At 36.0% G+C, this 57,671-nt stretch carries 50 protein-coding genes (1 of these 50 running past the window's edge); 28 read left to right on the forward strand and 22 right to left on the reverse strand.

Going from position 1 to position 57,671, the window contains the following annotated elements; translation table 11 throughout:
* Positions 1-153 precede the first annotated feature (153 nt).
* Together OPU68_RS16770 and OPU68_RS16775 are read left to right on the forward strand one after the other, a co-directional pair.
* A complete protein-coding gene (locus tag OPU68_RS16770) occupies positions 154-801 on the forward strand; it encodes an O-methyltransferase (protein ID WP_498475099.1) in 648 nt (215 codons plus the stop codon).
* Between the two features lie 86 nt (positions 802-887).
* On the forward strand, positions 888-1,604 hold the full coding sequence (locus OPU68_RS16775; RefSeq protein WP_498475100.1) for a C40 family peptidase: 717 nt from the start codon (positions 888-890) through the stop codon (positions 1,602-1,604).
* 85 nt (positions 1,605-1,689) lie between these two features.
* Here OPU68_RS16775 and OPU68_RS16780 read toward each other — a convergent pair whose 3' ends face one another.
* The 7 genes from OPU68_RS16780 to OPU68_RS16810 all read right to left on the reverse strand — a co-directional run bounded on the left by OPU68_RS16780 (position 1,690) and on the right by OPU68_RS16810 (position 10,710).
* Positions 1,690-1,941, reverse strand: coding sequence for a hypothetical protein (locus OPU68_RS16780; RefSeq protein ID WP_498475101.1), 252 nt, complete (start codon positions 1,939-1,941; stop codon positions 1,690-1,692).
* A 196-nt stretch (positions 1,942-2,137) separates the two neighbouring features.
* The gene (locus OPU68_RS16785; RefSeq protein WP_498475102.1) at positions 2,138-2,392 is read right to left on the reverse strand and encodes a hypothetical protein; all 255 of its coding nucleotides are present in this window, start codon (positions 2,390-2,392) and stop codon (positions 2,138-2,140) included.
* Positions 2,393-2,414: 22 nt separating this feature from the next.
* On the reverse strand, positions 2,415-4,850 hold the full coding sequence (locus OPU68_RS16790; protein ID WP_498475103.1) for a TonB-dependent receptor plug domain-containing protein: 2,436 nt from the start codon (positions 4,848-4,850) through the stop codon (positions 2,415-2,417).
* Between the two features lie 4 nt (positions 4,851-4,854).
* Positions 4,855-5,370, reverse strand: coding sequence for a hypothetical protein (locus OPU68_RS16795; RefSeq protein WP_498475104.1), 516 nt, complete (start codon positions 5,368-5,370; stop codon positions 4,855-4,857).
* 218 nt (positions 5,371-5,588) lie between these two features.
* On the reverse strand, positions 5,589-6,398 hold the full coding sequence (kdsA, locus tag OPU68_RS16800) for a 3-deoxy-8-phosphooctulonate synthase (RefSeq protein WP_498475105.1): 810 nt from the start codon (positions 6,396-6,398) through the stop codon (positions 5,589-5,591).
* Positions 6,399-6,617: 219 nt separating this feature from the next.
* Positions 6,618-7,142 (reverse strand): DUF1697 domain-containing protein, encoded by a 525-nt coding sequence (locus tag OPU68_RS16805; protein ID WP_498475106.1) that lies wholly within the window; start codon positions 7,140-7,142, stop codon positions 6,618-6,620.
* An 82-nt stretch (positions 7,143-7,224) separates the two neighbouring features.
* Entirely contained in the window at positions 7,225-10,710 is a 3,486-nt protein-coding gene (locus tag OPU68_RS16810) for a glycosyltransferase family 117 protein (RefSeq protein ID WP_498475107.1), read from the reverse strand.
* A gap of 215 nt (positions 10,711-10,925) precedes the next feature.
* Between OPU68_RS16810 and OPU68_RS16815 the strand changes: the two genes are divergently transcribed.
* Entirely contained in the window at positions 10,926-11,963 is a 1,038-nt protein-coding gene (locus OPU68_RS16815) for a PLP-dependent cysteine synthase family protein (RefSeq protein ID WP_498475108.1), read from the forward strand.
* 74 nt (positions 11,964-12,037) lie between these two features.
* Positions 12,038-13,309 carry an aminotransferase class I/II-fold pyridoxal phosphate-dependent enzyme gene (locus OPU68_RS16820; protein ID WP_498475109.1) on the forward strand — a complete coding sequence of 424 codons (1,272 nt, stop codon included), beginning with the start codon at positions 12,038-12,040 and terminating at the stop codon, positions 13,307-13,309.
* A 56-nt stretch (positions 13,310-13,365) separates the two neighbouring features.
* Here the strand turns inward: OPU68_RS16820 and OPU68_RS16825 are convergent, their stop codons facing one another.
* The 3 genes from OPU68_RS16825 to OPU68_RS16835 are packed head-to-tail and all read right to left on the reverse strand — an operon-like array spanning position 13,366 to position 16,299.
* On the reverse strand, positions 13,366-14,082 hold the full coding sequence (locus tag OPU68_RS16825; protein ID WP_498475110.1) for a phytanoyl-CoA dioxygenase family protein: 717 nt from the start codon (positions 14,080-14,082) through the stop codon (positions 13,366-13,368).
* Positions 14,082-14,750 (reverse strand): DUF6843 domain-containing protein, encoded by a 669-nt coding sequence (locus OPU68_RS16830; RefSeq protein WP_498475111.1) that lies wholly within the window; start codon positions 14,748-14,750, stop codon positions 14,082-14,084. The genes OPU68_RS16825 and OPU68_RS16830 overlap by 1 nt, the downstream gene beginning before the upstream one ends.
* 7 nt (positions 14,751-14,757) lie before the next feature.
* Positions 14,758-16,299, reverse strand: coding sequence for a serine hydrolase (locus OPU68_RS16835; protein ID WP_498475112.1), 1,542 nt, complete (start codon positions 16,297-16,299; stop codon positions 14,758-14,760).
* 367 nt (positions 16,300-16,666) lie between these two features.
* Here OPU68_RS16835 and OPU68_RS16840 point away from each other — a divergent pair, with 367 nt between their 5' ends.
* Together OPU68_RS16840 and pyrF are read left to right on the forward strand one after the other, a co-directional pair.
* Positions 16,667-17,221, forward strand: coding sequence for a DNA-3-methyladenine glycosylase I (locus tag OPU68_RS16840; protein WP_498475113.1), 555 nt, complete (start codon positions 16,667-16,669; stop codon positions 17,219-17,221).
* Between the two features lie 154 nt (positions 17,222-17,375).
* Positions 17,376-18,734, forward strand: a complete 1,359-nt coding sequence (gene pyrF / locus OPU68_RS16845) for an orotidine-5'-phosphate decarboxylase (protein WP_498475114.1) — start codon at positions 17,376-17,378, stop codon at positions 18,732-18,734.
* Between the two features lie 155 nt (positions 18,735-18,889).
* Here pyrF and OPU68_RS16850 read toward each other — a convergent pair whose 3' ends face one another.
* Positions 18,890-19,186, reverse strand: coding sequence for a GIY-YIG nuclease family protein (locus OPU68_RS16850; protein WP_498475115.1), 297 nt, complete (start codon positions 19,184-19,186; stop codon positions 18,890-18,892).
* A 350-nt stretch (positions 19,187-19,536) separates the two neighbouring features.
* Here OPU68_RS16850 and OPU68_RS16855 point away from each other — a divergent pair, with 350 nt between their 5' ends.
* The gene (locus tag OPU68_RS16855) at positions 19,537-22,302 is read left to right on the forward strand and encodes an aminopeptidase (protein WP_498475116.1); all 2,766 of its coding nucleotides are present in this window, start codon (positions 19,537-19,539) and stop codon (positions 22,300-22,302) included.
* Positions 22,303-22,387: 85 nt separating this feature from the next.
* Here the strand turns inward: OPU68_RS16855 and OPU68_RS16860 are convergent, their stop codons facing one another.
* The 4 genes from OPU68_RS16860 to OPU68_RS16875 all read right to left on the reverse strand — a co-directional run bounded on the left by OPU68_RS16860 (position 22,388) and on the right by OPU68_RS16875 (position 29,480).
* Positions 22,388-24,553 (reverse strand): TonB-dependent receptor, encoded by a 2,166-nt coding sequence (locus OPU68_RS16860; protein WP_498475117.1) that lies wholly within the window; start codon positions 24,551-24,553, stop codon positions 22,388-22,390.
* 169 nt (positions 24,554-24,722) lie between these two features.
* Positions 24,723-28,163, reverse strand: coding sequence for a T9SS type A sorting domain-containing protein (locus OPU68_RS16865; protein ID WP_498475118.1), 3,441 nt, complete (start codon positions 28,161-28,163; stop codon positions 24,723-24,725).
* Positions 28,164-28,167: 4 nt separating this feature from the next.
* Positions 28,168-28,881: a hypothetical protein gene (locus tag OPU68_RS16870; RefSeq protein ID WP_498475119.1), complete on the reverse strand. Its 714-nt coding sequence runs from the start codon at positions 28,879-28,881 to the stop codon at positions 28,168-28,170.
* A gap of 20 nt (positions 28,882-28,901) precedes the next feature.
* On the reverse strand, positions 28,902-29,480 hold the full coding sequence (locus OPU68_RS16875) for a T9SS type A sorting domain-containing protein (RefSeq protein WP_498475120.1): 579 nt from the start codon (positions 29,478-29,480) through the stop codon (positions 28,902-28,904).
* Positions 29,481-29,554: 74 nt separating this feature from the next.
* On the opposite strand from OPU68_RS16875, the gene OPU68_RS16880 reads away from it, so the two are divergent.
* Positions 29,555-31,420 (forward strand): tetratricopeptide repeat-containing sensor histidine kinase, encoded by a 1,866-nt coding sequence (locus OPU68_RS16880; protein WP_498475121.1) that lies wholly within the window; start codon positions 29,555-29,557, stop codon positions 31,418-31,420.
* The gene (locus OPU68_RS16885) at positions 31,417-32,013 is read left to right on the forward strand and encodes a response regulator (RefSeq protein ID WP_498475122.1); all 597 of its coding nucleotides are present in this window, start codon (positions 31,417-31,419) and stop codon (positions 32,011-32,013) included. The genes OPU68_RS16880 and OPU68_RS16885 overlap by 4 nt, the downstream gene beginning before the upstream one ends.
* Positions 32,014-32,080: 67 nt before the next feature.
* On the opposite strand, the gene OPU68_RS16890 is transcribed toward OPU68_RS16885, so the two are convergent.
* The 3 genes from OPU68_RS16890 to OPU68_RS16900 form a co-directional block, all read right to left on the reverse strand.
* Positions 32,081-32,851, reverse strand: coding sequence for a T9SS type A sorting domain-containing protein (locus OPU68_RS16890; protein WP_498475123.1), 771 nt, complete (start codon positions 32,849-32,851; stop codon positions 32,081-32,083).
* A 341-nt stretch (positions 32,852-33,192) separates the two neighbouring features.
* On the reverse strand, positions 33,193-33,969 hold the full coding sequence (locus OPU68_RS16895; RefSeq protein WP_498475124.1) for a T9SS type A sorting domain-containing protein: 777 nt from the start codon (positions 33,967-33,969) through the stop codon (positions 33,193-33,195).
* 201 nt (positions 33,970-34,170) lie between these two features.
* Entirely contained in the window at positions 34,171-34,923 is a 753-nt protein-coding gene (locus tag OPU68_RS16900; RefSeq protein WP_498475125.1) for a T9SS type A sorting domain-containing protein, read from the reverse strand.
* Between the two features lie 194 nt (positions 34,924-35,117).
* Here OPU68_RS16900 and OPU68_RS16905 point away from each other — a divergent pair, with 194 nt between their 5' ends.
* Positions 35,118-38,327 (forward strand): DUF8818 domain-containing protein, encoded by a 3,210-nt coding sequence (locus OPU68_RS16905; protein WP_498475162.1) that lies wholly within the window; start codon positions 35,118-35,120, stop codon positions 38,325-38,327.
* A 61-nt stretch (positions 38,328-38,388) separates the two neighbouring features.
* Here the strand turns inward: OPU68_RS16905 and OPU68_RS16910 are convergent, their stop codons facing one another.
* A complete protein-coding gene (locus tag OPU68_RS16910; protein ID WP_498475126.1) occupies positions 38,389-39,216 on the reverse strand; it encodes a sulfurtransferase in 828 nt (275 codons plus the stop codon).
* Between the two features lie 185 nt (positions 39,217-39,401).
* Between OPU68_RS16910 and OPU68_RS16915 the strand changes: the two genes are divergently transcribed.
* Positions 39,402-40,367, forward strand: a complete 966-nt coding sequence (locus OPU68_RS16915; RefSeq protein WP_498475127.1) for an NAD-dependent epimerase/dehydratase family protein — start codon at positions 39,402-39,404, stop codon at positions 40,365-40,367.
* Positions 40,368-40,450: 83 nt separating this feature from the next.
* Positions 40,451-41,203, forward strand: coding sequence for a polysaccharide deacetylase family protein (locus OPU68_RS16920; RefSeq protein ID WP_498475128.1), 753 nt, complete (start codon positions 40,451-40,453; stop codon positions 41,201-41,203).
* A 247-nt stretch (positions 41,204-41,450) separates the two neighbouring features.
* Here the strand turns inward: OPU68_RS16920 and OPU68_RS16925 are convergent, their stop codons facing one another.
* Both OPU68_RS16925 and OPU68_RS16930 read right to left on the reverse strand, forming a co-directional pair.
* Entirely contained in the window at positions 41,451-42,656 is a 1,206-nt protein-coding gene (locus OPU68_RS16925) for a metallophosphoesterase (protein WP_498475129.1), read from the reverse strand.
* 77 nt (positions 42,657-42,733) lie between these two features.
* Positions 42,734-43,813, reverse strand: a complete 1,080-nt coding sequence (locus OPU68_RS16930) for a 3-oxoacyl-ACP synthase III family protein (RefSeq protein WP_498475130.1) — start codon at positions 43,811-43,813, stop codon at positions 42,734-42,736.
* A gap of 177 nt (positions 43,814-43,990) precedes the next feature.
* Here OPU68_RS16930 and OPU68_RS16935 point away from each other — a divergent pair, with 177 nt between their 5' ends.
* Complete coding sequence (locus OPU68_RS16935; RefSeq protein ID WP_498475131.1) at positions 43,991-44,587, forward strand: IMPACT family protein; 597 nt, start codon at positions 43,991-43,993, stop codon at positions 44,585-44,587.
* Between the two features lie 3 nt (positions 44,588-44,590).
* Here OPU68_RS16935 and OPU68_RS16940 read toward each other — a convergent pair whose 3' ends face one another.
* On the reverse strand, positions 44,591-45,277 hold the full coding sequence (locus OPU68_RS16940; protein ID WP_498475132.1) for a zinc metallopeptidase: 687 nt from the start codon (positions 45,275-45,277) through the stop codon (positions 44,591-44,593).
* A 111-nt stretch (positions 45,278-45,388) separates the two neighbouring features.
* Here OPU68_RS16940 and OPU68_RS16945 point away from each other — a divergent pair, with 111 nt between their 5' ends.
* The 15 genes from OPU68_RS16945 to nuoL form a co-directional block, all read left to right on the forward strand.
* Entirely contained in the window at positions 45,389-46,528 is a 1,140-nt protein-coding gene (locus OPU68_RS16945; RefSeq protein WP_498475133.1) for a GNAT family N-acetyltransferase, read from the forward strand.
* 62 nt (positions 46,529-46,590) lie between these two features.
* Complete coding sequence (locus OPU68_RS16950) at positions 46,591-46,776, forward strand: hypothetical protein (RefSeq protein ID WP_498475134.1); 186 nt, start codon at positions 46,591-46,593, stop codon at positions 46,774-46,776.
* Between the two features lie 119 nt (positions 46,777-46,895).
* Positions 46,896-47,267 (forward strand): NADH-quinone oxidoreductase subunit A, encoded by a 372-nt coding sequence (locus tag OPU68_RS16955; RefSeq protein ID WP_034975442.1) that lies wholly within the window; start codon positions 46,896-46,898, stop codon positions 47,265-47,267.
* A 68-nt stretch (positions 47,268-47,335) separates the two neighbouring features.
* Positions 47,336-47,896, forward strand: coding sequence for an NADH-quinone oxidoreductase subunit B (locus OPU68_RS16960; protein WP_498475135.1), 561 nt, complete (start codon positions 47,336-47,338; stop codon positions 47,894-47,896).
* 5 nt (positions 47,897-47,901) lie between these two features.
* Entirely contained in the window at positions 47,902-48,396 is a 495-nt protein-coding gene (locus OPU68_RS16965; protein ID WP_498475136.1) for an NADH-quinone oxidoreductase subunit C, read from the forward strand.
* Positions 48,397-48,471: 75 nt separating this feature from the next.
* The gene (locus OPU68_RS16970) at positions 48,472-49,695 is read left to right on the forward strand and encodes an NADH-quinone oxidoreductase subunit D (protein WP_498475137.1); all 1,224 of its coding nucleotides are present in this window, start codon (positions 48,472-48,474) and stop codon (positions 49,693-49,695) included.
* Between the two features lie 99 nt (positions 49,696-49,794).
* Complete coding sequence (locus tag OPU68_RS16975) at positions 49,795-50,304, forward strand: NADH-quinone oxidoreductase subunit NuoE family protein (RefSeq protein ID WP_034975451.1); 510 nt, start codon at positions 49,795-49,797, stop codon at positions 50,302-50,304.
* Between the two features lie 65 nt (positions 50,305-50,369).
* Positions 50,370-51,725 carry an NADH-quinone oxidoreductase subunit NuoF gene (gene nuoF / locus OPU68_RS16980; RefSeq protein ID WP_498475138.1) on the forward strand — a complete coding sequence of 452 codons (1,356 nt, stop codon included), beginning with the start codon at positions 50,370-50,372 and terminating at the stop codon, positions 51,723-51,725.
* Positions 51,726-51,771: 46 nt separating this feature from the next.
* Positions 51,772-52,683, forward strand: coding sequence for a hypothetical protein (locus OPU68_RS16985; RefSeq protein ID WP_498475139.1), 912 nt, complete (start codon positions 51,772-51,774; stop codon positions 52,681-52,683).
* 99 nt (positions 52,684-52,782) lie between these two features.
* Positions 52,783-53,811, forward strand: coding sequence for an NADH-quinone oxidoreductase subunit G (locus OPU68_RS16990; protein WP_498475140.1), 1,029 nt, complete (start codon positions 52,783-52,785; stop codon positions 53,809-53,811).
* A 41-nt stretch (positions 53,812-53,852) separates the two neighbouring features.
* Entirely contained in the window at positions 53,853-54,917 is a 1,065-nt protein-coding gene (gene nuoH / locus OPU68_RS16995; RefSeq protein WP_498475141.1) for an NADH-quinone oxidoreductase subunit NuoH, read from the forward strand.
* 74 nt (positions 54,918-54,991) lie between these two features.
* Entirely contained in the window at positions 54,992-55,549 is a 558-nt protein-coding gene (locus OPU68_RS17000) for a NuoI/complex I 23 kDa subunit family protein (RefSeq protein WP_498475142.1), read from the forward strand.
* Positions 55,549-56,046 carry an NADH-quinone oxidoreductase subunit J family protein gene (locus OPU68_RS17005; protein WP_063969014.1) on the forward strand — a complete coding sequence of 166 codons (498 nt, stop codon included), beginning with the start codon at positions 55,549-55,551 and terminating at the stop codon, positions 56,044-56,046. Before OPU68_RS17000 ends, OPU68_RS17005 begins: the two co-directional genes overlap by 1 nt.
* A gap of 4 nt (positions 56,047-56,050) precedes the next feature.
* Positions 56,051-56,383, forward strand: a complete 333-nt coding sequence (nuoK, locus tag OPU68_RS17010) for an NADH-quinone oxidoreductase subunit NuoK (protein WP_063969013.1) — start codon at positions 56,051-56,053, stop codon at positions 56,381-56,383.
* An 8-nt stretch (positions 56,384-56,391) separates the two neighbouring features.
* On the forward strand, positions 56,392-57,671 hold the 5' portion of the coding sequence (gene nuoL / locus OPU68_RS17015; protein WP_498475143.1) for an NADH-quinone oxidoreductase subunit L. Its footprint extends 634 nt past the window's final position; only the first 1,280 of its 1,914 coding nucleotides appear in the window; the start codon lies at positions 56,392-56,394; its stop codon lies beyond the right edge, outside the window.

Here is a 57,671-nt window from a genome sequence, read left to right on the forward strand (position 1 = left end):
AATTCGGGCAGACATTATGAAAAAAACTACCAAAATAATTTGGTTTGTCCATAGAAATCAAGTCGGGCTGCAGATTCTACCTTCGATCAGGTTTGGTCTTTCATTTCAAATTAGATTAACTTTGGACTCTTAACCACAAACTCCGAATATCAAATGAGTTATTTCGAAGAATTAGACAAAGAGATGGACCGCTATCTGGAAGATAACGCTTCCGAAGAGCCAGCGATCCTCAGAAAATTAAGAAAAGAAACTTACCAGAAAACAACGCAGCCTCATATGATCTCCGGATATTTACAAGGCAGATTGTTGAGTATATTGTCACATATCATTCAACCAAAAAATGTTTTGGAAATCGGAACGTTTACAGGTTACGCAGCGCTAAGCATTGCTGAAGGTTTGCCAAAAGATGGGAAGATTTACACGATTGATAAGAACGAAGAACTATCTTATATTCCAAAAAAATATTTTGCTGAAAGCGATTATAAAGACCAAATCGAATTCATTATCGGTGATGCAAAAGAAGAGATCAAAAAACTAGATAAAACTTGGGATCTAATTTTTATAGATGCAGACAAAGAAAGCTATCTGGAATATTTGCAACTCATCAAACCAAACTTGCGTTCCGGAAGTATCATCCTCATAGACAACGTGCTTTGGTACGGAAAAGTTCTTGAAAATAACCCGAAAGACAAACAGACAGAACTGATCAAACTTGTGAATAAAATAGTAACCGAAGATCTCGATTTTGAAAATCTAATCTTACCTTTGCGAGACGGATTGCACTTGATAAGAAAAAAATAAAAAATTCAGAGATTTAGTTATTTAGAAATTATTAGAATTCATTTTAATTTCTTAATTTTCTTAATCTCTAAATCCCTCAATCTATTATGAACAAAGGAATTTGCAATGTTTCCATCGCTCCGCTGAGAGCAGATTGCTCCGACAAAAGTGAAATCGTAACACAGCTTTTGTACGGCGAATCTGCCGATATTATTGATGTTTCCAATAACTGGACAAGGATCCGGACGCATTACGACAACTACGAAGCCTGGATGGATACGAAACAAATCACGCCTGTTTCAGACGAATATTTAGCATCAAGAAAAATCAACCTCATCAAAGAACCTTTCCAATCGACTATGACGGAAAGCGGACGAACATTGTTGTCAATGGGATCAGAAGTCACTTTCGAAACCAGTTCACCAACACGAGGACACGACCTCAGCGAAAGCATCGTGAACTGCGCCAAAGAATTTTTGAATGTTCCTTATTTGTGGGGTGGAAAAAGCTTTTTCGGAATCGATTGCAGTGGATTTACGCAGATTATTTATAAAATTCATGGGATTAAAATTCCAAGAGATACATATCAACAAGCAGAAATTGGAGAGGTTTTGACATTTATCGAAGAAGCGAAACCCGGCGATCTTGCGTTTTTTGAAAACTCGGAAGGTAGAATTATTCATGTTGGATTTATCCTTGCTGATCAAAAAATCATTCACGCACACGGAAAAGTGCGGATTGACAGTCTGGATTCTTCAGGGATTTTCAATAAAGATCAAAATAAGCACACGCATAAATTGAGGTTTATCAGGTCTTATTTTTAGCCTTATTTAATAAGAATATCAGCACTTCAAAAATTATAAAAAGCTTCCAAAATTGGAAGTTTTCATTTATTTGAGAATAAACCCGTTACATTAATTTCCGGATGGTGACTTCCTGCTTGATCTTTCCATAACTGAAAATATTAGCTATGATAATCGGAATAAAGATGACAGGGATCATTGTGTAAATACCAAATCCTCTGGTTACCGTGAAATAATTACAACCAATTACCAGTAGCACGAAAAATACCATAAAGCCAATAAACTGAGCTTTTGCTTTTTTAAGGGTTTTTAATAATTCTTCATTTGATAATTGTGATAAGTTGTCTGATTTTTTCATTTCGTAATATTTAATTATCTATTACAATTTGAAGTCCAACTTTACAGTGAAAAACTTTAGCGCTTGGTTAATCGGAACTGCAAAATTCAATTTGATAGAAATTCAGCTATTAAATCAAAACGGTGTCTTTTGAGAATGTGATATCAAACGAAAAAGCTTCCAAAATCAGGAAGCTTTCATTTTTTATTGAGAGAAATCAATTCAACAGATTCCTGCTTTTCATTTCTGCTTTTAGTTTATTAAAGTTTGTCATATTTGCGATCAGGATCGTAATAAAAACGATTGGCAAGACGCTAAAAACACCAAAACCTTTTTTGAGTGTAATAAAAACTGCAGTTCCAATTAATAAAATAAAAACGACGATAAAGCCAATAAAAATCCCTTTAGCAGTATTGTAACTTTTGATAAGTTGTTCATCATTCAAATGAGATAAGCTTTCTGAATCTTTCATTTTTATTAATCTTAAACTGATTTTACAACTTAAATTCCAGCTTCACATTGAAGAATCTTCCCGTCAATCTTACCGGAACGGGATAATATAATTGCGGCGAAGAATTCACGTCGCTGATCCATTGGTTTGCAATTGTATTATTGATATTAAATGCGTTGAAGATCTGAACGCCCAAAGTCAACTCTTTGAATTTACCCCAGAAGTTTCCACTCACTTTATTGTCTTTCTGATCGATGAAAACCTTGGTCAAACCAATATCAACTCTTTTGTAAGAAGGCAAAGTTTTCTGATAACGGTAAGCCGCTAAATAATCAGGCAAACCATTGGCATCAAATAAAACAGGCGTTCCTGACGGTAATCCGCTGGCGAAAGTCAACGTCAGATTTACCCTCATACTTGGGAATTTTGGCATATAATCCTGATAGAACATCGCAAATCTGAAACGCTGGTCAGTTGGTCTTGGGATGTAACCCATACCTTCAATATTTTCATAAACTCTGGCGTAACTGGCTGAAATGTAAGAATCGATTCCCGGCACAAACTCTCCAAACAATCTCGCATCCAACCCATAAGCATAACCTTCGGAATTATTTTTTCCGGAATACCTAACTCTCACATTATCCATATAATACGGAATCAGATTTTCCATTTTTTTATAGTAAGCTTCAGTTGTCAGCTTGAAATTTCTTTCTTTAATTTTAAATTCATAATCGTTGGCAAGAATGATCTGGTAAGATTTCTGAGCCTTGATATCTGAGTTGAATGCACCTGTCAGATCTTTAATTTCTTTATAAAATGGCGCCTGATAATAAACACCTCCTGCAACTCTGAACAACATATCCATATCCCAGTTCGGTTTGATGGCAAACTGTGCTCTCGGGCTGAATAATGTTTCCTTATTAAAACTCCAGTTTTGAATTCTCGCACCTCCATTTATAAAGATTCTGTTGCTTCCCCAATAGAATTTTTTGGAAAACTGAGCATAAGCAGAAACTCTTGTCGGATCGATGTCGTTTTGTCCAGCAATGTAATATTTTAGATTAAGTGCAGAAGTATCCAGATTTCCGGGAATTACAAAATCTCTTGGATTGCTGTAACCGATAGAATCTACAAACTGCCACTCATTCGTAAAATCTTTGATGGTTTCTCTTTCGTATTTCACACCGACTTCAAAATCAGTATTCACATCCGGAGAGAATTTTGTTCTGAACTGAGAACCTGCAACTCTGACTAATAAGTCATTTCTTGCGTGGTCTATCTGTCCGCCGGCATCATAGCCTGCAACAGGATTTCCTTCCTCATCAAAAGCTTCCAAAATATAGCCGGATGCAATGGAATAATATTCTCTTTCTCTGTTTTGATAAGCGAAATTATCGAGTGAAAAATGCCATTTCTTACTTGGTTTGAAGTTCACACTCACCGTTCCCATTATATTTTTGTACTGATCATCTTCCTGGCCGTTGTAGAAAACCGTCAGCTTCAAAGGCTGCAAAATACTTCCGAAATCCACTTCTTTTTCTTTTGGAACCATTTGGTAATCATTCTTTGCATAATAACCTAAGAACGACAAAGACCATTTATCATTGAACTGATAATTAAGATAAGTCTGCACATCCATATATCGCGGATTGAAGTCTGTATCTTCATTCAAAGTATTAAGAACGAGATTCGTATTTCTGTAACGTCCGGAAATTAATCCTGTGAACTTCTTATCCTTTGATGCAAAACCAGTCGTCAGTCTTCCGCCAATCAAACTCGCTTCTCCGGAAACTTCAAATTTCTCAGGCTGTCTGTAATAGATATTCAATGCAGAAGACATTTTATCGCCATATCTTGGTTCAAATCCACCGGCAGAAAAGTTGATCGTAGAAACCATATCCGGGTTCACAATACTCATCCCCTCCTGTAAAGAATTTCTGATTAAGAATGGACGATAAAGTTCAATATCATTAATGTAAATCAAATTCTCATCATAACTTCCGCCTCTTACCATATACTGCGAACTCAATTCTGCATTGGAGTTCACGGAAGGTAAAGTTTTCAAAAGCCCTTCTACACCACCAGCCAAAGAGGCAACTTCTCTCGCTTCTTTTGCAGAAATCTCAATAGAAGTGATATCGTTTGTTTTGAATTTTTCTTTTTTCTGAAAAACAACTTCCTGAATTTCTGTAGCGTTTACAACAGGCAGAAAAAGCACATTCACATTCTGAGTCTTCGGTGTTGTCTTGATGACTTTGGAAAAATCTTTGAAGTTTTCTTTCTGAACCGTCAAAGTCTGCTCAGTGTCGGAAAGTGGCACTCTAATGAATCCATTCTTATCGGTCTGATAAGTTTGATTGTTGTAAGTCACGTTTGCTTCGGAAACTGTTTTTCCATCCTCGTCCAGAACTTTAAGATTGATTTGCGAAAATGCTGTAATCGAAACCAACAAAAAGAGTATAAGATATATTTTTTTCATAAAATTATTCAACAAATTTACTTTCTTTAAAAATTTTTCTCCATTCTTCGACAAATTCATCAGAAAACTTGTCTGTTTTTAATGCAATGATATTTGCAAATAAATCACTTTTACCTTTAATCAAAAAATAAATCTGAGATTCTTTATCATTCGAATTTTTATATGAATCAGATTCACATTTAAAAATTAAATATCCATCTTTAGCATTATCATTTTTATCCAATTCTGTATACTTAAAACCTTTAGTTTTTTCCTTTAATCCCTTTACAATAAGATTTTTAAATTGATCAATAGAAACGCTGTTTGCATTTTTCACGACAGACATCGTCGCAATAATATAATAATTTTCCCAGTTTTGACCATTAGGAATCCACTCTCGCAGAATTTGACGAGAATCTTGTTGATCATTTTTTAAAACTAGCTTGTATTTTTGTGGAAAATTAATGACTAAGGAATCTCTCTTCTGAGAAAATGCCAAAACGGGCAGAAAAAAAAGAATGAAGAGAATATAGTTTTTCAAAGTTGTAATTTTTTTCGATTTATATTTTTAAAATTGAATCTTGGGAATGGCAAAAATAACAATTAATCTAAAGAACGAAAGAATATTTATAATTGTTATGCAGAAAAGTGATTAGTTTCAGAATATTCCTTTCTCAATTATGAAAAATTAAGTAATTATTTAAAATTATGCGCCAGAACGATCAAGAAAAAAAGTCCGGAATTACCGGACTTTAATTTTTATAATATCGCTTCTCTTATTCTTGTCAGTTTCCCTAGCAAATCATCAAGAAGATCCAGCTTCAGCATATTGGCTCCGTCCGATTTTGCAATCGAAGGATCCGGATGTGTTTCTATGAATAAGCCATCTGCACCAACTGCGATTCCAGCTTTGGCAATGGTTTCTATCAATTCCGGACGTCCACCTGTAACTCCTGAATTTTGATTAGGTTGTTGCAAAGAATGCGTCACATCCAAAATTACCGGAGAATATTCTCTCATCGTAGGAATCCCGCGGAAATCTACAACCAGATCGCTGTAGCCAAAAGTATTACCTCTTTCAATGATCGCCGTTTTATCGTTTCCGGAATCTCGTACTTTCTGAACGGCAAATTTCATTGCTTCAGGAGAAAGAAACTGTCCTTTTTTCAGACTTACTGCTTTCCCTGTTTCTGCAGCAGCAATCAAAAGATCTGTCTGTCTCACCAAAAATGCCGGAATCTGTAAAACATCAACATATTCTGCCGCCATAGCAGCATGCGCGTTCTCGTGAATATCCGTAGTTGTAGGGATATTGAAGGTCTCTCCTACTTTTCTAAGGATCTTCAAAGCTTTCTCGTCGCCGATACCTGTGAAAGAATCCACACGGCTTCTGTTCGCTTTTCTGAAGGAGCCTTTGAAGATGTAAGGAATATTATATTTATCAGAAAGTTTCACGATGTGCTCTGCAATCTGTAAAGCCATTGTTTCGTCCTCAATAGCACAAGGTCCAGCAATCAGGAAGAAATTTCGGGAATCTTTGTGATGAATGTTATCTAGATATTGTATCATTATTTTTTTGATTTTTAATTGTGAATTTCAGAGAAGAATTATTCTGAAATATGAATACAAATATACGGATTTTAGAAGAATTCTTTCCATAGTTTTGGATCGTAAGAACTCCAATTAATGAAATTTTTCATTATACCAGAAACCCAGCAAAGTGGTTCTGCGGAGTCAATCTCTACAAAAAATATTTAGTTTCTTAAAGAATGACAAAACTGAATGTGATCAGAACTTTTTTATAATCTTCTCAAACGTATTCACATTCCGGCTTGTCATTTTGTCCTTAAGGCTTTTTTTGCCTAGGATTTTCCCGAAAGTCGAGTTTAATGTCTGTCCTTTCGGAACGTGCCAATAGAAAATATTATTGACAATTTTTCCCTGTTCGCCTTCCTCTTTTATTGCATTTTCAAATTCTTCTGATAGAACTTCTTCGACTTTTTCACTTCCTAGAAAGATATAATTGTGAAAGTTTTCTTTTACAGGAAACGGATCATTTTTGAAAATATCATTGATCTCTTTTTCATCTTTTATGAACAAAAAAGCATCGTAACTGAAATGTTCTGACATTGCTTTTTTCAGAATATTTTTTAATTCAGAAGCACCTTTGTCCGACTGAAACAAAATATTTCCGGAGGCCAAAACCGAAGAAACATTTTCCATTCCAGTATCAGAAAAGACTTGGCAGACATCAGACATTTTCATGTTGGTTCCTTTGACATTGACACCGCGGAGAAAAGCACAGAATTTCATATTTGATTATTGACTGTGAAATTACAATTTAAATTTTTGACTAAATAAAAACGTCCCGAAAATTTCGAGACGTTTGAATAATTTATTGTGTGACCTTCATCAGTTGTTTGGTGATCTGATCCATCTTTTCGGCTTCATAAGTCGTGTCATAATCTTTCATAATATCGAAGAGATAGGAGTAGAAAGAAGTGACTTGTTGCACATCATCTGCCTTTTTGAAAGCTTTCTCTTTACCCATTTCCTGAAGATCTTTGATGAATACATTGAATCTCTTATCGATGACATTCAGTGAGTTTACGAGATATGCATAACCTTTTTCTTTCTGTCCGATTTTGCTGTAAGCATCAGCAACTGCTCCTACAACAAGAGAATATTCCATTGGTTTGGTTTTCATTTGGCGACCTGCGTAAACCTGAAATTTCGGAGATAATCTTGTGTAATAATCATACTCTTCAAAGATTCCTTTCTTGAGATCTTCTGCTAATTTCAGACCTTTTTGTTCCTGTCCTGCAACAATGTAAGCATAAACAATTGAACTCAGAGATCTCGGATCATTGTATTTTGAAACCGGAATTTCGCGGTTTGCCAAATCAAGAATTTCGATGGCTTTTTTCTTCTCGCCTTTCAAGACCAAAGCTTCTGCTGCACGGCTTGCGGATGATCTGTAGCTCACGATATTTTGGGTACAAGTCTCATCGAAATGTGTTTTCAGATGTTTGAAATTGCCCCATCTGTAATTTTTTACAATATTATAAAGTTCGTCCGCATTTACCATTCCCAATTCGCCATCTACAGATTCCTCAGTTTTGATCGGAACCAGTCTGTAGCTGTGGCCATCATATTTCAAATAATTGGAAAGAAAAAACAGGTTGCTTGGGTCGTAGATTCCACCGCTTGAGAAGTTGATCGGACGTTTCCAGTCGAAGTTGGCAAGAATATCCATCATCAGCATATTATTTTTGAACATACTTGATCCTTTATAATCGATGATGATCTGTTTCTCTGCTTTCTGAGCTTCAGTTGGTGTGATAATTCCAGATTTGATGGCATTATTGATATTAACAGGAAGAACAAATTTGGTAACCGGAAGGAAATTAAATTTCTCAAAACGCTCGTCTCCAAAAATCATTTTTATGATTTCATCTTTCTCCGGCGATTTCATTTTGAGGAAGTTAACCGCTTCTTTCAAGGTCATAGAATCCTGAGTCAGATATTTTCTGAAAGCTGCAAATTCGGTATCTGGCGCACCCTGATCTTTCATATTAGAGAAGATATTGTTCCAGTCGTCCTTTGACATCATATAAACCTGATCATTGGAACCTTCACGGTAATCTTCGTGTGTCAAAGTTGACGGAACTCCCATTGCATCGTAGGTTCTTCTTTTCACCTGATCAATATTCCAAGGTGTGGAAAGCAAGGTAAAGTTTACCACTTTTACATCGCGACGGAACTCCTCAGTTTCCTGAATGGCCCAAACCGGATAAGTATCATTATCCCCATAAACGAACATAATGTCATTCTTCGGCAATGATTTTAAACTTGAATAAGCATAATCATACGCTGCATATCTCTCGCTTCTGTCGTGAACATTATAGTTCTGGAAGCCCATCATCAATGGAACACCCAATAAAATTACACCTACCAAAACCTGAGCGCCTTTGCTCTTCACTTTTTTCTGAAGCAGCCAATAGATTGCGGCAACGCCAAGTCCGATCCAGATTGCAAATGCATAAAAGGAACCAACCATTGCGTAATCTCTTTCACGTGGTTCGAAAGGTTTCATTCCTGTGTAAAATACGATCATTACACTCGTTAAAATGAATAATGATAATACGGCGTAGAATCTTCCGAAGTCTCTGTTCAATTGAAAGAAAAACCCGAGTAATCCTAATATTAATGGCAGCATAAAGAATTTCACAGTACTTTCATTCTGAAATTTCGCAGGCATTTCAGCCTGGTCGCCCCAAAGATTATTATCAATAAATGGAATCCCTGTGATGAAGTTTCCGTTGGTGTTTTCCATATGACCTTCGACATCGTTCTGTCTTCCGGAATAGTTCCAAAGCAGATATCTGACGAAGTAGAAATAATTCTGGAATGTGATAAAATAATCAATATTCTGAGCCAAAGTAGGACGCTGAACATTGATCAATCCGAATTGTTTCGCTTTCAAATAATCGTCCATTTTGATGGTTCCGTTCTCGTATTTCTGGCGAAGCTCGTCAAAAAATTGTTTAGCTTCCTGACTTTCCGCAACTTGTTCATTTCCGTAATTGAAAGTGAAATCCGGTGCGCCGTACATTGAGATGTAATTTGGCATCACCGATTTGTCCTCGCTAAACATTCTTGGAAATAAACTGACTTGCTCAGGATTGAAAACATAATTGAACTTCTCTCCCACAAGACGGTAACGTCCTGTAACAGGATCTTTCTCATAAGTATCTCCTGTTTTCTGAGTTTTGTAACTTCCGTCTTCATTTTTGAGAATTCCGTTTGGATCCAGATAAGCGGTGTAATTTTGTCCATATATTGTTGGCCAGTCTCCGTATTGTTCACGGTTGTAGTAATCCAGCATTCCCAAAGCATTATCGGGATCATTAAGGTTCATTGGCGGATTTGCAATCGCTCGAATTGGGATTACCAACCAGCAAGAGAATCCAATCATCATATAAACTACTGAAAGTGCAATCGTCTGATAAAGAGATTTTCCGGTTTTTCTTGTATAAGTAATTAATAAATAACAAAGTACAATCAAAATAATAAAAGCAAAAACTGTCCCCGAGTGGAAAGGCAAGCCTAAACCATTCACGAAGAATACTTCAGATTTTCCAAACAAAGTCATAATAACCGGGAAAATAATTTTGAAGACAATGACTAATATTAATAAAGTCACAGCGTTGGCAATCAAAAATGATTTCCAGGTGAACTTGTAATTTCTTGTGTAATAAATCAAACAAACTGCCGGTAAAGCCAGCATACACATCATGTGAACCCCGACAGACAAACCGATTATGAAGAACAATAAAATGATCCAACGCTCATTGTCTTTCTCGAGATATTCGTTTTCCCATTTCGTAATCAGCCATACAATTAATGCAATAAACATACTTGCCATTGCATAAACCTCGCCTTCTACTGCTGAGAACCAAAATGAATCTGAAAATGTGAAACACAAAGCTCCTACTGCACCCGCAAACAGAGTTGCAATCTCTTCTGCAATCGTAATATTTTCGAATTCTCTGTTTAACAACCTTCTTACAAGATGTGTTATGGTCCAGAATAAAAACAGAATGGTAAAAGCACTGCATAAAGCAGACATTGCATTGATAACAAGAGAATAATGCTGCCCATCACCAAATGCGAACAAAGCTACAACGGCTCCAATCAGTTGAAAAAGAGCTGCTCCCGGAGCATGCGTCACCTCCAGTTTAACGGCTGAAGAGATATATTCTCCGCAATCCCAAAAACTGAAATTAGGCTCTATGGTTGATAAATAAGTAATGAATGCAATTGCAAAAACAACCCATCCGAGAATGGTGTTCCATTGTTTAAAAGTCCAGTTCTTCATATTGTAACAAGAAATATCGGCGAAATTAGCATTTTTGATTTAGTTATCGACGTTTTTAACAAAAATTAAACTTTAGAAATTATATAAAATGCAGAATTATATCGGATTAATTTACAATATATCAGACTCATACCATATTAATGTATCAAAACTAAAAAACATTGCAATTTTTTTTTTATTTTTGCAGACAGTTTTTGAGAGAAAAATGATATAAAATGACGAATGTATACGATAATATTCTTGGTTTGATTGGCAACACCCCGTTGGTCAAATTGAATCACGTTACCAAGGACATTCCTGCGACAGTATACGCTAAGTTGGAGTCTTATAATCCAGGCCATTCTACAAAAGACAGAATTGCCCTTCACATCATAGAAAATGCAGAAAAAAAAGGCTTTATAAAACCTGATTCTGTTATAGTTGAAACCACGTCCGGAAATACCGGATTTTCTATCGCAATGGTTTGTATTGTAAAAGGTTACAAATGCATCCTTGCTGTAAGTGATAAAACGAAAGCCGAAAAAATTGCTTATCTGAAGGCTTTGGGTGCAACAGTTTATGTTTGTCCTGCTTCTGTTCCGGCAGATGATCCGAAATCTTATTATGAGGTTGCAAAAAGAATAGCGAGAGAAACGCCTAATTCGGTTTACATCAATCAGTATTTTAATGAACTGAATATTGATGCACATTACCAGACAACTGGTCCTGAGCTTTGGAATCAGACTGACGGAAAAATCACGCACGTTTTCGCTTGTACAGGAACTGGAGGTACACTTTCCGGAACTGCAAAATATTTGAAAGAACAAAATCCTGACATCAAAGTAATCGGTGTTGATGCTGACGGATCTATCCTGAAAACTTACCACGAGACAGGAAAAATCAATAAAACAGAAATCCATCCTTATCAGATCGAAGGTCTTGGGAAAAACCTGATTCCAGGTGCTCTTCTCTTCGATAAGATTGATGAATATGTAAGAGTAAATGACGAAATGTCAGCTTACAGAACCCGCGAAATTGCGTTGAAAGAAGCGATTATGGGCGGTTACACAACTGGCGCAGTTACTCAGGCTTTGATCCAATATGCCAATTCCCACGAATTCAAAGGTGATGACTTGGTTGTCTTAATTTTCCCCGATCACGGTTCACGCTACATCACCAAAGTTTACAGCGACAAATGGATGGAAGAGCAAGGCTTTATCAATAATTGTTTCCACAATTACGATGAGATCTTCAAAACAGAAATTATCAAATAATAATTCAAAATATTAATAAACCTTTTGGAAGACGAAAGGTTTTTTCAGTAAATCAAAAAATATCAGTTAGAAAAATGGACATTTTTGAAAGAATAAAACAGAATCCAGGTCCTTTGGGACAATTTGCAGATTATGCAGAAGGCTATTATATTTTCCCAAGACTGGAAGGTCCGATTGGCCCGAGAATGAAATTTCAGGGAAAGGAAGTGATTTTCTGGAGTGCCAATGATTATTTGGGACTTTGCAACCATCCGGAAGTTTTGGAAGCGGATGCAAAAGCGGCTGCAGAATACGGCATGTTTTATCCAATGGGCGCAAGAGCAATGTCTGGCGAGACCGATCAGCATTTGCAGTTGGAGAGAGAATTGGCAGAATTTGTTCAGAAAGAATCGGCATATCTATTGAATTTCGGTTACCAGGGAATGGTGTCTTGCATCGACGCTTTGGTTTCCAGAAATGACGTGATCGTTTACGATGTAGATTCTCACGCATGTATCGTGGACGGCGTTAGATTGCACTCTGGGAAACGTTTTACTTACAGACACAACGATATTGCAAGTTTTGAGAAAAATCTTCAAAGAGCCCAAAAAGTAACTGCTGAAACCGGAGGCGGAATCCTGGTGATTACAGAAGGAGTTTTCGGAATGAGAGGTCAGCAAGGGAAACTGAAAGAGATTATTGCGCTTAAAGAAAAATATGGTTTCAGAATTTTGGTGGATGATGCGCACGGATTCGGGACACTTGGTGCAACTGGCGCTGGCGCTGGAGAAGAGCAAGGTTGTCAGGACGAGATCGATGTTTATTTCTCAACTTTTGCAAAATCTATGGCTGGCTTCGGCGCTTTCCTTGCGGGAAACAAAGAAATTATCCGTTATCTGAAATTTAACCTTAGATCCCAGATCTTTGCAAAATCTCTGACAATGCCAATGGTAATCGGAGGTTTGAAGAGATTGGAGCTTCTGAGAACAAGACCAGAGATCAAAGCTAAACTTTGGGAAAATGTTGAAAAACTACAAGGTGGACTTAAAAAAATCGGATACAATCTTGGAGATACCAATACTTGTGTAACACCCGTTTTCATCCAAGGAGGTCCTGTAGAGGCGATGCATTTGGCGAAAGATCTGAGAGAAAATTATGGTATTTTTACATCCGTTGTTTCTTACCCCGTGATTCCAAAAGGAATGATCTTATTAAGGTTGATTCCAACTGCATCTCACACAGATGCTGAGATCAATGAAACTTTGACCGCTTTCGAATCAATTTATGAAAAACTGGCAAACGGTTACTACAAAGATTTGGCAGACCAGCAAATGAAAGAACAGAACTTGCAGTTTAAAGAGATTTAAATTTCGATTTTAATAAATATAAAAACTCCTGAACTTAATTTGTTCAGGAGTTTTTTTTAGTTTAATCTTTCAGACCAATTGATTTCCTCAGGCAATTCCATATTAGAAAACTCGATGTGGATGACTCTGCGTTTTTGATTGTTGGTAGTTCTTTTTGAGCCGTGAAGAATCAATGGTTTCATAATCATAATTCCGCCTTTGTTTACGGAGCAGATTTCCTCGGTTTCCACATTCCAGTCAATGGTTTCTGGTCGATAGATTTCTTTGCTGTGCGAATTCGGAACGACTTTCAACGCGCCGTTATTCTCATCAGTGTCATCCAAATGGATTCTAATCGTGAAAATATTTTTCAAATAATCAATCGGAGGCTGAACAGCAAATTGATTTTGCTTCGTCGTCCAAGGTCCAAAACCGCTTAAATCCAATTTCTTATCAACCGAAATCGTCAAATCCTGATGATAGGAAACGTACCAATTGGATTTTTCAGGCTTATCAAAATAGATACTTTTCACCACGAAATAATCATTTCCAAAAACTTCATTAATGATTTTCCTGATGTTATCATTAAAGATAAATCGATGACTTTCCGGAACTTCTTTCAAGAATTGCCTAATCGCAAAAAGGTCTTCCGATTTTCTGAAAGTTTCCTTTGACGTATCGATGGAATCAATGACATTAATGATTTGATTGATTTCTTCCTCAGAAAAAACGTCGTTTATGATTGTGTATCCTTTTTGGGAGATTTCAGTTTTATAGTTTTCTAAGTTTTCCATTAATTTTTAATGACAAGTTTTCTAAGGCTATCAACTTTCTTTTTAGGAATAAAATTCCAATATTTTATATCTTTATATTTTCCTATTGTAAAAACTGTTCTATGACTTTTTGAATCAAAATCATATTCTATTTGTGGCGTAAAAACAGCAAGGCTATCTCTTGAAGGTTCGGTTTTCGGTGGATTAACGACCCACTTTTCAATATAATTACGATAATCTAATGTTCCCAATTCATTTAAATTTCCGGTTTCATCTTCTTGATAAAACTTTCGATAGTTAAAAGCTTGTGTTTGATTAAATTTAGTAAATAATACTCCAGTTTCTGGAATTATGAAAACTCTTGTAAAAAAATCGTACTCACGCTTCTCACCTACTTCCTTATCTGTTATTACATAAACTGAACCTTTGAAATTTTTAGGAATAATATACTTTTCAAATGTAACTGCATTTACTATAATTCCAATCGCTATTAGCATAGGCAGAATAGAAATAATTTGTAAGTACCATTTTTTCCTAGAAGATATAATAAAGATTAACCCAACAATAAAAAAGGCAATTGCTAAATATATTAACCAAAATGTTAGAAAACAAAAAAAGCCCAATAGTTGAATTACTAATCCAACTACTAACAGTTCCGTTTTAGACTTTTTTTCCTTAGTTAATGTCATAGAAACATTAATTAATCTTCTTTAAATCCAAATCCTCAAAATCAAAACTAAAATCCGTGACATCAGAGATTGGTTTCATCTTCGCAGAAACGGCTTTTCCATTTTCATCAAAATTCAAAGTGAAGAATACATCGGCGTCGTAACTTCTATCATCCCATTTTACTACAAACGAATTGGCAGAATAAGGAATTAAATCTCCCTTCAGCCTTGGAGAAGATTTACTGATGATTCTGTAGCCTTTTCCAACTTTTGAAACCTCCACAATCCCAAACCATTCATCTTTGTACCAACCGATGAATTGGTCATCTTTCAACTCAGATTTGAACTTCGCTGCTTTGTCAAAAACTTCTTTCTTCTGCTTTGCGTAAAACTCTTCATTTTTCTTATTTCTATCGCCATAGATTTTCAGCCAATCCCGGTTTTCAACTTTTAAATAAGCATCTTTCACGGAGTTTGTAATCGTAGAAAAAGCCGCGCCAGATTGTTGATTGGTCAAAACCACAATTCCTAGTTTCATATCCGGAATCAAGGTGAAATGCGTCACCGTTCCAATCAAACCTCCAGAATGCTGAACCTGCAAATGACCTTTCACATCGCTCAAGAACCAACCCAATCCATAACCGTAAAAATGAGTGTCATAAGGCGAAGTGATTCCCACTTTATCCGGAATCTGAAGACTCCAAAGTTCGTGTGCATTTTTCTCAGAAACCAGTCGTTTTCCGTCTTTGGTCACAAAACCGTTCAAAAGGAAATCTGCCCAAGTCGTCATATCTTTAATATTACTCAAAATTCCACCAGCTGCGTTCGCTGTATCGTTCCAATCGTGGGGAACGGCGATGGTTTTTCCGTCAACCGGAGCGTGGGCATCTATGATATTTTGAGAATTCGCAGCAACTGCTTTTTTATAACTTCCGAAACTCGCCGTCATTCCGACAGGTTTCATAATTCTTTGTTCGATGAAATCTGCCCATTGCAAACCGGAAACTCTGTGAATCACCTCGCCGGCAACGATGAACATAATATTATTGTAGTCCAAAGTCGTTCTGAACGGATTTTCTGGCTTTAAATAACGAACATTGTGAACGATATCATTCACGGTCAAATTGCCGCCTTCCGGAAAAAACATCAAATCACCTTGGCCTAAACCTAATCCGGCTCTGTGCGTTATCAAATCCTTAATCGTAACATTTTGAGAAACGTACAGGTCAGCCATTTGGAATTCCGGAATATATTTGCTGACTTTATCGTCCCAGCTGATTTTGCCTTCGTCAGCCAGAATTGCCAAAGCGGTGCAAGTAAAGCCTTTACTATTAGAAGCAATTCCCACCAACGTATTCTCGTCCATCGGCTGATTATTATTAAGCGAGCGAACGCCAAAACCTTTGGCATAAATCACCTTTCCATCTTTTAAAATCCCGACGGACATTCCCGGAACGTCGAAGGTTTTAAGCGAATTCTGGATCAGTTCGTCGAGTTTTTTTTCGTCGATTTGAGCATTGATAAAGACAAAAGAGAAAAGTAATAAGAAAAAAGATGTGGATTTATACATATTAAAAAAGCTTTGCACGAAGATAAGAAATTGTTAATTCTAATGCTTAAACATCTTCAAAGGTTATTAAACAATATTTCAAACCATATATCAGTAATGAATTTTTACTTTGAACTTTAGTTCTGTATTAATGTACTTTGCTCTTCTGACTGTCTACTTTACTTTTCTGATTATCTACTTCACTCTTCTGACTGTCTACTTCACTCTATTGATCGTCTACTTCACTCTTCTGATCGCCTACTTTACTCTTCTGACTGTCTACTTCACTCTTCTGACTGTCTACTTCACTCTTCTGATTGCCTATCCAAGGACAATTTTTATGTGCTACAAAATAAAATTATCTTTACATCAAATTAAAAAACGAACGATGTCATACTGCGCCGCCATAGAAACAATGCAGCCTAAAGAGCGAAAAGCATTGCATAAAAATTACCACGACAACCATTACGGTTTTCCGATTCATAATGATGATGAACTTTTCGGAAGATTAATCATGGAAATCAACCAAGCGGGACTGAGCTGGGAAACGATTTTGAAAAAAGAAGATTCTTTCCGGAAAGCTTATAGCGGTTTCAGTATAGAAAAAATTGCAGCTTACACGGAAAAAGACCGTGGAAGATTGTTGTCTGATCCCGGAATCATCCGAAATAAATTAAAAGTAAACGCTGCGATTGAAAATGCGAAAACCATTTTGGAATTGAAAAAAGAATTTGGCTCTTTTGAAAAATGGCTGGAACATCACCATCCAAAAACTAAGGAAGACTGGGTAAAATTGTTTAAGAAAACTTTCAAATTTACAGGTGGCGAAATCGTGGGAGAATTCTTGATGAGCATTGGGTTTCTGAAAGGTGCACATTCTGAAAGTTGTAAAATCAATGAGAAGATTTCTGCTACAAATCCGAAATGGAAGGAAAATAAATAGGTAAGAACACTTCTACTCCGCTCAATATGATATCTCTAATGATAATCTTATAAGAATGGATTGTTAGTCTGAGCGGAGTCGAAGACTTTAGCATTGGTTGATTTTTTCAGTCTGAAAAATTCGCCTTAAATTTGTAGAAATCTAAGAAAAGTAAATGGAAAGTAAAAAAGAATTCTTCCTCGAGTGTTACAAACTCGGGATTATCAAGTTTGGGCGTTTCACACTGAAAAGCGGGATTGAAAGTCCATTTTACGTGGATTTGCGTCCACTCGCTTCTGACCCAAAAATCCTGAAAAAACTGGCCAATTATCTTTTGGAAATGCTTCCATTGGATAATTTTGACATCATTTGTGGTGTCCCTTACGCCGCACTTCCGATGGCAACTGCAATGTCATTGGAAAGTTACATTCCGCTTATCATCAAAAGAAAAGAAGCCAAATCTTACGGCACCAAAAAATTGATTGAAGGAATCTTTGAAAAAGGTCAAAACTGTCTTTTGGTTGAGGATGTTATTACTTCCGGAAAATCACTTGTAGAAACCATCGACGAAGTAGAAAATGAAGGCATCAAAGTTTCTGACATCGTTGTAGTTCTTGATAGACAACAAGGCGGAAAAGAGAAATTGGAGGCAAAAGGCTACACAGTTCATTCGCTGTTCAATATTTCTGAAGTGGTAGAAATCTTAAGAGAAGTTAATTATATTGATGAGGAGGAAGTTGCAAGAATTCAGGATTTTGTGAATGGAAACCAAGTTGTTTTCGAAGAGAAAAAACGATTGTCTTACGAGCAAAAATTAGAATCAGCAGAACATTCTTTTGCTAAGAAAATCCTTGAAATTGCCATAGAAAAAAGATCAAACCTGATCGCCTCGGCAGATTTCATTACCACAAAAGAATTACTTGAATTTGCTGATTTTGTTGGCCCTCACATCGTGGCGTTGAAAACGCACATTGATATTCTTAATGATTTCGATGCAGATGAAACAATTCTTCCACTTAAAGATTTGGCTACAAAACATAACTTCCTATTGATGGAAGACCGCAAGTTTGCTGACATCGGAAACACGCAGGAATTACAATTCTCCTACGGAACTTACAAGATTTCCAACTGGGCAGACCTCGTAACTTCCCACGTTATCGGTGGAAGCAAGAGTTTGGATTGCTTTATGAATGTTGGCGTTGTCGCAATTTTGGGAATGTCATCTCAAGGAACATTGACAGATTCTCATTACCGTGAGGAAGCGATGAAAGTGATAGAAAATCATCCAAGCATCATTGGTTGTGTAGCACAGAACGGAATCTCTGACCAGCTTCTACTCTTCACACCTGGCGTCAATCTTGGAGAAACTGGCGATGACAAAGGTCAACAGTACAATTCTCCGAAACACGTGATCAAGAATTACGGAACGGATTTCATCATCGTTGGGCGAGGCATTTACAAATCCGAAGAGCCGGAACAAGAAGCTTTGCGTTATAAAAATGAAGGCTGGAAAGCGTATTTGGAAACGCTATAGTCTATAAAAAAATAATAGAACCCTTTCTAAGTTTCAGACTATGAAAGGGTTTTATTTAATTTAAATTCATAATTCTAAGAATACAACTGTCAGTCTGAGGCTCTCGAAGACACCTAAAAACTTCAAAAATCTTCAGATTTTTTCCTTATAAAAGATTACTGATTCGGAAACTTCCTCTTTGCGAGATTGGGCAATTTTTCCCATTCATCATTTATAATCGCTTCCTTTTTCGCTCTGCTCCAGCCTTTCACTTGCTTTTCAAAAGCAATCGCCTGATTCACATCATCAAACTCAGTATAAAATACAATTTCTACCGGGCGTTTATTATAGGTATAAGAATTCGGGTTTTGTCCATTTTGATGATACAGAAAACGAGTTTCTAAATCATCGGTTACGCCAGTGTAATAGGTGTTGTCGGTACACAACAAAATGTAAACGTAATATCTTTTCATAATTGTGTTTTTCCAAAGTTAATTAAAATTGGAAAAAGCAGAGCTTTTGAGTTTTTATTTGTCTTCCCTTCGACAAGCTCAGGATAAACTACACCTCGGACTGACAATGTTAAGATTGAAAATTGAAACACCAGTCTTGTAAGCTCCAAAATTTATAAGGAAAAAGCTTTGCTTTAAATTTTATATGTCTTCGAGAGCCTCAGACTGACAGTGTTAAGTCTCAGCAAAAAATTTTAACAATCATAACCCACACTTCATCAGAAAAATTTAGTAGTTTTGATAAGTACTGACTGTTCCCGATGAAGCGTTTTTTTTGTGTCTTGGTTTTGTGTTCTTTTAATTTCTGGGTGATGGCTCAGCAAGACAGCATTCGGTTGAATGTCAAACTGAATGACGACCAAAAATCTATTTCCGTACAACAGACGTTGGTTTATCATAATTCGCATCAGAAATCCATCAACCAGATCAAACTTTTGAATTGGGTTGCAGCATATCAGAATAGGAAAACACCGCTTCTCAAAAGAAAAATTGAAGACCGAAAGAGTGATCTCTACTTCGCAAAAGACGATCAATTGGGAAAACTGGAAAGCCTTCAGTATTCTCACAACAATACCACTTCCGAAATACTCAATACAAAACAGGAGAATATTTTCATTCCACTTTCTGAAGCTTTGAAGCCGGGCAAAAGTATTACGATCAATTTAAAATACAAGATCAGACTTCCGGACGCACGCTTTACAGGTTATGGTATTAATACAAATCACATTCTTTTAAAATATTTTTTCCTGGTTCCGGAAACTTTTGAAACCGAAACTCAAGACAATTGTTTCTATCGCGACACTGAGGAAACTGCCAATGCAGGCTCATTTTGGAAAGTGAACTTTGAAATTCCACAAAATTGGAAAATCTATTCTAATTTGATTCAAAATAATGACACAGAGTTTGAAGGAAAATCCATCAATGATCCTGAATTTCAAATCTCAAAAGAAATCTATCCTGAGTTTTCTGTCAATGTTGACGGACAAAATGTAAAAGTTGATTTAGGTTATCAAACCAGTGAATATCAACGCCAAATACTCAGTTCTGTTTTGACAAATCAGTTGAAATTTATCAAAACAAGAACTGGAAATATCCCGCAAAAGCTTTTCATTACTGATAAGTTTATGAAGAAAGAGGAATTTATCGGGATTGATGACATCAAGTTTTGGAAATTCAAATTCCAGATGTTTACGGATTATGAGAAGACGGATTTGGATTATTTCAGTACCATTTCCAAGAAAGTGATGGACGAATATTTCATCAGCAATAAAACCGAAGATCACTGGCTGAAAAATGGTCTGAAGTCTTATCTGGAAATCCAATATCTGAAACAAAATTATCCAAATCATAAGCTGATAGGAAATCTCGCAGATAACGCCAACATATTCGGAATCAAACCTTTGAAAATTTTTCACGCTTCGAAATTGAAGTTAAATGAAAGATATGGACTGGCATATCATTATATTTACACTCAGAATTTGGATCAGAAAATTGATACACCATTTTATCAGCTGAGCAACTTCAATACAACTGCCATCAGCCAATTTGAGACCGGAAGTTTATTAAATTACCTTTCCGAATATCAAGGGTCAGATTCATTTGACACGTTTTTGAAGCAATATTTTTCCGATCATTACCAAAGCAAAGTTTCAGGAGATGATTTCTTAAATAATCTTGAAAACCACTCCAACGGAAAATCTGCTTTCTTAAAAAAAATGATGTCTGAGAAACATCGGATCAATTTTAACCTGAAGAGTTTTGATGAATCTGAGAATAATTATTTGGTTAATATTCATAAAAATAATTCGGAAATCATTCCTTTAAAAATAGAAACCGAAAATAAATCTGACGAAAAATCAACCTATTGGAAAGATGGAAGTCAACTGAAAAATGATAGTGCTTCTGTTCCGGAAAATCAGACCAACAAAATTGTATTAAATGATGATTATATCTTCCCGGAAACCAATTTCAGGGACAATTATATCTACACAAAAGGTCTGTTTTCGAATATGAAAAAGATCCGTTTCAAGCTCATCAAAGACATTCAGAATCCGGAATACAATGAGATCTTCATTACGCCAAGATTGACTTTCAATGCGTACGACAAAGTTCTTTTTGGAATGAATTTCAAAAACCAGGGAATTTTTGACCAGAAATTTGATTATTCGGTAACACCTTACTACAGTTCCGGAACAGGAAAACTGACAGGTTCCGCTGGCGTTGGCTACTCAATTTTACCGCCGGACAGTTTTTTTCGAAGTTGGAATTTCGGTGTTTCCGGATCATATTTTCATTATGACAACGATTTGGCTTATAAAAAATTTGGAGCCTCAACCGCATTGAATTTTAATAAAAATCCCCGAAGCGCAATTGGCAGAAGTCTGTATTTTTCCTACAATTATTACGAGCGGGAGCTGTCGCCGATTCGAATTCTCAATAACGAATATGAGAAATATAACCTTTGGAATCTTGGTTATGCCTACTCGGATAACCGATTGATTCACGAGAAATACATCAGTACAAATGTACAGTGGATGGAGGATTTTCAAAAGATTTCTGCAGAAGCATTTTACCGTTGGGAATTTGCGAAAAACAAAAAAGTCAGTTTCCGTTGGTTTGCTGGTTACTTTATAAAAAATGAAACCAAGAATAGCCTTTTCAATTATGGCATTTCGCGGGTTTCCAATTATTCTTTTTCTTATGGATTGTTGGGACAAAGTGCAACTTCGGGGATTCTTTCTCAACAGTTTATATTGGCAGAAGGCGGTTTCAAATCGTTATTTAACACATCAGTGAATCAATTCATTACAAGCCTTAATGTAGATTCTCATCTTTGGAAATGGTTCAATCTATATGCTGATGCAGGCGTTTATAAAAACAAAGACAGGGCAGCAAAATTCATTTGGGATTCTGGTGTGAAGGTAAAAGTGATTCCGGATTTCCTGGAAGTTTATTTCCCGATTGCCTCCAGTCTAGGCTTCGAACCGTCGTTTAAAGATTATGGCTATCGAATCCGATATACATTGGTTCTCAATCTTGGGGCGTTGATTAATAATTTGAGACGCGGGGTTTTTTAAAAGAAAAAACCACCGAAAACTCAGTGGCTTAAAAAAATATAGAGAATGTGTTATTAGTTTAAATAATTATTTTTCATCTTTTGTATCAAAAATGATATTTTAAATTAAAACCTGTAAAGTAATAAGCCTTCTTAGGGCCAGGGTTAATATCAGTGAACTGCCCTGGATAATTAGAACCAGCATCAGAATCTTTAATATTATTTCCTAAAAATAAAAAAGTGTAGTTCTTTTGGTTGGTAAGATTATTCCCCATGGCAAATACATCTACATCAAATTTTCCAAAAGACTTTTGATAGCCTAATTTTGTATTAAGTAAACAAAAACCTTTGACTAAATTGTTATTGCCAAAATCAGAGTAAACATTACCTAAATAGTTGTAAGTATTATTAAGATACAAACCTAATTTTGTTTGAATATCTAAACCAATTGCATATTTGGTTCTTGGTACACCAACCACAGTTTTATGAGTATAATCTGTTAATTGTCCTCCTACAACAGTTTTAAAATCAGAGTACTTAAAGTCATAATAAGACATATTAAAAAAAGGAATAATTTTATGAATAAAACCTTCTGATGTGTAACGATAGCCTAAACTCATTTCTGCTCCTGTATTTCTTTGGTTACCGGTATTATCCCAATAAGTATAATTGACTTTGCCATTATTTCCTGTTAACTGAGTCAGTTTATTCCTGACATTAATTTGAAATACGGAAACCTGATAGTCAAACTTGGTGTCAAGCAAAAGTCCCTGAACACTAAAATCCCACATTTTAGCTCTTTCGGGCTGTAGATTTTCGTTGAGAATATTGATATTAGTTGCTGAAATAAAGTTATTACCTGCAACAGGAGTATTGTATCCTTCGCTATAACTTAAATTAAATATTTGATTTCCCCATTCTTTCTGCAATGCAAAATGCGGTGTGAAAACAACATTATACTTTTTATTAAAAGATAAATCTTTATTATATTGGTCAGTATTGTTATAAACCATTAATCCTGGTAAGGCAAATAAATCTGTGCGATTATAGCTTGTAGAATTAGCACTCAATCCAACTAATAAAGTTAGACTAAAAGGTTTGTATTTAATTCTATCAACCAAAAAGTAAGTTCCTTGATTATTTTCATATTTGAAATAAGAACCTCTATTTGCTGCGCTTAACTGTAAGGGAATATCTACATTTCCTGTGAATCTATAATTAGAAATTTGTGAGCGAGAAACTTGCATTTCTGCTCCAAAATCCAATGCGTTTTTAAAATCTCCCATTTCATGATTAAGTTGAAAAGTACTTCTAAAACCTACATTTGGATTTGTAGAGGTTTCAAATGCACCTGCTGCAATTCTATCAAAAGAATTTCCAGAGTAAAATAAAGTGGTCATACTTTTAAAATTTTCTGTAATATTAAAAGTATGTCCTAAACCTACTCTTGTAGAATTGAGCTTATTGCCAGCATCTTTTCTGATATAAGCTATATTTCCTTCATCAATTCCTTGTTCGTAAACTGCATAAGGAATTTGACCTGAAACTTTTTCATAAGAATATCCTTGGCTGGCAAACAAGGTAATTTTCTGTTTTGCGTTGAGATTTATTTCACCGTTTAAGTTTACAAAGTTTTTTAAACTAGCTCCGGAAGGCCTATAACCATCACTTTGAATATGTCCGTAATTTACATTTAAAGAATAGTTGTCTCCAGTAGTATTTATTTGTGTTATAGATTGGAAATGTTTGAAAGAACCCACCAAGAGTTTTTCGGTAATACTTGTCCCCTTTTTTTCATCAGTTCTGGTATAGAATCTTACGGCTCCGCCAACTCCTCCGCCATACATTGTAGCAGCAGGGCCTTTGATTACTTCTATATTATTGATGTAGGAAAAATCTATATCATCTAAAATAGTAACACCTTCTGCATTAGTAAGCGGCATATTATTCCAATAGAATTTTACACCCCAATTGTTAAATTTTTGGTCGTTTCCGTAACCTCTTACAACAATTCTTTGCCCACCCAATTGTGTTCTTTTATCCACCTGAATTCCTGCCATTGTAGAAAGAGTTTGATCTATATAAGCAGTATTATTTCTGTTCAGTTCTTCTTCGGAGAGCGTTTCCGCAGATTGAGCGTGTCTTTTAAACTCCGCTCTTTCTTTTTTTACTTTGGTTCTTGCGTTGATTGTAACCTGTTCTATATCTTGCTGTTGGGCATTAGCTGATAATGACGCTAACAGCATCGTAGATATAATATACTTGTTATTCATTTAGTTAATTGTGTGAAGATTATTAAAAATTACATGACTGAGATTGGAAATATGACTACATCTCAAATTCTATAGAATTAAATTTCTTAATCTGAGATGCAGTACATAATTATTGGGGAAACTATTCTGAAATGAAATTATCAGATAGCAATATAGTCTAACATTCTAATTATTTTTTTCTTTCGATAACATCCTGATTATTATCTGTCAATCCTTGTTTCACGATTTTTTTAGAAATTTTCCCCTTTTTGGTTTCTACAATTAAATAATAGACACCATATCCAATACTAGTGAAATCTATTACTCCTTTTTCACTATTAAAAGTAATTGTTTTAACAATATTACCACTACCATTTATTAGCATTGCTTTTTTACCTATTAAGTCATTATCAGTAATATTATAATTTAATTCTGTGGTTACAGGTACTGGATATAATTTAATTTGATCCTTTTCAGAAATATTACTTTCATTTCTTTCTCTTCGTTCTTCTTCTTCATCTTCATCTTCATTATCAAACAAAGGATTATGACCATTAAAGGGGCCGGTAGGCAAAGATTCAGTTTTATTATATGGTCTTACAACTATACTTGGTAATGTAGAATCAATCCTTACTAATGTAGATGAGTTTTTGATATTAGTGCCAGGAGACAAATCAATATAATTTTTAGCTACCAATTCTACATTTGTATTTGTGCCAGTAATATTGAAATCACCTAGAGGAATCGATGTATCTACATTATTACCCATTGTTATATTATCATTTGCCTGGAAGAAATAATTACTTGTATTCGATGTAGTAGTTGCAAGATTTTCGTTTTGAATTTTAATACTATTATCATACACATTTACTTTTCCATTATTGGCAAATCCATTGGTATTGATCCCACTTATTGAAGACAAAAATGTAGTAGCATTAACCGAAACCGGTGTTGTATTATGGGTTTTGTAATAATAATCAGAATAAAAATTAAGATTTGAATTAGTCATTGATAACTTGGTACCAGTGATAAAATCATAATAAGAATCTTTGTAAACATTAATACTAGAATTATTCATAGTAATGTTACCTGTTTCCACGGTACCTGCTTCAAAATTGTTCACTGTAAAATTATTAATTACAACACCATTAGAAACTGAAAATTTAGAATCTCTTGCACAGATTACAAATGATTTTCTGGTAGTATCAGATGAAGAAAGACTACCTCCGCTATAAATTATTTTTGCTCCAGGTTCCAAAATAACATTTCTTGCTGTGACAGCAGAGTTTGTTATATTCAGTGTCATATCATGTTTTACACGTAGATCCCCACAAATGGTTTTGGTAACACCATTCCACGTGGTATTACTCATTATGAGTTCATCATTACAATTTGAAAGAGGGGCGCTCCAGATACCACTTCCTACTGTACCCACAACAACTTCATTAAAATAATCATCAATGAAAATATTGCTAATTATTGATCTTGGCAACCCTGTACCAAAAACCTTCCATTGGTTTGGCGTAACAGTTTTGTCCAGATAAAACAAGCCATAATCTGTCCCAAGAAACAAAATGTCTCTATTCTCATCATACTCAATAGTATTTACAGGATAGTTGCTTGGCGTGTTAACAGGAAGTGCCAGGCTTGCTACATCAGAAAGATTATGTGAAATGTTTTTCCAGGTTTTACCATAGTCTGTGCTCTCATATACCTTCTGATTTATTAAACCTGCTGCACCAAATGTCACCCACATTTTATTAGGATTATAGTCATCTAAATCCACCCAACTCAAAGGTTGAGAAACGGTATTGGTGACGTCAGCTTTTCCAGGATCCGCATTTTTGATATTTTGACCAATATCTTCCCAGCTTAATCCTTGGTCATTAGAAAAAAACAAATTGGTTTTGTATGGAAAATCATTCGGATAACTAGGATTACCATAATGCAATACAGGCAACATTATATTTTTGTTACTGTTAAGAGCAATTTTAGGTATGATTGAGACATTATATGTTGTCTGAAAATTACTGGGAAAAATATTCGTACCAACACCATTCGAATAATTAGAGAAAAAAACACGATTTTCGTAATCCGGACGATAATTTATATTATAATCCAAAGGGTCTTCTCTCATTTCATCTATATGGAATGAATGGTTATTCTTCGTAGCACCATCATTATCAGAATACAAGCCATTAGAAAAATAAATTCTTCCGCTATGAGGACTTGTATATACTAAACCTTCCCCTGTTTTTGTAAAATAGGTTTGGTTGATAGAAACACCAGTTGGTAAGGTTGAGGGATTAGAATTAAAAAAAATATTCCTGTACCAACCATCATCTTGTGTGCCAATGTCATAAGCTCTTTTTGTAGGGTCAGAATAATACCCCATATTGTCAATAATATGAGCCACCATATTTCCTGTAATATTCACCCAGGTAATACCATCATCCGAGCTTAGGGCAACGCCGCCATCATTACCAACAACTAAATAATTTTTATTATTATATGATGTAAATGCCATAGATCTTTGATCTACATGCGTCTTGGAATAAACAGCATAATAAGCTGGATTAGATGATGTGAGGCAACTAATATTGCTAAAGGATGTAATTTTATACATTTCTGGCATTCCCAACAGGTAAAGACTATTACTATTTGTCCTAATATTATAGTTACTTGTTGAAAGATTATTATTTAAATTAAAATTTAACCAATCTGTGCTTTTAAATACATAACAAGTAGAATTAACTCTCATGGCGACGTACAAAGTATTGGTTGCTTGATCTATATCAATAGAAAACCCAGAACAATTTGTAGCATTAACTTGTGATTTAAAAAATGTTTCTACCTCTTGCCACGTATTACCTCCATTAGTAGATTTGTAAATTTTCTTCTTCGTATCAATACCAGATCCTGCTACCCAAACTTCTGAAGGGTTTTGTGGATTTACCACTACTTGCTCTAAACTTATCTCCAATTTAGGAAAGTCATTTATAATATTTGCACCAACTTTTGCCCAGGTATTTCCGTAATCGGTAGATTTATAAACATTATTGACTGAAGCTGCATACATAATACCTGTGGAGGTAGGTTCTGTGAAATCTGTACAATAAAATCCTTTCTCTTGGTCCTCCATAACCGGCACCGTCCAGTTTGCTCCTCCATCGGTTGATTTAATAACCCCTAAACCATAGAGATTCCTAATTTGATTATGTGTATTGGAGTAATGGCGATTACCAAACCAAAAATGCACACCGGAAGAAGCGTAGATGACATTATTTTTCTTGATGATTTTTCTTACCGTTTGTGCAGGTATATTACTGGTAATTTTATTCCAAACCACACCACCGGCCTGCGTAGAACCATCTATAGCATTATATGACTCGTAGATTCCACCAGCAAATGGACCTATCATCATGTGATTAGGATTTGAAGGATCTACCCAAATAGATTGAATGTTCCCATTACCAATATTACCAATTGCACGATCATTGTATTGATCATCCCAATTCAAATTAAATGGGTTTGTGGGCCAATTTTGGTTGCCAAGCTTTGTCCAATTCTGGGATTTAATCAGATTTGGTAAAACAGATAGAATAAAACAAAAAATAAGTATTTTTCTCATATTTTTATTTTTTATTGTTTGACTCCAGCTGCTCTATTCTTTTATTCTGTTCTGATATTTGTTTGTTCTGTTCTATAAGGTGCAATGTAAGCTCCTCTACTTTTTTAAGAAGAAGAATATTCATTTCTTTTAACTCAATCCCATTTTGGATAGCTTCTTCTGTAGATGGCACTTCCGGTAAATGTCCATTTGTATTAATGTAATTTTCTACTTCTTTTAGGGGCATCAGCTTGTAATCTTTTGCAAACACATAATCTGCCCAGCCATTATCTGCGGCTATGTCTACTTTTACTTTCTCTGTTTTGATACCATCTTTTACAAATAATCTGTATTCGTTGCAATCTAAACAAGTTGGAGTTTGTGTTAATCCTACGGATACTTTGCCCCCATCTTGCATCAAAAATAGATTTTCGCTGTCTTCTGTTGTATCGACTCTTAAATATAGTTTTCTAGTTACTTGATTTAAATTTCTGCTAATTGTGAAAGCATTTGTGCTTACAGGCGCATGAAAAAACATCTCACCAGTATAAAATGTAAAATTTCCACTGCTTGAGATTAAAAACCTGTTCAAGTTATTCGTTTTGAATATCAAAGCTCTCGCATCAGTTGTACCAATAAAATTGAGTCCTGTCGTACCAGCATTACCTGTTAAAGACCAGTTCTGTGCATTAGCAATCCCTGCAAGTGCTAAAAAGCTTAGTAAAAATAGTTTTTTCATAGTTTAAAATTTTTAAATAGTTAATTTTTTATAAATTGTTTTGTATAGGTTTGGTTATCATTGGTTATTGTTTTTACCCTATATGTTCCTTTAGTTAGTCGGCTTACGTCTACTTCGATTGTGTTATTAAAATTGTTTTTGTTTATTATTTCCTTTCCGGTGGAGTCAAAGATTATTATTTTCTTTAGCATTCCTTTATTGAGAGACAGCTTCACGAAATGGTCTACCGGATTTTTTTCGATTATCAAATGCTGTTGCCGCTGTTTAGGGTTTTGTAGTTTAGAGGATTCATTTTCCTTTCCACCGCCTTTTTTTGTTCCTATAGTAGTACCTCCGGTATCAGGATCCGTACACGACGAACAGTGATCTGTGGGTAAAATCACAATACCATAGCCTTGGGATGGCATTATCAAAATCTGTTCAGATGCGGAGATGCTACCCTTTACGTGGGTGTCTATAGAACTTGTAAAAATCAAAATATTATCTTCACAGGAATAGCCGGCAGATATGGGATTATTTTCTACGTAAGTATATGTTGTTGATTGTGCTTTGAAAAAAGGAAACAAAAATAACATTACGACAGAGAGATTTGTTTTCATAATAGCTTTTATTATCTTTAGCAAAGATATTGGCGCATAAAAAAAAATTCATCACATAATGCCGTGATTTTTTAATGAAAAAAACACTTTTAATCTTCTTGATTGCTTTTAATTATGTTTTTATCTCAGCCCAGCAAAGAATAGAAAAGTTGGATCAGCTTCTGGATAAATTCACCTCAGTTATTTATAAAAATACAGACTCCGCCTATTACTTTTGTAAACAAGCCGATGATCTCAATAAAAAAATAGGGAATGACTATTACGGAGCACGATGCCTTTTTTCATACGCGCTTTACTACTATAATATCGGTAATAATTTAAAAGCTGGAGAATACGATAATAAAGCATTGGTACTTGCAAAAAAAACAAATAACACAGATGCTTTTTATCGCATTTATAATTTAAAAGGAGTCATTTTTTTTGAGGCAGGGGAATATGATAAAGCTTTTAATGAATTTCAGAAAACACAATATTACCTAAAGAAAAAACCTGATTATAAATATTTCGGAATTTCATACTTGAATTTAGGCAATCTTTTTATGGCCAAAGGTGACACAGTCTCTGGCATAAAAAATTACCATCGGACTGCTAAATACTCTATTTTGGCAAAAGATACAGCCAGGCTGTTAAGCTCATATTTTCTTATTGCGAATGCAGTTAAAAACAAAGACTTTCAGAAAGCTCATAACTATTATGAAAAGGCTTTTCATCTGGCCAAATTAACCAATGACAAGCAGGAACAATTCAACATCAGATTTAATCAAAGCGGTAACTATCTGGATTCTAAAAATATCGACAGAAACGAAAAAGCATTATTTTACTTACGAAAAGCAGAAAAAATCCTTAAGCAATTGGGTGATAAGAGCCTGTACTTCTATATCAACTTCAATTACGGTGCTTATTATATGAATAAAAATGAGGGTGATAATGCTATCAGATATTACGAATTAGCCTATAAAGAATACGATCCCGAAAGAATACCAATAAATCAAAAATTAGATATTCTGAAAAACCTCATCAATATTTATAAAAAAGATCATAACTACCAAAAGTCTTACGAATATCAAAGTCAGTTTTACAAACTAAAAGACAGCCTTTTTACCATAGAAAAAGAAAAAAACTACAATCAGTTGCTCGCAAAGTACGAAGTAGAGAAAAAAAACAGTCAGATCCAATTGCTAAGCAAAGAAAATGAACTGCAAAAAGTACGTAAAACAAGAATGTACTTTGTACTTGGATTGATCATTTTTTTATTGCTCCTTGGTTTTTTCTTCTATAAAAATAAGTTAAAATCTGAACAGAAACTCATCATCAAACAGCAGGAGCTCAACCGTACCAAAGATGTTTTAGAAGGACAAAGTAAAGAACGAAACCGCCTTGCCAAAGAACTTCACGATGGTGTTTCAGGCAGTCTGGTCGGTATCAATTTTATGTTGGCCAAAGAGAATGATCTTACACAAAATCACAATATTTCTACAATTCAAAATCATATCAATACCCTGTATAATGAAATAAGAGAAATATCGCACAATCTCAGCAACAACTTTTTGGCAGAGAAGACATTTTATCAGCTATTGCAGCATTTGACGAAACAGGACGAAGAAAAAGGGAACTTTGTAACACATATTTTATTTTTCCCCGAAAATGCTTTGGATCATATTAATGAAGAGCTGAAAACTAATTTATACAGGATTATTCAGGAATTATTTACCAATATCCGCAAACATGCCCGCGCTAGTAGGGTTCAGATTAATGTAACCCAAAATAAAGATACTGTATGCCTGATGATCGAAGACAACGGAAAAGGCTTTGGCAAAAACAGGACCGAAGGAATAGGACTCAAGAATATCCGCGAACGACTTGGTATCCTGAATGCCACTATAGAAATTGATTCCTTCCCAAACAATGGAACTACTGTAACCATAACTTTCAGGATATGATAAATATAGGGATTGTAGATGACCATCAATTATTCCTGGACGGGATCAATTCTATCCTTTCCAAGGAAAACTTCAACATTGCTTTTACTGTAGATAATGGTAAAGAGGCGTTAGTGCAAATCCAAAAAAGACCCATCGATATTTTGATTACCGATATATCCATGCCTGAAATGAATGGACTGGAATTGATACATCATGTCAAAGAAAATTTTCCGCATATTAAAATAATTGTGATGAGCAGCTTTCGGGATTTGGGAAACAGACATACTATTGATGCTTATTTGCTTAAAAATACGACTAAAGAAAAACTGATAGAAGTAATTAATGATCTTTACAATAAAAACGAAAAATATTACTATTCACAAGCAATAGATTTTCAGGATATACTTATCAAAAAAAATATTTTAAGTCCGCGAGAAAAAGAAATTGTAATAGCAATCGGCAAAGGATATTCCAGTTCCGAAATTTCTAATAAACTTTGCATAAGTATTAATACAGTGGAGACACACCGCAAAAATATTTTTTTTAAATTAAATGTGACTAATACAGCGCAATTGGTATCCATCGCCATCAAGCTGGGTATTATTAATTAGTATCAGGAAAGCCAAACAAAAAAAGGCTTCCAAATTTGGAAGCCTTCTATTTTTATAAAAACTTAGATTAGTTTTTGATTACTTTTTGAGATACTTTCTCTCCATTCACTGTACCAGTTACGATGTACATACCTTTTGCAAGAGAAGAAACATTAAGTGTAGAACCTTCTGTTACTTTAGCAGCTTTTACAACCTGACCAGCAGTGTTGATGATTTGGATATCTGCAGTCTTAGCGAAAGCGATAGATTCTCCTACTACAGTGTTTCTTACCAAAGTAGAGTTAGATTTTGAGAAATCTGCTACTGCAAGATTATCTGTGTAAGTTACGTCAATAGACAAAACTCTAATTTGAGCAGATGCAGCTCCCATATTACCATTCTTAATAGTAATATTAGAAGCAGGAGTTGTAGCAGTTACCAAATATGTAGCATTTGTAGCATCTGCAGGATCATAAACAGTTGGAACAGTTACACCATCAACAGTTACAACTGCACTTGAAGGTGCATAGTTGTCCGAACCTAAAGTTCCTGGAGTTTTAATTTTCACAGTGTTGATTTTAGTACCAGCAACAGCGATAATAGCTAATGAGTTACCATTTCCGTCAGCATTGTTAGAATACATTCTTAAAGCACCTCCACCTGCTGTATAAAATTTTGGACCATTGCTAGCTCCATTCTTTTGTACATCATAAGTTACTTTTCCGGCAACAATATTACCTGTAGTAATATCTTGTGCGTTTGTGAACCCTTGGTTGTTCCAAACATAACTAAAAGTAGTTTGAGCTTGCGCAGTGAAAGCTAAAGCTGAAACAGCTAAAATTGTAAAGATTTTTTTCATTTTATTAAAGTTTAAAAATTGTTTTATAATATGTTATTAAGGGGATGCTAAGTTAATAAAAAAATGTATTCCGCAAAATTTTGTTTATTTTTTAACATTTACGCATCACTAAGATTAGATTTAATCAATGATAGAAAATTATAATCTCATAAAATTAACATTCTTACATTGTAAATTTTCTCCCATTTTCCTGCCACAAAAATAAAGATATTAATAAGACTGTATGTTAAGCCTACTTTAAATCATAGAGAAATAACACAACATTTTTGCAGATGTGTTATAAAATTTCTAATAAAAAACGCCGCCTAAATTGGCAGCGTTCTATTATCTATATTTTTTAATTATTTTTTGATCACTTTCTGAGAAACAGCCTGTCCGTTTACAAGACCGGTTACTATATAAGTTCCTTTTGGCAAAGCAGAAACGTCTAATCTTGAGTTATCAGAAACCTCAGCCGTTTTTACAACCTGTCCTGCTGCGTTGTAAACCGATACTTTTGCAGAAACTCCGAAGATCAATTCATTGGCTACTAATGTATTTTTAACCAAGTTAGCTTTTCCTTTTGTAGCATCTACAACTGCCATCGTAGGAGAGTTGAATTTAACATCATCAATATAAAGTCTTGAAGTTGCTGATGGTGCTGTTGTATAAGTTAATTCAAACTTAAATCTCAGCGCTCCTGTTGCTGATGATGGTACATTATACGTGTAAGCTGTGCTAGTCGTAGTTAATGTAAATGTCTGAGGACTAAGCCAAGTTGTTCCGTTGGTAGAATATGACACGATTACGTTTATCCCCGCAGTATTCGCTGCATTAAACGTAACACTGCCCACACCAGTTGTCCCAAAGTTTGTCACTGTGTAACCTTTGCTTCCGGCAGAAGAGGTGTACCATCTCATTTGCATAGATTGGTTTCCTGTTAAAGCAGAAGTTGTGGAAGGTGTTCCAAAAAATGTACTCCACTGTTTTCCTGTAGGTCCAGTGACTAATAAAGTGGTGTTATTGTAAACTGTACTGGAAGTAAATCCTTCACTTGATTCAAATCCGGTAGAATAAACCTGTGCAGTTCCTGTTGCCGCTAAAGCTACTACTGCTAATAAAGAATAGATCTTTTTCATAATTGTTTTTATTAAGATTTTGTTTTGACAAATTTATTCCTATTGAGTCTTTCCATACATTTACAAAATAATAATAAAACTATAACAATCAATAACATACAGTTATAATTAAGTTCATTTAACTTAATATTACATTAACAAAAAATAAAAAAAACGCTTCCAGATTGGAAGCGTTTGATAACTAAAATGGATTCTTTTAGATTATTTTTTGATCACTTTCTGAGAAACAGCTTGTCCGTTTACAAGACCTGTGACAATGTAAGTTCCTTTTGGCAATGCAGAAACGTCTAATCTTGAGTTATCAGAAACCTCAGCTGTTTTTACAATTTGTCCAGCTGTATTATAAACTGATACTTTTGCAGAAGCAGCAAAAATCAATTCGTTTGCTACAATTGTGTTCTTAACAAGGTTAGCTTTTGTTTTGCTAGCATCCGAAACTGCCATTGTAGCTATTGATTTGTAAGTAACAGACAATCCGGAAATACGTAACTGAAGATTTGTAGAACCACCTGTATGAGCATTTTTAAAAGTCAAAGCTCCTGCAGTTTCTGTAGAATTTGTCAATGTATAAGTTGCATCAGCAAGAGTAGCAGTTTGAGTAGATCCACCTCCTACAGTATAAGTTACATTTGGCTTATCAGTAATACCTGTAAATGTCACAGCGGTAATCACGTAACCAGCAGCAGGCGTAATAGTAAAAGTATTACCTTCTCCTGATGCTCTTAGAGAATATAATCTTAACTGCCCAGGTGTACCTGCAAAATAAGCAGGAGCATTAGCTGTGGAAGCACCTTGTTCCGCCTTGAAGGTCAAGTTGGTATCAGAAGATGGATTTGTAGTTGCAACTACGCCTGTCGTTGCATTTATTCCTGTAATAGTATAAGCTACAGTAGTTTGTGCATTAACTGTTGCAGATAAAGCAACCGCTGCTAAAAATGAATAGAATTTTGTCATAATATATATTTTAAATTGTTTCTTGTTTTTGTTCGTTTTTGTGAGTGGCAAATATAAAATTTTATATCGGACTACAATTTTACAAGCCTCTTTCTCGTTTTAAATAATTGTTAATTCGTCCGATAGTCTATTATTAGTACTTTTACAGATCATAACAAAGGGTGCACAAGTTAAGCAAAATTTTTCTGTTAACATTGGTTTGTTTTGCGTTAAATCCATTTAACGCACAGATTTTCAGCTGGAAAAACCCTAATATACCAGAAGACTCCCTAAAAAAAGACAGCATCCTTATTTCTAAAATAAACAAAGACTTTTTCACCAAAGACACGCTCGACTTTATCAAAAAACAAAATAAAGTGATTTATGATGAAGAAGTACTCGTAAAAAATGACAAGAAAAGAATCCTCGGCGAACTCAATTCCAAAGGTTCTATTATCAGAGGAATCACTTTTGGAAATAATCAGGGATCATCTGTCCAGAGTTCGATGGATATGCAGATCTCCGGGAAGCTGAGTCCTGATGTTTCGATTTTAGCTTCGATTTCGGATCACAATCTTCCGGTACAGGCGGATGGATATACGCAGACATTGCAGGAATTTGACAAAATCTATCTTCAGCTTAATATCAAAAACCACAGCATCATAAGAGCCGGACATCTGGATCTGAACGACGAAACCACTTACTTCGGACGCTATCAAAGAAGAAGTATGGGATTAGAGTTTCTCACAAGCTGGGAAAAGAACGGGAACAAAACCTCGGTAGATGTTTCCGGTGGTGTCGCCAGAAGCGAATTTTTCCGGATGCGTTTTCAGGGAATCGAAGGAAATCAAGGCCCTTATAGATTGACAGGTAAAAACGGGGAATTATTTATAACTATAATTTCCGGATCAGAACAGGTTTTCATTGATGGAATATTAATGAAACGAGGCGAGAATCAGGATTACGTCATTAATTATAACACTGGTGAAATTACATTCACCAGTTTCCGACCGATTTATAAACAGAACTTTATCAACGTATCTTATAATTACACGAATCGAAATTACACCAGATTTCTGATCACAGGAAATATAAAACACCAGCGGGAAAGACTGAAAGCTGGCTTCAGCTGGTTTATGGAAAATGATAATAAGAACGCACCACTTTCCTTAAATCTAAGTGAAGAAGATCAGCAAATGCTCGTAAATGCCGGAAATGATCCCAACCTGATGTTTTCCCAATCCGGCGTGGAAACAGAATATGATGTGAATAAAATCTTATATAAAAGAATTTACTCAGGCAATTCCTTTTATTATGAATTTTCGACGGACAAGACGCAGACACTTTATCAGGTTTCATTTACCTATTTCGGAAGTGGAAAAGGCGACTATCAACTTCAGCAAACTACCAATAACGGACGTGTTTTCCAATACGTAGGAACTGGTCTTGGCGATTATCTGGCAGTTCGGAAATTGCCTGCTCCGGAAAAATCGCAGGTTTATTCTGCAAACGTAGAATATGCTTTGAACGAAGGCGTAATTGGGACTGATGTTTCATTGAGTAATTATGACCTCAACGCATTTTCCTCCAAAGACAATGACCAAAACATCGGCTATGCAGCGAGAATCTACGCGAACAAAACTTTCCGAAAAAACACATGGACAGGAACGCCAATGGTAGAATATCAGGTTATTCAGAAGAATTTCCATATTCTGGATCGTATTAATAATGTTGATTTCTGGCGTGACTTCAATTTGACTAATGAGTTTAGCCAGATTACTCAGAATCGTTTCATTTTCTCTTTCCTTAATGATTTTAATAAAACTTCGAAAATCAATTATAAACTTAATTACCTCGAAGAAACCGACACTTACAAAGGTATTAAGAATGATATTGATGCCATCTGGAAAGTCGGGAAGTCCAATAATCTTGCAGCGATTTCTTACCTTGATACCAAATCCACAGACCTTAACACCAACTTCATCCGGGGCGCGGTTTCCACAGAATTGGCCGGCAAGAAAGGCAGTTGGATGCTTGGCGGATCTATGGAAAACAATGAGAAAAAATACAATGCAACACAAAATCTGGATGTGACAAGTTACAGTTGGAAAGAACTGTTCATTCAGAAAAAAATCGCTGATTCGGTAAGAACCAAATTATTAACGAAAGTCTATTTCCGAAGCAACGATTCCGTACAGGACAACCGTCTGCAGAAGATGAACAATACTCTCGGGATAATGGCAGAAAGCCAGATCATTAAAACAGAAACCACGCAATTATCAACATTAGTGCATTACAGAAAGTTCTTTTATGAGAATCAAACCTTGGCAAATGATCAGAATCAGGATTTTGTAGTAGGAAATATTTTATACAACCAGCAGCTTTTCAAAAACGGAATGCGACTGCAGTTTTTCTATGAACTGGGAAATGGACAGGAAGCGCAACGTGAATTCCAGTACATCAAAGTAACAGACGGACAAGGCGTCTACAAATGGACTGATTACAACAACGATGGTGTGCAGCAATTAGACGAGTTTGAAGCTGCGGAATATGCCGATCTGGCTCAATACATAAGGATTTATACCAACAGCGTAAACTATCTCGCTTCGAACAAGAATAAACTTCAGCTGGCTCTATTCGTAAATCCATCCGTTATCATCAGTTCTCAGAATTCATTTCTGAAACGCTGGAATTTCAATTTGTCGTTGCTTTCGCAGAATTCTTATCTTAAAAATGATCAGGTTTTGGTTTGGAATCCGTTCAAAAAAGAAGCCGACCAATTACTGAGAACACAGAATATTCTGGCTTCGGCTATATTTAATTCCAGTGACAAATCCGGCTGGAATGGAAGTTACCGATATACAGACAATGATAATCTGGTAAATGCTAATTTCAGCAATGAAGCACACGGCCAAAAGTCCCACTTCCTGAACGTTGGGTATTCATTTACAAAATCTTTCCGTACCGATTGGGAAAATTCCATCCAGAACGTAACCAATAGTTCACAGGTTTATGAGTCCCGAAATTACCTCCTTCAAAACTGGGAAACGAAACCAAAAGCGACATATAAATTGACAGAAACTCTTCAGACAGAGCTTTTCGGCGCACTTCGTCAAAAGAAAAGAACAGACGGTGAAGAATTACTTAAAACTTATGAGATTTCCGGAACCTTACAATGGGAGAAAACGAAAACATCGATAAGAGCGAATTTTTCATTTATTAATAATGATTTCACAGGCAACAATTACAGTATCGTCGGAAATCAGATGCTGGAAGGTTTGAAAGTCGGAAAAAATCAAGTCTGGTCATTGTTTATTCAGCAGGCGATCAATTCCTTCATCCAGCTGAACGTGAACTATGAAGGCAGAAACTCCGGCGAAAGAACTATTCACATCGGAAGTATGCAAATCCGCGCAAGCTTTTAATTAATGGTTAATTATTGATTGTGAATGATTAATCATTAATACTTAACCATTCACAATTAGGTTAGATTTCGCTTCTGCTCCACTCGCTCCAGCTTCCGACATACAGATTCGGGATTTCAAAACCTGCGTGGTCCAGCGCTAATAATGAATGGCAAGCCGTAACACCACTTCCGCAATGGAAAATGATTTGTTTTGGATCTTTGTTTTTGAAGAACTCAGTGTATTTTTCTTTTAATATTTCGGGAGATCTGAACAATCCGTTTTCATCCAAGTTATCAGAAAAAGGAAAATTTTCAGCATTCGGAATATGTCCTGCAACCAGATCAATTGGTTCAGTGATTCCCTGGTAACGTTGAGATTCGCGGACATCTATAATTAGAAATTCAGAATTTTCTGTTGCGATCTTTACATCATCAATCCAAACTTGCGGCAATTGCCAATCGTTGACTTCAGAAATATATTCGGTTTCCGGATACGCTTCATCACCGGAACTTACAGGATAATTTTGACTTTCTGCAAATTGCAAACCACCATTTAGGACACGGACATTCTTATGACCAATCGCCTTCAGCATCCACCAGAATCTTGCGCCTGCATTTGCCCCATTTTTATCATCGTAGATCACAATCTCGGAATCTTTGTTTATTCCTAATCTTCCTAAGGTTTTTATGAAATCGCCAAACTTCGGAAGCGGATGTCGACCACCATCTTTCGGATTATCAATTTCTGCCAGATCCGTATTCAAATATACAAATACGGCATTTTTTAAATGCTTTTTCCGGTATTCTTCTATAGCATTCGGACCGGTTCGAACATCATAAATTCTTAAATTTGGTTGATTAGAAATTTGATAAAGTTCATCGGTATTGATTATGGAATTCGTTTTCATAAGATCTGAGATTTTGGAACTGAAATTGTAAGTCTTTGTGAACATAAAATTAAACTAATACCTCAATTTCACAAAGTATTTCTAATGTTTTTATTTTGATAAAGAAAGGAGAGAATCTTTTGTAGCTGAAAAAATTGTACTCAAATATTTAAATTAATTAGATTTGCGAATCAATAAAGTAAAAAATGGAAACACCACAAGAAAAAATCCTCATCACGGGCGCCCTTGGACAAATCGGAACAGAACTCACGGTAAGACTATGTGAAATGTACGGTAAAGAAAACGTTATCGCATCCGGACTTGAGAAATGGAAAGAAGGCATCACGGAAGCCGGCTATTACGAAAGACTCGATGTTACTAATTTTCAAGCTGTTACGGAAGTCATCAAAGAACACAGGATCACAACAGTTTATCATCTGGCTTCTTTGTTATCCGGAACATCAGAAAAACAGCCGCTTTTCGCCTGGAAATTGAATCTCGATCCATTGATCCACCTTTGTGAATTGGCAAAGGAAGGAACGCTTAAAAAGATATTCTGGCCAAGTTCCATCGCTGTATTCGGGAAAGGAATTCCGAAAGAAAATGTTGGACAGGAAGTGGTGCTTAATCCGACAACGGTTTACGGAATCTCCAAAATGGCTGGCGAAAAATGGTGTGAATATTACTTCGAAAAATATGGTGTTGACATCAGAAGTATCCGTTATCCTGGCCTGATTTCCTGGAAAGCGCCTGCAGGTGGAGGTACTACAGATTATGCTGTCGAGATCTTTTATGAGGCCGTAGAAAATGGAAAATACACAAGTTTCATCAAGGAAGATACAGCAATGCCGATGCTGTATATGGACGACGCGATCGACGCCACAATTAAGCTGATGACTGCACCAAAAGAGCAGGTGAAAATCCGCTACTCTTACAACCTCGGCGGGATGAGATTTACGCCGAAAGAATTGGCTGATGAAATCAAGAAAACCATTCCTGATTTTGAGATTAAATATGAGCCGGATTTCCGTCAGGCGATTGCAGATTCTTGGCCGGCAAGCATCGATGATTCTGCTGCGAAACAAGATTGGGGATTGGATTATAAATTCAATATTTCATCAATGTCCATAGATATGATAAATAATCTTAAAAAGAAATTGGGCAAATCTTAAAATTTAAATTATCAATTTAAGCTATAACAGTTTTAACATTTGATTTTTAAATAATTATAAATAAAATTAAAAATTTACTTTAAGTGATTTTATTAACGTTTAACATAGCTATTTCGGAAAAAAGCAGAAAAAATAACGATAAATTTTCTCAACAGGAATTGATATCGTCTATCGAAGAAAACACTAGAATCATCTTATTATTATTGGAATTGCACGAGTACAAAGCCACATTTTTCGTAGAAGTTTCCATTGCGCTGCAACTCCAAAAACTATTAAAAAGCCTATCACTTTCCGGTAACGAAATCGGACTTTACAACGTCAATTCTGACACTGAAACACTTGCAAAAACCAAGCAAAATCTTGAGCAGTTTTTGGACAAACCAATCAAAGGATTGAGACAAAAATCGCATCGCCTTCCCTACTCCGAGATCAAGAAAATGGAGTTCATTTATGTCTCGAATATCGAAGATTCCAAGATCGATTTCCTTTGGCGAAAGCTGACTGCAAAAACAGAGATCTACACCGAAAATGATTTGACGATTGTTCCGGAAAGTCAATCGCCTTATTCGCAACTTCCGTTCAATGATTATGTGCTTCAGGTGACGCCGATGAAGTACTACGAAAGTATGCTTTTGGAAAGTCTGAAATCCAATGAATATGTGATGATCTATGCAAACGCGTGGCAACTTTTCAGCAAAGATAAACTGCCATTTATATTGCCACTTTATAAAAAGATCAACCTTAGTAGAAGTTTTGAAGACCGATTGGAAGAACTCTTTCAGTTTATGGACGAGCATGAAATTGCCGTTTCTAGGATGAAGGATTATTTGTTTTGAAACTTAAAATAGACTTCCTTAAAGTGACAGGGATTATTTAAAATTTGGATTTAAAATTACATTTAGACAAAAACTACCGATTTTTAATTAGTCAAAAAAACTTTTATTTTATTTAATTAATCATAATCCTAAAAGAATATAGTCAGCCTATAGAAACCTTATAGCGACCTTATACAAACCATATAGAAAAGCCTGTTATCATTTGTTTGATAAACAGGCTTTATTATTATTAAAAAGATAAATTAAGTTAGCTTAACTCAAAAACAGTGATTTCCGGCAGCACTCCTACTCTACCAGGATAACCTATCACACCAAAACCACGGTTGACATAGAGATATTTTCCATTGCTTTCATAAAGGTCTGCCCATTTCGGGTACTTATACTTCACAGGCGACCATTTGAAGTTTTTGAGGTCAATACCAAACTGCATCCCGTGGGTATGCCCGGAAAGTGTTAACTGAATGTCTTTCGGGTGGTGTTTTACAATGGCATCAAAATGTGAAGGATCGTGAGACATCAATATCTTAGCCGCATCTACAGGCACGTTCTGGCTGGCTTTGTCAAGATCACCTACCTGCGGAAAAGGCGGAATACCCCAGTTTTCTACCCCAAGAATATAAAGTTTCTCACCATTTTTCTCAATGATGCGATTCTCATTTCTAAGCATTTCAAAACCAGCCTTTTTCTGATATTCTATGAGTTGAGGAATGTTTCTCGCTTTTTCCTCTTTGGTTCTCCAGTCGCCGTAGGAGCCATAATCGTGATTCCCAAGCACAGAATATTTCCCATCTCTGCTTTTGATTTGAGAAAACAAGTCGATAAAAGGGACAAATTCATCCGCATAATTATTCACCATATCCCCTGTAAATAGGATCAGATCAGCGTCTTGTTTATTAATCAAGTCGATGGCGTGTTGCAAATGTTTGGGATTCTGAAAACTCCCGCTGTGAACATCGGAGATCTGAACAATCTTATAACCTTTGAAGCTCGCTGGCAGATTTTTCAATTTTAATCTTACAATTCTGGCTCTGTGCCGGTACTTCCCGAAGACAATTCCATCCAAAACTAATCCAGCCAAAAGCGCCGCCGATCCTAGACCAACCAGACTTACAAACTTTCGTCTGGAAGGATAATCGTGGTTTTCTGTTGCCACATAACGATAGCCGAAGTTGAATAATCTGAAAATATCCTCTATCAACAGAAAAACAGCAACCAAAATCTTTGGCAAGACAAAAATCAAAACCATCGAAAAGATGATCTGAAATCTGAGATACTCGTGAGAAGACCTGTTAAAAGTAAAGACAGAATAGATTAAAAATCCGTAGATCAGAATGGTTGGAATCCAGTAGATAAACTTGGCATTCTGACTGGAATATAATGTTTTAAAAGCCTGATAAACATACATTTCTAAAACTAAAAACACAGCCAGAAGAATTAAAATATTTTTTTGCATACCTATATATAAAAAAAACAAAAGGAACAATGAGTCATTCCTTTTGCATTATAAAACGTTTAAGATTCGATTTTACTTTAAATTTTCCCTTCAGGAAATTTGTAGATCACACAATTGATATTCATTCCAGCACCAACCGATGTGAAAAGAATATGCGAACCTGGCGTGAATTGTTGACCTTCCATTTTCCCCTTTCTAATCAGATCAAACAAAGTCGGAACCGTTGCTACAGAAGAATTTCCAAATTCCTGAATCGTCATTGGAGAGATTGCGTGGTCATAATCCTTTTGTCCGTACAGTTTGAAAAGTCTGCCAATCATCGCATAATCCATTTTTGCATTGGCTTGATGGATCAATATCTTGCTGATATCAGAAATATCAAGTCCAGCCTTTTCTATCGTTGCTTTTATCGCATCAGGAACGTTTTTAAGCGCATATTCATAGATCTTACGACCTTTCATTTGAATGTACTGTCTTGGCTCATTAGACGCAGGATTTAAACTTGGTCCGTTTGCAAGATAATTAAGTTCATCGCCGTTATCACAAAGTGTACTGTCTGCCAAAACACCAACAGTAGCATCTTCTGTAGCCGTTACCACCACTGCTCCAGCTCCATCTGCGAAGATCATTTTGTTTCTGTCAAATTCATCAGTCACTCTGCTCAAAGTTTCGCCACCAACAACCAAAATAGTTTTGGCTTTTTTAGCTTTGATCAATGTATCTGCAAGAATAAGAGACTCTACCCAACCCGGACAACCGAAGATCATATCATAATTGACACAAGATCTGTTTTTGATGTCTAATTTGTTCTTCAATCTAGCTGATAATGAAGGCATAAAATTAGGAATTCCGTCTGTATCTACTTCTCCGAAATTAGTAGCATAGATAATATAGTCAATCTCTTCTTTATCAATGCCAGCATCCTCAATAGCCTCCAAAGACGCTCTCAGACCAAGATCCGAATTGAAATCTTCCGGACTCAAATATCTTCTTCTTTCGATCTCCGTGATGTCCACAAACTTCTGAATAATTTCGTCCGTCGGTTTCTCAATCAGTTGATTATTATCATCATAGAAAATAGAACCCGCAAAATGAGAACCTTCTATTATGTTTTCCGGAATGTAACTTCCGGAGCCAATGATTATTGTATTAGGCATTGATTTGAATAAAATTTAGTATGCAAAATTACATAAAAATTAATTCTTGGAATTTTTATTTTGTGATTTTTAAGACTCTTGTAATTAATTGATTGTAAATCTGAATTATAAATAAGGAAATCCATTTTTCTGATTTGATAGTTGAATTTTTTATGATAGAATTTCTATTTTTGAAAAATGTTTGAATTCCAAACCATAGATACAGAAATCGAGGATGTTTTAATGAAAGAGAAAGGAAGCAAGTTTATTGGTTTCGCTTATCCTGTCAATTCTGAATCTGAAGTTAAATCGAAACTAATTCATCTTCAAAACATTCATCCTAAAGCAACCCATCATTGTTACGCTTACCGTTTAGGAATTAATGGAGAAAATTACCGCGCCAATGACGACGGCGAACCATCTGGAAGTGCTGGTTTACCAATTTACAATCAGCTTTTAGCACATCAAATTACGAATGTTCTGCTTGTTGTCATTAGATATTATGGCGGAACAAAATTGGGTGTCGGCGGATTGGTAAAAGCTTACAAAGAATCGGCAAAATATACTTTAGAACAAGCCGAAATCATTACGAAAGAATTGGAATCCAAAATTGAATTGAAATTCAAATTCTCTCAGCAGAATATTATTTTCACTTTGCTAAATAAATATGATGCGAAAATCATTTCGTTCGAAGCTGAAGATATTTGCACGATTGAAGCCAACTTCAAAACCTCAAAAAAAGAAAGCATCTCAGACGAGTTGTCCGAGATGCTTTTGGAATTTAATATTTCATAACTTTTATCTTCTGCTTCCCATTAGCAGCGATGCAAAATACATCAACTGAGCTAATGAACCTAAAGCTGCAACAACGTAAGTTCTTGCCGCCCATTTCAAAGAATCTTCTGCGCCGGCATATTCTTCGCGAGAAACCGTCCCAGTAGTTTCCAGCCACTTCAACGCACGATTACTAGCATCGTATTCTACCGGCAATGTGATGAATGCGAATAAAGTGGTAATAGCAAAAAGTACAACACCAATCGCCAAGACAATTTTACTGCCGCTCATTGCCATCAACACGATTCCACCCATCAAAACAAATTGTAAAAGGTTTGAACTGATGTTTACAATCGGAACCATTTTGGACCTCAATTGCAACATAGAATAGCCAACAGCGTGCTGAACAGCGTGACCGCATTCGTGAGCTGCAACCGCTGCAGCAGCCGCATTTCTCTGCATATAGACAGCTTCAGAAAGATTGACAGTTTTGGTTTCCGGATTGTAATGGTCGGTCAATTGTCCGGGAACGGAAACGACCTGAACATCATTAATCCCATTATCTCTCAGCATTTTTTCGGCGATTTCTTTTCCGGAAAGTCCATTTCTGAGATGAACTTTGGAATAATGCTCGAATTTGGATTTCAATCTTGATGAAACAATCCAACTCAGAAGCATAGAAATCCCAATAATTAAATAGTAACCTGTCATTATATTTTCAATTTATATTAAAATAAATTACAACTTTTGATGTAAAAATCGTACCAAAGCCTTGCTTTTTTTTCCTTAAAAACTATCTTTGTCTAATCTATAAACAAGAATATGGGAAATATCAATATAAAGCAAGTAGTTACGGAAAAAGACCAAATGGATTTCATCAAATTCCCGATGGAACTGTACAAAAACAACCCGAATTACGTCCCGCCATTGATTAATGAAGAAAGAAATATCTGGAAAAGGGAAGAAAATCCAGCTCTTAATTATTCTGATTCGAAACAGTTTTTAGCTTATAAAAATGATAAAATCGTTGGTCGAATTGCTGTTTTGATTAATAGAAAAGAGGAGAAAGAACTTGGAATTAAAAAAGTCAGATTCGGCTGGTTGGATTTTGTTGATGATGTGGAAGTTTCCAAAGCTTTGATTGATATTGCCATTAATTTCGCCAAAGAAAATCAAATCGATAAAATTGAAGGTCCGATGGGATTTACAAATCTTGATAAGGCTGGAATGTTAACTTTCGGGTTTGACAAATTAGCTACAATGATTGGACTTTATAACGATGATTATTATCCAAAACATCTCGAAAATCTTGGACTTGTAAAGGAAAAAGAATGGGTAGAATTTGAATTGCAGTTCCCTGAAATTTTGCCTGAAAAAGTTGAGAAATTCAGTTCTTTGATTGCTCAGAAATACAAATTGAAAACTTTACAATTCAAGCATAAGAAAGAAATCCTGCCTTATGTAGAATCGATGTTCAAACTGCTGGATGAGACCTATAAGCAGCTTTCTACTTACACACCGATTTCTGATGAGCAAATCAAAACCTACAAAGAGAAATATTTCGGATTTATAGATAAAGATTACATTACTTGCGTGGCGGACGAGAACAATCAGTTGGTTGCTTTTGCGATTACAATGCCTTCTTATTCCAAAGCGTTGCAGAAATCCAAAGGGAAACTTTTTCCATTTGGCTGGTGGCATTTTTTACAAGCTGGAAAGAAAAATGAACGCGCTAATTTCTATTTGATTGGAATCCATCCGGAATTTCAGAGACGAGGCGTGACTTCAATGATTTTTAAAGCGATTCAAATGAATTTAAAAAATAAAGGCATCAAATATCTGGAGACCAATCCAGAATTGGAGGAAAACAAGAGCGTACAGGTTCTTTGGCAAGATTACCATCCGGTACATCACAAAAGCAGAAGAACTTACTCACTTGAGATTAAACAATTATTTAATTAAACAAATGTTTAGCAAAAATTAAATTTGAGTAAGCGCATTAATCTTTTAAAAATCAATTCCCATTGAAAAAGCAACTATACATCTACGTCGGTCTGATAATCCTGTTTGTGGCTTATAATTTTTACAAACCTATCAAAGATGACAGATTGGACACAGCCATCAACATTCTGTTTGCCAGCGTGTTGTTTCTTTACATTGCTTATATTGCCTATCTCGTTCTCAAAAGGATAAGTAAAAAAGAAAAATAAACTCTTATTTATAACTATTCTAAATTTAACAAAACAGACTTTTCTCTTGTTTACATAAGGCTGATAATTTACTATATTAAATCTTTATTTAGTATTTTTGCATAGTTAAATTTGACCTTATGAATTTACCCGAAAATTATATCCCAATACTTATTCAGGCCGCAGTCGGTCTTGGATTCGTAGCTATTTCTTTGTTAGGTGCTCATTTCTTGGGTCCTCAGCAGAAAAAAGGGAATTCTGTAAAAAACCAAGCCTGGGAATGTGGTATTCCTAGTGAAGGTAACGCTAGAACACCATTCTCCATCAAATATTTCCTGACTGCAGTTTTATTCGTATTATTCGATATCGAGATTGTATTCTTCTACCCTTATGCGGTTAACTTTAGAGAATTTGGAATGGAAGGCTTTGTTGCCGTACTTACGTTTGTTGCTATTTTCTTTGTCGCTTTTTTCTACGTGTGGAAAAGAGGCGCGTTGGATTGGGACAAATAAATTAAATTAATTACGTTTTGGATTTAAAATTGAATCAATTAAAGTCTAAAATTTAAAATCTAGAAAAAATGTCAGATAATAAACCAGTAATAAAAACAGATGCGCCCGCTCCTCCAGGATTTGAGGGAGAAGGATTTTTCGCGACCAACTTGAGCAGTGTGATTGGGATGGCAAGAAAATTTTCGCTTTGGCCTTTACCTTTTGCAACATCTTGTTGTGGAATCGAATTTATGGCGACATTAAATCCAACTTACGATGCATCAAGATTTGGAATGGAAAGAAACTCTTTCTCTCCAAGACAAGCAGATATGTTGATGGTTTGCGGAACTATTTCTAAAAAATTAGGTCCCGTTTTGAAAGAAGTTTACACCCAGATGGCTGAGCCAAAATGGGTGGTTGCTGTTGGTGCTTGCGCTTCCAGCGGTGGTATTTTTGATACTTATTCGGTTCTTCAGGGGATTGATAAAATTATTCCTGTTGACGTGTACGTTCCAGGATGCCCTCCGAGACCAGAACAAATCATTGAAGGTGTAATGCAGGTGCAGGCTTTGGCAGAAAGCGAAAGCATCAGAAGAAGAGATATGCCGGAATATCAGCATTTATTGGATTCTTACAATATTAGTAACTAAGGAAGATGACGAACGAATTTGTATTAGAAGCTATCAAGAGAGAATTTCCTGAGTCTGTGATTTCAAGTTCAGAACCTTACGGAATGCTGACGGTTGAAATCAAAAAAGACGATATTAAAAAGGTGATTCATTATTTGAAAGATTCAACTTTAGAAATTAATTTTTTAACAGATGTTTGCGGGATTCATTATCCTGAAACACCTGAAAAGGAAATCGGCGTTATTTATCATTTGCATAATATGATGACCAATTTCAGAATTCGTCTCAAAGTTTTTATGACGAGAGAAAATGTTGAAGTTGATTCATTGACAGAATTATATGCCGGTGCAAACTGGATGGAGAGAGAAACTTTTGATTTCTATGGAATCAAATTCAAAGGCCACCCGGATTTGAGACCAATCCTTAATATGGAAGACTTGGGTTACCATCCAATGCTGAAAGAATATCGTCTGGAAGATGGAACCAGAACAGATAAGAACGATAGTATGTTCGGAAGATAAAATTAATATAAATGATAAATGATGATAGATAAATGATTATCGATTATCACCTATCAATTATCAATTATAAAGAATATGAAAGATAACTCATTATCTAATATACTTAACCAATACGATAGCAAGGAACAAATCGATGGGCAATTATACACCCTAAATCTTGGTCCTACACACCCTGCGACTCACGGGATTTTCCAGAACGTTCTTACGATGGACGGAGAAAGGATTCTTCACGCTGAGCAAACTGTAGGTTATATCCACAGAGCATTTGAAAAAATCTCTGAGAGAAGAAACTTTGCACAAATCACGACGCTTACCGATAGAATGAACTACTGTTCTGCCCCAATCAACAATTTGGGTTGGCATATGACAGTTGAGAAATTACTTGGAATCACAGTTCCAAAACGTGTAGATTATATGCGTGTGATTTTGATGGAGTTGGCAAGAATTGGTGACCACTTGATTTGCAACGGTGTAACAGGAATGGATGCCGGAGCAATCACAGGATTGACTTATATGTTCATCGAAAGAGAGCGTATTTACGATATGTACGAGCAGATTTGCGGTGCGAGGATGACAACCAATATGGGAAGAATCGGCGGTTTTGAGAGAGACTTCACACCGAAATTCCACGAGCTGTTAAAAGACTTCCTGAAAACTTTCCCTGCAAGATTTGCAGAATTCGGTCAATTATTAGAAAGAAACCGAATCTTTATGGACAGAACCATCGGCGCAGGCGCAATCTCAGCAGAGAGAGCTTTAAGCTACGGTTTCACAGGTCCAAACCTACGTGCGACCGGCGTTGATTATGACGTGAGAGTTGCACAGCCTTATTCATCTTATGAGGATTTCGATTTCATCATTCCGGTTGGAACTGCGGGCGATACTTACGACCGTTTTATGGTTCGTCAGCAGGAGATTTGGGAATCTTTGAAAATCATCAACCAAGCTTACGACAACCTTCCGGAAGGACCATTCCACGCAGATGTTCCGGATTTCTATCTTCCAGAGAAGGCCGATGTTTACAACAAAATGGAAGCCTTGATTTACCACTTCAAAATCGTAATGGGAGAAACGGATGTTCCTAAAGGCGAAGTTTACCACGCTGTAGAAGGTGGAAACGGAGAATTAGGATTCTATCTTGTGAGCGATGGCGGAAGAACGCCTTACAGATTGCACTTCAGAAGACCTTGTTTCATTTATTACCAGGCATATCCGGAAATGATTACCGGCGCAGTAATATCTGATGCGATTGTTACGATGTGTAGTATGAACATCATTGCGGGAGAATTAGACGCATAAAATTGTAAAAAGTACCATTGTAAAAAGTATTAACGAATTTACAGTGACCAAAATAAATCATTAGTACATTGTACATCGTACAATAATACAGTAAATAAGATGAGCGAAACAATTGCTTTTAAACCTGAAAGCTTAGCGCAGGTTCATAAAATTATGGCGAGATATCCGGAAGGCAGACAAAAATCTGCGTTGATTCCTGTCTTGCACATTGCACAGAAAGAATTTGATGGTTGGCTGGCTGTTCCAGTGATGGATTATGTTGCAGAATTATTGAGCATCACACCAATTGAAGTATATGAAGTTGCCACTTTTTATACAATGTTCAATATGAAACCGGTGGGGAAATATGTTTTGGAAGTTTGCAGAACCGGACCTTGTATGCTGAATGGAAGTGATAATATTCTAGACCACATCAGAACAAAATTAAATATTAAAGACGGCGAAACCACTGCAGACGGACTTTTCACTTTGAAACCTGGAGAATGTCTTGGCGCTTGTGGATATGCACCAATGATGCAATTGGGGAAATTCTACCACGAGCATTTGACCATCGAAAAAGTTGACGAAATCATTGACCTTTGCAGACAAGGCGCCATCGATTTAGGTTAAGAATTAATTTAGATAAATAATTAAGCAAAAAGCCAAAAGCCAATTGCTATAAGCTTATAAATATAATGAGTAAAAAACTTTTACTTAAAAACGCACATATTGAGGGAATCCGTTACTTCGAAACTTACCGTAAAAATGGTGGTTACGAAGCAGCAGAAAAAGCTCTGAAAATGACTACCGATGCAGTTCTTGAAGAAGTGAAAACTTCCGGACTTCGTGGTCGTGGTGGCGCTGGTTTCCCAACTGGAATGAAGTGGAGTTTCCTTGCAAAACCGGAAGGCGTTCCAAGACACTTGGTCGTAAATGCCGATGAGTCTGAGCCAGGAACTTTCAAAGACAGATATTTGATGGAGTTTCTTCCGCATCTTTTGATTGAAGGAATGTTGATTTCGTCTTACACTTTAGGTTCCAATGTTTCGTATATCTACATCAGAGGAGAATATTCCTGGATTCCTGATATTTTGGAAGAAGCCATCGAAGAAGCTAAGGCTGCCGGATTTCTTGGAAAAAACATCTTAGGAACTGGTTTCGATTGTGAAATATATGTTCAGAGAGGCGCTGGAGCTTACATTTGTGGAGAAGAAACGGCATTGCTGGAATCTCTTGAAGGTAAAAGAGGAAACCCAAGACTGAAACCACCTTTCCCGGCTATCAAAGGACTTTGGGAAAGACCAACGGTGGTGAACAATGTAGAAACAATTGCTGCAGTTGTTCCAATCATCGATATCACTGGCGCTGAATATGCAAAAATCGGCGTTGGAAGGTCAACAGGAACCAAATTAATTTCAGCCTGTGGAAACATCAACAAACCAGGCGTTTACGAAATTGATATGACCATTACGGTTGAGGAATTTATTTATTCTGACGAATATTGTGGTGGCATCCCGAACGGTAAAAAGCTGAAAGCCTGTATTCCTGGTGGAAGTTCGGTTCCGATTGTCCCCGCAAACTTATTATTGAAAACCATCAACGGTGAACCAAGATATATGAATTACGAATCCCTTGCTGACGGTGGTTTTGCTACCGGAACAATGATGGGTTCAGGTGGATTTATAGTTTTGGATGAAGACCAATGTGTGGTAAATCATACAATGACTCTCGCAAGATTCTATAACCACGAGAGTTGTGGACAATGTACACCTTGCCGTGAAGGAACGGGTTGGATGTACAAAATCTTGAAAAAAATAGAAAAAGGAGAAGGTAAAATGGAAGACATCGATTTGCTTTGGGATATCCAGAGAAAAATCGAAGGCAACACTATTTGTCCTTTGGGAGATGCTGCTGCCTGGCCGGTTGCTGCTGCTATCAGACACTTCAGAGATGAGTTTGAATGGCACGTGAACAATCCAGAGTTGAGCCAAACCCAAAATTATGGATTGGCAAAATATGCAGACCCAATCCCGGCAGTTGCCAATAATTAAGATTAGAAAATAAATATAGAGTCTGTATTTCAGATTCGCCAATAGGATGAAGAAGTTCTTTGAATTGATTTTTGTGTTTTTTGTAGGAACAACAATGTTATTTGGACAAAAAGTGAAAGACACCTTAAATGTAGTAGAGGATTTAAATCCATCGATGGGTAAAATTATAATTTCTACCGCCGATAATAAAAATGAAGTTAACCCACAATCTACATTGAAAAAAGGAACAATGTTCATTTTTTGGGGTTGGAACAGAGCAGGATTCAGCAAATCGGATATTCGTTTCAAAGGAAATGGCTACGATTTTACATTGAATAATGTTGTGGCTCACGACAGACCATCAGAGTTAAGTATGGCATATATAGACCCGACAAAGCTATCGACGCCGCAGTTTAATTTTAGGTTTGCTTATTTCTTGAAAGATAACGTAGCACTTGTTGTTTCTCAGGATCATATGAAGTATGTGATGGATCAGAATCAAATCGCAAATTTCAGAGGAAATATCTCAGACCCTACTTATGCAGCGATGGTTCAAAATGGCCAAGTTAATTTGGCTGATGAGCAATTCCTTACCTTTGAGCATACAGACGGACTGAATTATGTGAATGTCGGTTTAGAAAAATATAAAAATCTCTCAAGCAAAAAGAACTTTGACATATTTTTGGCTTACGGAGGTGGTATTGGCGCTCTGATGCCGAAGAGTAATGTCAAATTATTCGGAAATGAGAGAAGCGACAGATACCATTTGGCAGGATTTGGACTGGATGCAAGATCAAGTATTAATCTTGTTTTTTGGAATCATTGGATGGCAAGAGTGGAAGGGAAATTTGGTTACATCAATATGCCGGATATCAAAACGACTCTTAACAATAAACCTGATAAAGCCAGTCAGGACTTTGTATTCTACCAAGTTAATTTTGGGATTGGATACGTTTTTAATAGAAAATTAAAGAATTAGAATATACATTAAGTTATATTTTAAAATATAAATAGAATTGACAAAAGATTTAGACTAAGATTGATTAAAATCTGAAATCTAAATCTAAAATCTTGAAATATGAGCGAAGAAGTCAAAAAATTTAAAGTGACCATCGACGGACAAACGACCGAAGTTTTGCCTGGTACTTCTATTTTGGAAGCGGCCAGACAAATCGGAGGGAAATCTGTTCCGCCGGCAATGTGTTATTATAGTAAACTGGAAACCAGCGGAGGAAGATGCAGAACTTGTCTTGTAGAAGTTTCTAAAGGTTCCGAAGCAGACCCTAGACCAATGCCAAAATTGGTAGCAAGCTGCAGAACTGGCGTGATGGACGGAATGGAAGTGAAAAACCTGACATCCGAAAAAGCACAGGAAGGCAGAAAAGCGGTGACCGAATTTCTTTTGGTCAATCACCCGTTGGATTGCCCGATTTGCGACCAGGCTGGAGAATGTCATCTTCAGGATTTGGGTTACGAGCACGGAAATCTTGAGACCAGGACAGAATTCGAGAGAAATACTTATGATGCAGACGACATCGGTCCAAACATCAAATTGAATATGAATCGTTGCATCCTTTGCGCAAGATGTGTATTGGCAGCGAATCAGTTAACAGATAAAAGAGAACACGGCATCCTTTACAGAGGTGACCACGCAGAGATCTCTACAATGTTGAACAAAGCTTTGGACAACGATTTCATTGGAAATGTAATCGATGTTTGTCCAGTTGGAGCATTGACTGACAGAACTGCGAGATTCACCAGCAGAGTTTGGTTTACAAAACCTTACAACGCAACTTGTTCTTGTACAAAATGTAGCGGAAAAGCGGTAATTTGGATGAAAGGTGATGAAGTGGTAAGAGTAACGGCCAGAAAAGACCAATACGGTGAAGTTGAAGAATGGATCTGTGACGAATGTCGTTTCCACAAAAAAGATACTGCACTTTGGAACATCGAAGGGCCAAGACATATCGACAGACATTCTGTGATTTCTCTTAATCATTACGAGAAAAAAACTGACAGCTACAATGTTTTAGAAAATTTTGAAGCCAAAGAAATTGGTGTTTCAGACGAAAAAAAAATTGAAAAATTAGATAATGAGACGATTTGATATTGAGAATTTCTCAAGAATCAAAACTCAAATAAATTGATATGGAATTACTGACTTTTAAAATCATATTGGTACTTGCTCTTTTCCTTTTGGCGCTTACTATTGCTGCTTACTCTACTTGGGCAGAAAGAAAAGTAGCCGCAATTATGCAGGACAGGATTGGACCAAACAGATCGGGACCTTTCGGATTGTTGCAGCCGTTGGCAGATGGTGGTAAATTTTTCTTCAAAGAGGATTTCACGCCACAACACGCTGAGAAATTCCTTTTTATATTAGGACCTTCTTTGGTCATGTTTATTTCATTAATTACCGGAGCCGTAATTCCTTGGGGTAAAACATTGAATTTTGGAGGCGTTTCCTACGATCTTCAGGTTGCTAATATTGATGTTGGCGTTTTATTCATCATCGGAATGGCTTCCATCGGTGTTTATGGAATTATGATTGGAGGTTGGGCTTCCAACAACAAATATTCATTGTTAGGCGCAATCAGAGCTTCTTCTCAGATGATTTCTTACGAGTTGGCAATGGGATTGGCACTTCTTTCTATCATTATGATGACAGGAAGTCTTGATTTGAAAGCGATTTCTGAAGCACAGGCAACTGGAAAAATTTGGGGATTCATTCCTGCAATTTCCGGAATAAACTGGAATATTCTTTATCAGCCATTGGCATTCTTAATATTTTTTGTTGCAGCGTTGGCAGAGACCAACCGTCACCCATTTGATTTACCAGAGTGTGAATCTGAATTGGTAACCGGATATTCTACCGAATATTCATCAATGAAGTTAGGATTGTATATGTTTGGGGAATATGTAAATATGTTTATTTCAAATGCATTCATCGTAGTTATATTCTTCGGAGGTTACAACTATCCGGGAATCGATTGGGTAACTCACAATTGGGGAGAAAATGCAGCAGGAATATTAAGTATTGTAGCTTTCTTAATTAAAACAATCACCGGAATTTTGATCTTTATGTGGATCAGATGGACACTTCCAAGATTCAGATATGACCAACTGATGCACTTAGGATGGAAAACTTTGATTCCATTGGCTTTGGTAAATCTAATGATAACAGGTGCTGTGATTTTGGCATTTGGAAATTAAATTGAATAATAATTAAAGATATAAGACAAGAACGGTCGAAGATCTAATGTCTAACATCTAACATCTATAATTAAATGAAACTTACTAACAGATCAAAAGTTGTTTCTAATAAAGAAATGACCTTTTCTGAGAAAATCTACCTTCCGGCGATTTTCAAAGGAATGGGGATCACTTTTAAACACGCTGTGAGAACCGTTGTAAAACGCGCTCCAAACGTATATTCGTATCCTGAGGTTCAAAAACCAAGAGCAGAAATCTGGAGAGGCCAACACGTTTTGAAGCGTGACGAAGAAGGCAGAGAAAGATGTACAGCTTGTGGACTTTGTGCCGTGGCTTGTCCTGCAGAAGCCATCACCATGGTAGCTGGCGAAAGAAAAAAAGAGGAAAAAGACCTTTACAGAGAAGAAAAATATGCTGAGATCTATGAGATCAACATGTTGAGATGCATCTTCTGCGGTATGTGTGAAGAGGCTTGTCCTAAATCTGCTATCTATTTAACAGACAGATTGGTTGACGTGGAACAAAACAGAAATTCTTTCATCTACGGAAAAGATAAATTGGTTGAGAAAATTAATGCAAGGATTGACATCACAGAAAGACAGTCTGAGAAACAAAAAAATGCAGTAAAATAATGGATCAGATTTTATTTTTTATCGTAGCGTTTTTAGCCATCGCAAGTGCAGTTTATTTTGTATTTGCCAAAAATCCAATGTACGCGATCCTTTCATTGATTGTGACAATGTTCTCCATTGCGGGGATGTACATTCTTCTTAATGCTCAGTTTTTAGGTATAGTTCAGATCATCGTTTATACAGGAGCCATTATGGTATTGTTCCTTTATATATTAATGATGTTAAATCTTAATAAAGAAGACGAAAGTAAGAAAGACAACCTTCCGAAGTTCATCGGAATTTTCTCAGTTTGTATTTTGTTTGTTGGAATGTTGGGTGCTTACAAAGGACTTAGCGGAAAAACAGTAGCAGAAAGCAACATCGATTATTCTGTAGGATTGACGAAAAATCTGGGAAGATTATTGTTTAACGAATATGTATTGCCATTCGAACTGGCTTCTATCCTTATTTTAGCAGGGATTGTAGGTGCTGTTTTGATTGGTAAAAAAGATTTATAAGATTATGGGAGGAGACGTAAATACATTTATACAGCAAGTGCCTTTGGAATATTTCATTATCCTATGCACACTTCTGTTTTGTCTTGGTGTTTTGGGAGTTTTGCTTCGTAAAAATGCCATCGTGATATTAGGATGTGTAGAATTGATGCTTAATTCCGTGAATCTTTTACTGGCAGCATTTTCAGCTTACAGTGGCGATGGCAACGGTCAGCTTTTGGTATTCTTCATAATGGTTGTTGCCGCAGCGGAAGTAGCTGTAGGATTAGCAATCATCGCAATGATGTACAGAAATACCAAATCTGTGGACGTGAGTATTTTTAATAAATTAAGAGGATAATAAAAGGAATGGAAAATTTAGTTTACGCGATTATACTTTTACCTTTAGTTGGATTCGTTATCAACGGACTTTTCGGGAAGCATCTTCCTAAAATAGTGGTTGGGAGTCTGGCAACGTTGGTAGTTTTCGCTTCGTTTGTTATCACGACAAGTATATTTTTTAGTTTTAATGATGACAGCGCGCCTGTTATTGTGAAAGCTTTCGAATGGTTTACTGTTAATGGAATTCAGGTTAATTTCGGATTCCAGGTCGATCAGTTATCATTAATGATGGTAATGATCATCACGGGAATCGGATCTTTGATTCACCTCTACTCGATTGGCTATATGAGCCACGACAAAGGATTTTATAAATTCTTCACTTATCTTAATCTCTTCATTTTCTCGATGTTGCTTTTGGTTTTAGGAAGCAATTATCTGATCTTGTTTATCGGTTGGGAAGGTGTTGGACTTTGTTCTTATCTATTGATCGGATTCTGGTACACTAACGAAGAATATGGAAAAGCGGCAAGAAAAGCTTTCATTATGAACCGTATTGGTGACCTTGGATTGTTAATTGGAATTTTCGCAATAGCAGCACACGTTAACGCCATCGATTATCTTTCTGTAGCTCAAAACGCTTCAAGCTTTGAATTGGACGGCACACCGATTATATTTATCACAGCTTGTTTGTTCATCGGAGCAACAGGTAAATCTGCCCAGGTTCCTTTATATACTTGGTTACCAGATGCGATGGCTGGACCAACACCGGTTTCTGCTTTGATTCACGCAGCGACGATGGTTACGGCAGGTGTTTATTTGGTAGTAAGATCTAATTTCTTATTTGTCCTTGCACCAACAGTTCAGGACGGAATTTTGTTAATTGGATTCCTGACCGCAGCATTGGCAGGTTTCTATGCACTTCGTCAAAATGACATCAAAAAAGTATTGGCATATTCTACAGTTTCTCAACTTGGATTTATGTTTATAGCTTTAGGTTTAGGCGCCTATTCTACAGCAATGTTCCACGTGATGACGCACGCTTTCTTCAAAGCTTTGTTATTCTTAGGAGCAGGTTCTGTGATCCACGCGATGAGCAACGAGCAGGATATGCGTTTTATGGGCGGACTTAAAAAATATATTCCTATTACACACATCACTTTCTTAATAGGAACATTGGCAATCTCCGGATTTCCATTATTATCAGGGATGATCTCCAAAGACGAAATTTTGGTAGCAGCTTATGCTAAAAATCCAATTTATTGGGTAATGTTATTCGTTTTAGCGGCTATCACTGCAACTTATATGTT

This window comes from Chryseobacterium sp. TB1-D10 (assembly GCF_059803555.1).

Bases quoted from the DNA above. Each gene is read 5' to 3' on its own strand.
- OPU68_RS16770 (WP_498475099.1), top strand. From the start codon at position 154: ATGAGTTATTTCGAAGAATTAGACAAAGAGATGGACCGCTATCTGGAA.
- OPU68_RS16775 (WP_498475100.1), top strand. From the start codon at position 888: ATGAACAAAGGAATTTGCAATGTTTCCATCGCTCCGCTGAGAGCAGAT.
- OPU68_RS16780 (WP_498475101.1), bottom strand. From the start codon at position 1,941: ATGAAAAAATCAGACAACTTATCACAATTATCAAATGAAGAATTATTA.
- OPU68_RS16785 (WP_498475102.1), bottom strand. From the start codon at position 2,392: ATGAAAGATTCAGAAAGCTTATCTCATTTGAATGATGAACAACTTATC.
- OPU68_RS16790 (WP_498475103.1), bottom strand. From the start codon at position 4,850: ATGAAAAAAATATATCTTATACTCTTTTTGTTGGTTTCGATTACAGCA.
- kdsA (WP_498475105.1), bottom strand. From the start codon at position 6,398: ATGATACAATATCTAGATAACATTCATCACAAAGATTCCCGAAATTTC.
- OPU68_RS16805 (WP_498475106.1), bottom strand. From the start codon at position 7,142: ATGAAATTCTGTGCTTTTCTCCGCGGTGTCAATGTCAAAGGAACCAAC.
- OPU68_RS16810 (WP_498475107.1), bottom strand. From the start codon at position 10,710: ATGAAGAACTGGACTTTTAAACAATGGAACACCATTCTCGGATGGGTT.
- OPU68_RS16815 (WP_498475108.1), top strand. From the start codon at position 10,926: ATGACGAATGTATACGATAATATTCTTGGTTTGATTGGCAACACCCCG.
- OPU68_RS16820 (WP_498475109.1), top strand. From the start codon at position 12,038: ATGGACATTTTTGAAAGAATAAAACAGAATCCAGGTCCTTTGGGACAA.
- OPU68_RS16825 (WP_498475110.1), bottom strand. From the start codon at position 14,082: ATGGAAAACTTAGAAAACTATAAAACTGAAATCTCCCAAAAAGGATAC.
- OPU68_RS16830 (WP_498475111.1), bottom strand. From the start codon at position 14,750: ATGACATTAACTAAGGAAAAAAAGTCTAAAACGGAACTGTTAGTAGTT.
- OPU68_RS16835 (WP_498475112.1), bottom strand. From the start codon at position 16,299: ATGTATAAATCCACATCTTTTTTCTTATTACTTTTCTCTTTTGTCTTT.
- OPU68_RS16840 (WP_498475113.1), top strand. From the start codon at position 16,667: ATGTCATACTGCGCCGCCATAGAAACAATGCAGCCTAAAGAGCGAAAA.
- pyrF (WP_498475114.1), top strand. From the start codon at position 17,376: ATGGAAAGTAAAAAAGAATTCTTCCTCGAGTGTTACAAACTCGGGATT.
- OPU68_RS16850 (WP_498475115.1), bottom strand. From the start codon at position 19,186: ATGAAAAGATATTACGTTTACATTTTGTTGTGTACCGACAACACCTAT.
- OPU68_RS16855 (WP_498475116.1), top strand. From the start codon at position 19,537: ATGGCTCAGCAAGACAGCATTCGGTTGAATGTCAAACTGAATGACGAC.
- OPU68_RS16860 (WP_498475117.1), bottom strand. From the start codon at position 24,553: ATGAATAACAAGTATATTATATCTACGATGCTGTTAGCGTCATTATCA.
- OPU68_RS16865 (WP_498475118.1), bottom strand. From the start codon at position 28,163: ATGAGAAAAATACTTATTTTTTGTTTTATTCTATCTGTTTTACCAAAT.
- OPU68_RS16870 (WP_498475119.1), bottom strand. From the start codon at position 28,881: ATGAAAAAACTATTTTTACTAAGCTTTTTAGCACTTGCAGGGATTGCT.
- OPU68_RS16875 (WP_498475120.1), bottom strand. From the start codon at position 29,480: ATGAAAACAAATCTCTCTGTCGTAATGTTATTTTTGTTTCCTTTTTTC.
- OPU68_RS16880 (WP_498475121.1), top strand. From the start codon at position 29,555: ATGAAAAAAACACTTTTAATCTTCTTGATTGCTTTTAATTATGTTTTT.
- OPU68_RS16885 (WP_498475122.1), top strand. From the start codon at position 31,417: ATGATAAATATAGGGATTGTAGATGACCATCAATTATTCCTGGACGGG.
- OPU68_RS16890 (WP_498475123.1), bottom strand. From the start codon at position 32,851: ATGAAAAAAATCTTTACAATTTTAGCTGTTTCAGCTTTAGCTTTCACT.
- OPU68_RS16895 (WP_498475124.1), bottom strand. From the start codon at position 33,969: ATGAAAAAGATCTATTCTTTATTAGCAGTAGTAGCTTTAGCGGCAACA.
- OPU68_RS16900 (WP_498475125.1), bottom strand. From the start codon at position 34,923: ATGACAAAATTCTATTCATTTTTAGCAGCGGTTGCTTTATCTGCAACA.
- OPU68_RS16910 (WP_498475126.1), bottom strand. From the start codon at position 39,216: ATGAAAACGAATTCCATAATCAATACCGATGAACTTTATCAAATTTCT.
- OPU68_RS16915 (WP_498475127.1), top strand. From the start codon at position 39,402: ATGGAAACACCACAAGAAAAAATCCTCATCACGGGCGCCCTTGGACAA.
- OPU68_RS16925 (WP_498475129.1), bottom strand. From the start codon at position 42,656: ATGCAAAAAAATATTTTAATTCTTCTGGCTGTGTTTTTAGTTTTAGAA.
- OPU68_RS16930 (WP_498475130.1), bottom strand. From the start codon at position 43,813: ATGCCTAATACAATAATCATTGGCTCCGGAAGTTACATTCCGGAAAAC.
- OPU68_RS16935 (WP_498475131.1), top strand. From the start codon at position 43,991: ATGTTTGAATTCCAAACCATAGATACAGAAATCGAGGATGTTTTAATG.
- OPU68_RS16940 (WP_498475132.1), bottom strand. From the start codon at position 45,277: ATGACAGGTTACTATTTAATTATTGGGATTTCTATGCTTCTGAGTTGG.
- OPU68_RS16945 (WP_498475133.1), top strand. From the start codon at position 45,389: ATGGGAAATATCAATATAAAGCAAGTAGTTACGGAAAAAGACCAAATG.
- OPU68_RS16955 (WP_034975442.1), top strand. From the start codon at position 46,896: ATGAATTTACCCGAAAATTATATCCCAATACTTATTCAGGCCGCAGTC.
- OPU68_RS16960 (WP_498475135.1), top strand. From the start codon at position 47,336: ATGTCAGATAATAAACCAGTAATAAAAACAGATGCGCCCGCTCCTCCA.
- OPU68_RS16965 (WP_498475136.1), top strand. From the start codon at position 47,902: ATGACGAACGAATTTGTATTAGAAGCTATCAAGAGAGAATTTCCTGAG.
- OPU68_RS16970 (WP_498475137.1), top strand. From the start codon at position 48,472: ATGAAAGATAACTCATTATCTAATATACTTAACCAATACGATAGCAAG.
- OPU68_RS16975 (WP_034975451.1), top strand. From the start codon at position 49,795: ATGAGCGAAACAATTGCTTTTAAACCTGAAAGCTTAGCGCAGGTTCAT.
- nuoF (WP_498475138.1), top strand. From the start codon at position 50,370: ATGAGTAAAAAACTTTTACTTAAAAACGCACATATTGAGGGAATCCGT.
- OPU68_RS16985 (WP_498475139.1), top strand. From the start codon at position 51,772: ATGAAGAAGTTCTTTGAATTGATTTTTGTGTTTTTTGTAGGAACAACA.
- OPU68_RS16990 (WP_498475140.1), top strand. From the start codon at position 52,783: ATGAGCGAAGAAGTCAAAAAATTTAAAGTGACCATCGACGGACAAACG.
- nuoH (WP_498475141.1), top strand. From the start codon at position 53,853: ATGGAATTACTGACTTTTAAAATCATATTGGTACTTGCTCTTTTCCTT.
- OPU68_RS17000 (WP_498475142.1), top strand. From the start codon at position 54,992: ATGAAACTTACTAACAGATCAAAAGTTGTTTCTAATAAAGAAATGACC.
- OPU68_RS17005 (WP_063969014.1), top strand. From the start codon at position 55,549: ATGGATCAGATTTTATTTTTTATCGTAGCGTTTTTAGCCATCGCAAGT.
- nuoK (WP_063969013.1), top strand. From the start codon at position 56,051: ATGGGAGGAGACGTAAATACATTTATACAGCAAGTGCCTTTGGAATAT.